The organism is Devosia faecipullorum, from assembly GCF_015158295.1.
In the GTDB taxonomy this organism is placed as follows: domain Bacteria; phylum Pseudomonadota; class Alphaproteobacteria; order Rhizobiales; family Devosiaceae; genus Devosia; species Devosia faecipullorum.
Map to the genome: position 1 here is coordinate 372,843 of NZ_JACDXV010000002.1, position 57,671 is coordinate 430,513.

The window sequence follows — 57,671 nt, forward strand, 5'->3', positions numbered from 1 at the left end:
TGCCGCGCCTTAAGGCCGGGACGCTGTCGAGCCCGCCGGGCTGAAGGACTTTTCATGTCGGTTCACACACCCGCCAGACGCCTCACCACGCGCGATATTGCCGCCATGCGCCGGCGCGGCGAGCCCATAGCCATGCTGACCGCCTATGATGCGATCATGGCCGCGCTGGTCGAAAGCGCCGGGATCGACATGATCCTGATCGGCGATAGCCTGGGCAATGTGGTGCTGGGGCACGAGACCACCCTGCCGGTGACGCTCGATGACATGATCCGTCACGCGGCGGCGGTAAAGCGCGGGACGTCGCGGGCGCTCTTGGTCTGCGACATGCCGTTCGGCTCGGTGACCGATCCGGCACAGGCCCTGGCCAATGCGGTGCGCGTCATGAAGGAAACCGGCGTCGAGGCGGTCAAGGTCGAGGGTGGTCTCGCCATGGTGCCAATGGTCGAGGCGCTGGTGGCCCATGGAATCGCCGTGATCGGCCATATCGGGCTGACGCCGCAGGCGGTGCACCAGATGGGCGGCTATTACATGCATGGCAAGGACGACGCCTCGGCGGCGCGGCTGCGCGAGGAGGCCAAGGCCCTTGAAGCGGCAGGCGTTTTCGCGCTGGTGCTCGAATGCGTGACCCCGGCGCTGGCCTCCGAGATCACCCGCGCCCTGACCATCCCCACGATCGGCATCGGCTCCGGGAAGGACTGCGCTGGACAGGTGCTGGTGGTCAATGATCTGATCGGGCTCAATGTCAGCCCGCCCCCGGGCTTTGCCCGGCCGCGCGCCGATGTCGCCGCTATCATTCGCGGCGCCGTGGGGGAATATGTGGCCGAGACCAAGGCCGAAAGGCAGCCGATCCCGATGTCCCGGCGGGCGGAATAATGGCCAATATTGTGATCGCCGTTTCCGGCTCGATTTCCGCCTATAAGATCGCCGATGTCGTGTCTGAATTGGGCAAGGCGGGCCACCAGGTTCAGTGTCTCTTGACCCGCAGCGCCCGGGAGTTCGTCAGCCCGCTGGTTCTTGAAACCCTGAGTGGTCGCAAGGCTTTATCGGAGATTTTCGGTCCCGATATTTCAGGCACCGAGCATATCGATCTGGCGCGCTGGGCGGAATTGATCGTCTTCGCGCCAGCGAGCGCCAATATGCTGGCGCGACTGGCTCTGGGGCTGGCCGATGACCTGCCCTCCACTGTAGCGCTGGCGAGCGAGGCGCCATTGCTGATCGCTCCGGCGATGAATACCGTGATGTGGGAAAAACCCATTGTGCAACAGCACCTTGCGGCGCTGGTGGCGCGCGGCGCCGAAGTGATCGATCCGGCTTCTGGGTTGCTGGCCTGCGGGGAAGTGGGCATGGGCAGGCTGGCGCCAGTCGCCGATATCGTCGCGGCAATCGAGCGGGCGCTGCGGCCCGTCGCGGCCCCGGACCTTGAGGGCAAGCGCATTCTGATCACTGCCGGGCCGACGACCACGCCGATCGATGCGGTGCGCTATATCACCAATCATTCGACCGGGCGGATGGGCGCCGCCATGGCCGAGGAAGCGCTGCGGCGCGGGGCCGTGGTGGATTACGTGCTCGGTATCGACAAGGGCGTGGTGCGGCCGGTCGCGCCGCGTGGCGCCGAGGGGCGGCTGCACCTCATCGAAGTGCGCAGCGCCGAGGAGATGGCGGCGGCGGCGCTGGAAAAACTGCCGCTCACGCAAGGCGTTATCGCCAGCGCGGCGGTGATGGATTATGCGGTGGCCGCTCCATCGGCGCGCAAGCTCAAGCGGGGAGCGGAAGCCATCGCGCTCGACCTAGTGCCGTCCGTCGATGTGCTGGGCGCCTTGCGTAGGGCGGCGAAAGATCAATGGTTTCTGGGTTTTGCCGCCGAAACGGACCATGTCGAGGCGCATGGCAGGGGCAAGCTCGAGGCCAAGGGACTGGATTTCCTCTTTGCCAATCAGGTCGCCAGACTGGGTGAGACGGGCGCGACCGGCTTTGCGGTTTCGACCAATGCGGGCGTGTTGCTGGGCAAGGATGGATTGCGGCAGGAATTGGGGCTGGGCAGCAAGACCGAGATCGCCAGGCAGATCTGGGATCTGATCGCATGACCTTGATCTTGAAGGATAAAGCGGCGTTGCGCGCCTGGCGTTCCAGCCTGCCCGCCGAGGTGAAACTGGGTTTCGTGCCGACCATGGGCGCGCTGCATGCGGGCCATATCAGCCTCATGGAACAGGCGCGGGCCGGCTCGGATCGCGTCATTGCCTCGATCTTCGTCAACCCCTTGCAGTTCGGGGCCAATGAAGATCTGTCGCGCTATCCGCGGCCGCTGGAGGCTGATCTGGCCAAGCTGGAAGCGGCGGGGGTGGAGGCGCTGTTCCTGCCTTCGGTGGATGACATGTATCCCCCTGGCTCCTCAACTTTCGTTGATGAATCAATGGCTTCGCTGCCATTGTGCGGAGCGGAGCGACCGGGACATTTTCGCGGCGTCGCGACCGTGGTGCTCAAATTGTTCAATCTGGTGCAGCCGCAGATCGCCTGGTTCGGCCAGAAGGACGCCCAGCAATGCGCGGTAATCGAGCGCATGGTGCGCGACCTCGACGTGCCGGTCGAAATCCGGCGCGGGGCCATTGTGCGGGAGGCGGATGGGCTGGCGCTGAGTTCGCGCAATGTCTATCTGAGCGCCGAGGATAGGGCCGCTGCACCCCTGATTTATCAAAGCCTTAAGGCAGCCGAAGCGGCATATCTCGCCGGCGAGACGGAGGCGGAGAAATTGTCGGCGCTGGGGCTGTCGGTGCTGGCGCGTTCGGACCGGCTCGTGCCGCAATATTGGGAATTGCGCGACCCTGAAAGCCTCGGGACCATCGCCAGAGTGGGGCCGGGCGGCGCCTTGCTCGCCATTGCCGCATTTCTCGGCAAAACCCGGCTGATCGACAATCTTTTATTGCTCCCGGATCGCCGTCCAGAGGCGATTAGTTAACGGACTGCTAACCTTTCACGCCGGGGCCAGCTTGTTGTCGCCGAAATAGCGCAGGGGCCGGATTTCGTAGGAGCCCCTGCCCGGATTGGCCACGGCCAGACGCCTGGCGAAATCGACCGCCTCATCCATGTTTTCGCAATCGGCGACATAGAAGCCAAGAAATTGTTCCTTGGTTTCGGCAAAGGGGCCGTCAAAGACGATCGGATCGCCGGAGGACTTTTTGAGCGTCCTGGCCTCGTCGGTATTCCAGAGGCGGACGACAGGGCCCAGCTTGCCCTTCGCGCTCATGCCGGCCTGAACGGCGCCAAGCCGCTCCATGCAGGCGGCGTCTTCCTCGGCCGTCCAGCGCGAGACTTCCTCTTCTTCATTATAGCAGAGAATGGCGTAGAGCATCGGGACACCTCCAGAACACGATTATCGCGCCGTGCGCGGCGCCAGGCAATCGGGTTCGGCGCGCCGGCGTGTTGTTTCGCCGCGAATTGTCCGAACATTGCCGATAGGCTTTTCAGTCCGATGTGCCGGCAATGGTGATCGTGGCGCCGATGGAGGCGGTGACGATGGCGGTAATGCCGATGATCTGTCCAGGGGCAAGCGTCTCGTGAAGGATGATAAGCCCGGAGAGGGCCGCCAAGGCGGGCTGGCCGCTCATCAGGATGCCGAAGAGGCGCGCCGGGATATGGGGCAGGGCCACCATGTCGAGCGCATGGGGAATGGCGCTGGAAAGGAGCGCCACGGCAAGGGCCAGCGGCAGGATGGCGGGATCGAGCATGCCCGCGCCGGCGGTGAAGATGCCGAAGGGCAGGGCGATGCAGGCGGCGGTGGCGACCCCCAGCGCGGCGATATGGGCGCCGCCACCAGTGCCGGCGCGCTGGCCGAAAATGATATAGCCGGCCCAACAGGCGCCCGCGCAGAGGGCGAGGACGACGCCGAGGGGTGAAATGTCGCCCGCATTGCCGCTCCAGGGCAGGAGCAGGGCAAAGCCGGCCATGGCCAGCACGATCCAGAAAAAGTCGAGTGGACGGCGGGCGCCGAACAAGGCCACGGCCAAGGGGCCGGTAAATTCGAGCGCCACCGCAATGCCGAGGGGGATGTGTTCGAGCGCGGCGTAAAAGAAAAGGTTCATCGCCCCCATGGCCCCGCCATAGAGCAGGACGGCGCGCCATTGCAGGCGGTCGAGCCGGTGCCGCCAGGGGCGGAAGACTGCGAAGAGGACCAGGGCGGCCAGGGTGAGGCGCAGGGCCGTGGCCCCGGCGGCCCCGACCAGCGGAAACAGCATTTTGGCAAAGCTGGCCCCGGTCTGGGTGAAGACCATGCCCAGAGTGACAAGCAGGACCGGAAGAAGGACGGAATTGGGCCGCACGGGAACGGGGCTTTCGCGGGGAGGAGGCAGGTTCGCTGCTTGTAGCGGAGTTTTGCGTCGAGGTGGAGAGCGGGTTTACGTGGGAGTGCGGCTTCCTTGCCATCGGGCACGGGGAAAGTTTCGAACCCCCACCCCAACCCCTCCCCTCAGGGGGGAGGGAGGCGATGGAGCCGCGAGACTGGTGTGTTGAAAGGGTTGCAGAGGTTGTTTGACGGGGCCGGTCTGTCGGGCGGGTGGAGAGAATGAATGGTCCTGAACCCCCATTCTCTATCCTCCCCTCAAGGGGGAGGGGAGCAGGAACCGTTAGGTTTGGGCTGCCCCTACAAAAATACCGGCTCTTCGTGAAGCTGGACACCGAAGCGGGTTCTTACGGTCGATTTGACGTGGTTGGCGAGGGCGGCGATGTCGGCTTGCTGGCCGCCGCCGTGATTGACGACGACCAGGGCATGGCGATCGGAAATGCCGACGGGGCCGAGGCGGAAGCCTTTGAGGCCGGATTTCTCGATCAGCCAGCCGGCGGAGAGTTTCAGCCTGCCATCGGGCTGGGGGAAATGCGGGGCGGCGGGAAATTCGGCCAGCAGGGGCGCGGCCATTTCGGCGCTGACAATGGGGTTCTGGAAGAAGGAGCCGGCATTGGGATGAAGGCGCCAATCGGGCAGCTTGCTCTGGCGCAGCGCGATCACCCGCTCCATGACCGATTGGGGCGTGAGCGCTGGATCATCGGCCAGTTCGGCGAGGCCGGCGAAATTGAGATTGGGCCGCCAATCCCTCGGCAGCGCCAGGCGAATGGAGAGGACGATATAGCGGTCCTTATCCTCTTTGAAGACGGAATGGCGATAGGCGAAGGCGCAATCGGCGCGGGTGAAGCTCGTCGTCCCGCCGCTGTTCCGGTCATAGACCATGGCGGATTCGAAGAGGTCGGCCAGTTCGGCCCCATAGGCGCCGATATTCTGCACCGGCGCGGCGCCGGCCGTGCCGGGGATGAGAGCGAGGTTTTCGAGCCCCCCCAGGCCCTGCTCGACGCTCCAGCACACAAGGTCATGCCAGGTCTCCCCGGCCTGGGCCTCGATGATGGTGACGTCTTCCCGCTGCTCGATTATCGCCTTGCCCCTGGTCGCCATCAGGGCGGTGATGCCGTCAAAATCGGCGGCCAAAACCACATTGCTGCCCCCCCCAAGCACCCGGACCGGCAGGGCGCGGCGCGCCGCTTCGGCAAACAGGATCGGCAATTGGGCGGCGTTTTCGATGGCGATGCCGAAGCGCGAGCGGGCGCGCAGCGCCAGGGTATTGCGGGAAGAGAGGTCGAAATCGGGGATGAGGCTGGCTTGGGGATTCATGTCGCTATGCATTGGTCGCCGTCATTCATGGCTTGTCTCGATAGACCGGGTGGGGGTGGGAGGCGAGGAATTTCTTTCGCAGGCGGAAAAAGCCGCCCCGTTGACACTTTGTTCCGGCTTCACCATGTTGCGCGCTCTTTGAATGCTGTTGCGGAACGGATCGCCGAATGAAGGTCGTCGTCGTTGAAAGTCCGGCCAAGGCCAAGACAATCAACAAATATTTGGGCAAGGATTATGAAGTCCTGGCCAGCTTCGGCCATATCCGCGACCTGCCGGCCAAGGACGGATCGGTCCGTCCGGACGAAGATTTCGCCATGTCCTGGGAAGTGGACAGCGCGGCCAAAAAGCGCATCGCCGATATTGCCGGGGCGCTCAAGGGCGCCGATGGCCTGATCCTGGCCACCGACCCTGATCGCGAGGGCGAGGCGATTTCCTGGCATATCCTGGACGTGCTGCGCGCCAAGAAGGCGCTGAAAAAGGATGTGCCGGTGCAGCGGGTGGTGTTCAACGCCATCACCAAGGACGCAGTGACCGCCGCCATGGCCAAGCCGCGTGATATCGACATGCCGCTGGTGGACGCCTATCTGGCGCGCCGGGCGCTCGATTATCTCGTCGGCTTCACGCTCTCGCCCATTCTGTGGCGCAAATTGCCGGGCTCGCGCTCGGCGGGGCGCGTGCAATCGGTGGCGTTGCGGCTGGTGTCGGAACGCGAAGCGGAAATCGAGAAATTCCGGGCCGATGAATATTGGTCGGTCGAGGCGCAGCTGGCCCAGGGCGGCAAGAGCTTTCTGGCGCGGCTGTTCTCGGTGGACGGCAAAAAGACCGACAAGCTCGACATCCGCACCGGCGAAGACGCGGCCGCGCTCAAGGCGCTGATCGAAGCCGGCCAGTTCAATGTGGCCAATGTCGAAAAGAAACCGACCAAGCGCAATCCCTATGCGCCCTTCACCACCTCGAGCCTCCAGCAGGATGCGTCCTCGCGGCTGGGCCTGTCGCCATCGCGCACCATGCAGATCGCCCAGCGGCTCTATGAGGACGGGCTGATCACCTATATGCGAACCGACGCGGTGCAGATGGCCCCCGAGGGTATTGCCATGGCGCGCTCGGTGATCGGGAAATATTTCGGCGAGGATTATCTGCCCGAAAAGCCCCGGCTCTATCAGACCAAGGCCAAGAATGCGCAGGAAGCGCACGAGGCCATCCGCCCCACCGACATGTTCAAGCGGCCGGAAAATCTCAGCCTCGATGCCGACCAGCAAAAGCTCTATGGGCTGATCTGGCGCCGCACCCTGGCCAGCCAGATGCGCTCGGCCGAAATCGACCGCACCTCGGTCGACATTGCCGTCAATGTGCCCGGACGCGCGGTGAGCCTGCGCGCCACCGGGTCGGTGGTGACTTTCCCGGGCTTTTTGACGCTCTATGGCGTCGAGGCCAAGGGCGATGGCGAGGATGAGGACGAAGATGGCTGCGAATTGCCTCCGCTCTCGGTGGGCGACAAGCCGGCGCTGAAACAGGTCGAGATCGCGCAGCATTTCACCCAACCGCCGGCCCGCTATACCGAGGCGAGCCTGATCAAGAAGATGGAAGAGCTGGGCATTGGCCGGCCCTCGACCTATGCGGCGACGCTGGGCACGCTCAAGGACCGCAATTACGTGCGGCTCGAAGGCAAGGCGCTTCATCCCGAGGATCGGGGGCGGATCGTCACCTCGTTCCTCGAAAGCTTCTTCACCCGCTATGTCGAATATGGCTTTACGGCGCATCTGGAAGAACAGCTCGACCAAGTGTCAGCCGGCGAACTCGACTACAAGGTGCTGTTGCGCGATTTCTGGAAGGATTTCACCGCCGCCACCGAGGAAATCAAGGATCTGCGCGTCTCCGAAGTGCTGGATGCGCTCAACGATCTTCTGGCCGACCACATTTTCCCGGCGCGCGAGGATGGGTCCGATCCGCGCAAATGCCCCACTTGCGGCACCGGCACGCTGTCGCTGAAACTGGGCAAGTTCGGCGCTTTTATCGGCTGCTCGAACTATCCCGAATGCAAGCACACGATGCAATTGTCCGATGCGGCCAGCGGCAATGCCGCCGAGGCGGCGGCGGGCGACGGCATCTTGGGCACCGATCCGGAAAGCGGCGAGGAAGTGCATCTCAAATCCGGGCGGTTCGGGCCCTATGTGCAGCTCGGCGAGGGCAAGGAGCCCAAGCGGAGTTCCCTGCCCAAGGGCTGGGACGCGGCTGCGATGACGCTCGAAAAGGCGCTGCAATTGCTCAGCCTGCCGCGGGAAGTGGGCCTGCATCCCGAAACCGGCCAGATGATCATGGCCGGGCTCGGGCGCTATGGGCCGTTCATCCTGCATGAGGGCAAATATGCCAATCTGCCGGACGTCGAAGAGGTGTTCACCGTCGGCATCAACCGCGCGGTGGATCTGATCGCGCAAAAGGCGGCGGGCGGTTTCCAGCGCGCCAGCGCTTCGGCGATCAACACGTTCGAGCATGAGGGCGGGCCGATCAAGATCGCCGTGGGCCGGTTCGGACCCTATGCCAATCAGGGCAAGGTCTATGCCAATATTCCCAAGGACATCAAACCCGAGGATGTGACGCTGGAACAGGCCGTGGCGCTGATCGCCGCCAAGATCGAGGCGGGGGGCGGCAAGAAGAAGGCACCGGCGAAAAAGGCGGCGGCCAAGAAGCCCGCAGCCAAAAAGGCTGCCGCTCCCAAGGAAGCGACAGCGAAAAAGCCCGCGGCCAAGACCACCAAGGCCAAGACGAGCAAAGCCAAGACTGCGCCCGAGGAAGACGTCCCGTTTTGATCCGGAGCGGCCGGGCGGCGATTGACCTCCCGCCGCGAAGGCTTTAGCCCTTGGCTGGCCGGAACAAAGGATGAATCTCACGCAGGATTTGCCTCGACTGGCGGAAACCCATGTCTGCCGAGGAGCTGGAGCGTGGCTGAGCTGATTTTTCCGGTCCCCGAGCCGGTGCTGGTGCCGATCCGGGGCGGCGGGGCCTTTCCGGTGCGGCGCATCTATTGCGTGGGACGCAATTATGCCGAGCATGCCCGCGAAATGGGCCATGACACGCGCGAGAAGCCATTCTTTTTCGACAAGCCCGCCGATGCGGTGCTGACCGGGGGTGCGGCCATGGCCTATCCGCCCCAGACAGGCGATCTGCACCACGAGATCGAACTGGTCGTCGCCATCGGGAGGGACGGCAGCGACATTGCCGAGGCGGCGGCGCTGGACCATGTGTGGGGCTATGGCGTCGGGCTCGACATGACGCGGCGCGACTTGCAGGCCGAGGCCAAGAAGGCCGGACGCCCCTGGACTTTCGCCAAGGGGTTCGATCAATCTGCGCCGCTGGGCGAGCTGGTCGGGGCGGAGGCGATCGGGCATCCGCAACGGGGCGCGATCAGGCTTTTGGTCAATGGCGTCGAGCGGCAGCGCGGCGATCTGGGCGAGCAGATCTGGAGCGTGGCCGAAACCATCGCCTTTCTCAGCCGCTTCGTCGGGCTCAAGGCCGGCGACCTGATCATGACCGGCACGCCCGCAGGGGTCGGGGCGGTGTCGCGCGGCGATGCGCTTGAAGGGGAAATCGAGGGCGTGGGCCGGGTCAGGACGGTGATCGTCTGATGGCGCCGGTCTGGTCCAGCCAGCAGGATGCGGCCCTGCTCGCGGTGTCGGCCTGGCTCAAGGACCGCAATGGCAAGCAGGTGTTCCGCCTGTTCGGCTGGGCGGGGACCGGCAAGTCGACGCTGGCCGTGCATCTGGCCCAGGACGTGCGCAATGTGAAATTCGCCGCCTTTACCGGCAAGGCGGCGATGGTGATGCGCAAGCGCGGCTGCAAGGGCGCGCAGACCATCCACAGCCTCATCTATACGCTGGTCTCCGAAAAGGAAGGCGAGCCGCGCTTCGTGCTCGATCCGGAAAGCCCGGCCGCCGATGCCGATCTCATCGTCATCGACGAAGTTTCGATGGTGGACGAGGTGCTGGGGGCGGACCTGCTCTCCTTCGGGGTGAAAGTGCTGGTGCTGGGCGATCCGTTCCAATTGCCGCCGGTGCAGGGGGCCGGGTTCTTCATCAATGAGGAGCCCGACATCATGCTGACCGAAATCCACCGGCAGGCGGCGGACAATCCGATCATCCAGCTTTCCATGGCGGTGCGCGAGGGCGGCTTCCTCGATCATGGCCGCTATGGCGACAGCGTGGTGGTGGGCCGCGACCAGGTGGACCGGGACGCGGTGCTGAACGCCGACCAAGTGCTGGTGGGGCGCAACAAGACCCGGCTGACCTATAATGACCGCCTGCGCGAATTGAAGGGCTTGCCGTTTCACGAGCCGGTTCTGGGCGACCGGATGGTGTGCCTCAGAAACAATCCGCGCAAGCGCCTGCTCAACGGACAGATCTGGATCGTCACCGACGCCACGCGCCGCAGCAATGGCAAATGGAGCCTGCTGCTGGCCGATGATGAGGGCAAGGGCGAGACGAGGGTCTTGACCCACAAGGCGTTTTTCTCCGGCGAGGAAGACGCGATGAGCTGGCCGGAGCGGCGGCAATTCGACGAATTTACCTTCGGCTATTGCCTTACTGTCCATAAGGCGCAGGGCAGCCAATGGGACAATGTCTATCTGTTTGACGAGAGCTTCGTGTTTCGCGAGGAACGGGCGCGCTGGCTCTATACCGGGATCACGCGGGCGGCGGAAAAGATCACCATCGTCAGTTGAGAAACGCCTTGCGCCGGGCCTGTCCCGGCAATGGCGTTCATTGCGGAATGCCCACCGGCATGAACCCCGGAGACGGCGAAGCGGGAGATGGCCGGGGCCCCAGCCCAAGTTCGGCCAAACTTGACCGCGCCTATAGCGATTGGGCGGGGCGATGCTTGCGCCCGGTCCAGTCCTGGCCCATCCTTTAAGACTTCACCGGAGACGCGCATGCAGCACGATACCCTTTTGATCTCGACGATCGTCGCGGGTCTGGTGCTGGCCTATATCCTGGGCATGCTCGCCAATCGGCTGCGATTGCCGCCTTTGGTGGGATATCTGCTCGCCGGGATTCTGGTCGGGCCGCTCATGCCCGGCCTTGGCGCCGATGCCGGTCTGGCGCGGCAATTGGCGGAACTGGGCGTCGTGCTGCTGATGTTCGGGACGGGGCTGCATTTTTCGCTCCGCGACCTCGCAAGGGTGCGCGCCCTGGCCATTCCGGGCGCCGTGGCGCAGATCGCGCTGGCGACTTTGCTGGGCACGGGCATGGGCCTGCTGCTGGGCTGGGACATAGGCGGCGCGCTGCTGTTCGGGCTGGCGCTGTCTGTTGCTTCCAGTCTGGTGGCTCTGAGGGCCTTGCAGGACAAGAAGCTGTTCGACACCGAACGCCTGCGCATCGCGCGGGGCTGGCTGGTGGTGGAAGACCTCGTCATGGTGCTGGCGCTGGTTCTGGTGCCGGCGCTTGCCGCTCTGGGCGGGATCGAGACCGGCATTCACGATCCCTTTGTGTCCTTTGTCGAGCGGCTGGTCGGCAATTCCCTCGGCATCTGGGGCGTGCTGGCGATCACTCTGGTCAAGGGCGCCGCTTTTGTCGGCTTCATGCTGGTGGCGGGGCGGCGGCTCATTCCCCTGGCCCTGCATTTGACCGCTAGCAGCGGGAGCCGCGAATTGTCCCGGCTGGCAGTTCTGGCCATCGCCTCGGGCATGGCGCTGGGCTCGGCGGCTTTGTTCGGGGTGCCGCTGGCGCTGGGCGCGTTCTTTGCCGGCATGATCCTTGCGGAAAGTGCGCGCGGCCGGCGCGCCGCCAGCGAGATGCTGCCGCTGCGCGAGGCCTTTGCGGTGCTGTTCTTCTTGGCTCTGGGCATGCTGTTCGACCCGGCGATCCTGATCGAGCAGCCGCTGCTGGTGCTGGGCACGCTATTGATCATCATGATCGGCAAGTCGCTGGCGGCGTTTTTCATCATGCTGGCGTTCCGCCGCCCCGTGGGCACGGCGCTGACCATTGCCGTCTCGCTGGCGCAGATCGGGGAATTTTCCTTTATCCTCGCCGGCATGGGAATGGCCTTCGCCATCCTGCCGCCGGGCGGGCACGATCTGATCCTTGCCGCTGCGCTGCTTTCCATCCTCTTCAATCCGCTCATGTTCTGGATCGCCGGAAGGGCCCGCCCGGCGCTGGAAGCCCGCTTCGGGGGACATGAAGAGGATCGCGCGCCGGTCGCACCGATCGAGCCTAGCCTCGGTGATGCCCTGGCTGAGCGTCCGGGTATGGGCGAGGAGGGCGGGAACGGCGAGAACCCGCCGATAATGGCAGCGGCGGGTGCGCCGGACCTGCCTGCCGAGCCGGTATTGTCTGACGCTGTGCCAGAACCAGAGCCGGAACCGGAGGCGGCGACCGAAACCGGGACCGGTATGGGGCTGATCGGGGAGGCTCCGGCGGCGATCGACGAGATCATTCCGCCCGCTGCCGAGTTGGAGGCGCCGAACGAGCCCGACGCTCCGGCGGCGGATATTCCCCGGGTCTTGCAGGCACCGCCGGACGAAAAACAGGCTATTGCCGCCATCATCGAGCCTGTCGGGGCGGATGAGGGGACTGGCCTCGGGGCCACCGAACCTATAGAGGTCGTCGTGCCACCGGTTGAGCCCGAGCCGAGGAGGCGGGGCGGCAAGAGGAAGACATGATCTCGCAGAAGGCCAAATATGCCCTGCGCGCGCTGGTTTCATTGGCGCGGGCCGGGTGCGGCGAAAGCCGCATGATCGGGGAAATATCGCGCGAGCAGGCGATCCCCAAGAAGTTTCTCGAACAGATCCTGCTGGAATTGAAACGGGCCGGATTCGTCTCCAGCCGGCGCGGGCGTATGGGCGGCTATGAATTGGTCAAGGCCCCCGAGGAGATCATGTATGGCGAAGTGCTGCGGCTGATCGACGGGCCGATTGCGCCGCTGCCCTGCCTTTCCAAGATCGCCTACAAGAAATGCGAGGATTGCCAGGACGAGGCTTCCTGCGAAATCCGCCATGTCTTCGAGCGGGTGACGCTGGCGACGCGCGCCGTGCTGGACCGCACGAGCCTGGCGGATTCGCTCAATCTGGAAGACCTGCCGGTCGAGGCGGCTTAAAGGGATTTACCCTGGTGCTGTTCCATCCACGATGTCATTCCGGCGCAGGCCAGAATGACGCCATGCGGTGATGGCAGTTCAGCCGAAGACCACGGTCTTTTTGCCATTGAGCATGACACGGCTTTCCAGATGCAGCTTGACGGCCCGGGCGAGGACGCGGCTTTCGATGTCGCGGCCGGCGGCGACCAGATCGTCGGGGCTCATGGCATGGGTGACGCGGGCGGTTTCCTGCTCGATGATCGGGCCTTCATCGAGATCGGGAGTGACATAATGGGCGGTGGCGCCGATGATCTTGACGCCGCGCTCATGGGCCTGGTGATAGGGCTTGGCGCCCTTGAAGCTGGGCAGGAAGGAATGGTGGATATTGATCACCTGCCCGAACAGGCGGGTCGAGAGCTGGTCGGAAAGCACCTGCATATAGCGGGCGAGCACGACCAGATCGGCACCGGACTGGCGGACGATGTCGAGCACGCGCGCCTCCTGTTCGGCCTTGCTGTCCTTGCTGACCGGCAGGCAATGATAGGGAATGCCGGCATCCTCGGCGATTTTGCGCGCATCCTCGTGATTGGAGATGATGGCGGCGACCTCGGCGTCGAGCCAGCCGACGCGGATCTGATAGAGCAGATGCAGCAAGGTATGGTCGAATTTGCTGACCATGATGACGATGCGCTTCTTGCGGCCCTGATCGGCCAAGGTGGTCTTCATGTCGAAGCGCTCGATGGGTGAGGTCAGCGCCTGTTCGATGCTGTCGCGGCTGACGCCATGGGGCGCAGTGAAGGCGAGGCGCATGAAGAAGCGGCCGGTCTCGCGGTCCCAGAACTGATTGCTCTCGGCGATATTGGCGCCCAAGGCCGCCAATTCGGTGGTGATGGCGGCGACAATGCCGGGCCGGTCGGCACAGGAGAGAGTGAGAACGAAATTGGCCCCGGGCATTGCCGCCTCCATTTTTTTGGTCGGCAGTGCTATCGGCGGGCGCAGCGCCGCCGTCAAGCCTTGCCGAGGCAAAGTGGGACGCCGAAACAGAAAAGGGCCGCTCCAAAGAGCGACCCTTCCCTGAGTTTGTCGGCCTTGAGGGCCTTGGAGGCGCGTGTGCGGTCTTTAGACACGCTCTCGAACCGGAAAAGTGGGTGCCACTTTTCCTGAGAGCGCTCTAGCTGAGATCACTCCCAGTCAACACACGAAAACCCAGACCTTCCTCAAGAGCCAAAATCTCATAAGACACTGGATCACCTCCTTTTCACTGGTTGAACATGAAGGGAGTGTGGCCGCGATTTCGTGTCCTGTCCAGTCACGAAGATTTGGGTCCGGGGCCGGGCTCAGGCTCGCGCCTTTTTCGGCCTCGAGCGCAATTGGATGATGGTCGCCGCCAGCACGCCCAGCGCCACGATGCCGATGATGATGGTGGCCAGGGCATTGACGTCGGGCGAGACGCCCAGACGCACCTTGGAAAAGATCACCATGGGCAGGGTCGAGGAACCGGGGCCGGAGACGAAGCTGGCAATGACCAGATCGTCGAGCGAAAGCGTGAAGCCCAGAAGCCAGCCCGAGACCAGGGCCGGAGCGATAATGGGCAGGGTGATGTCGAAAAAGGTGCGCACCGGGGAGGCGCCGAGATCCATGGCCGCTTCTTCGAGGCTGCGGTCGAAATCGGCGAGGCGCGACTGCACCACGACCGCCACATAGGCGGTGCAGAAGGTGGCGTGGGCGATGACGATGGTGAGCATGCCGCGTCCCTGCGGCCAGCCCAGCATGCCTTCCATGGCCACGAAGAGCAGCAGCAGCGACAGGCCGGTGATGACGTCAGGCATGACCAGCGGGGCCGAGACCATGCCGGAAAACAGCGTGCGCCCCCTGAAACGGCGGAAGCGCACCAGGGCCACGGCGGCCAGGGTGCCCAGGACCAGCGCGATGGTGGCGGCGATGGCGGCGATCTGCAGGCTCAGAATGGCGGCCTTGATCATCTGTTCATCGCGGAACAATTCGCCATACCATTTGAGCGAGAAGCCAGACCAGACCGTCACCAGCCGGTTCTCGTTGAAGGAGAACAGCACCAGCGACACGATGGGCGCATAAAGGAAGGAAAAGCCGAGCACGGCGGCGATGGGCAGGAACCAGCCTCTTTTGAACATGGCTATTTCTCCACCACCGAGTTTTGCGCCCGCTGTAGCAGCATGATGGGCACGACGACGACGACCAGCATGGCGCAGGCCACGGCGGCGGCGCGGGGCCAATTGGTGGACGAGAAGAATTCGTCCCAGAGCACGCGGCCGATCATCAGGGTTTCGGGGCCCCCGAGCAGGGAGGGAATGACGAATTCGCCGATGGCGGGGATGAAGACCAGCATGGAGCCGGCGACGATGCCCGGCAGCGACAGCGGCAGGGTGATGGTGAGGAAAGTACGCAACGGGCGCGCGCCGAGATCGGCCGAGGCTTCGAGCAGGGAGGCGTCGAGCTTCACCAGATTGGTATAGAGCGGCAGGATCATGAAGGGCAGATAGGTGTAGACGAGGCCCACATAGACGGCGAAATCGGTCTGCATCATCACCAGCGGCTCGATGCCGAACAGGCCGAGGAATTGGTTGATGACGCCATTGCCGCGCATGAAGCCGGTCAGCGCATAAACGCGCAGCAGGAGCGATGTGAAGAAGGGCAGGATGACCAGCATCAGCAGCACATTGCGCCAGGGATGCTGGGCGCGGGCAATGGCATAGGCCATTGGATAGCCGATCAGCAGCGTGATGATGGTGGCGAAAAAGGCGATGCGGATCGAGGAAAGATAGGCCGCGACATAGAGATTGTCGGCGAAGAGGCGGATGTAATTGTTCAGATGCAGCGTCAGCTGCACCGTGCCTTCCTCGGAGGTGAGGAGGGGCGAATAGGGCGGGCGCCCGAACTGCTTGGTGGTCAGGGAAATGGAAAAGACCACAAAGAGCGGAATGAGGAAAAAGACCAGCAGCCAGAGCACCGGCGCGGCCAGAACCAGCATGCGCCCGGTTATGCCGACCTTGGCGAGGCGTTTTTCAACTGCATTCCAGGGACGCAGGCGCCGGGGCGGGGGATAGGTGGGATCGTGGGACGCGCTCATACGGTCAGCACCGAGCCGGCATTGTCGTCCCAGGTAAGATAGACCTTTTCGTCCCAGGTGATGGCGTCGGGATTGCCGCGCACATTATTGGTCTGGCTGACGCGGACGCGTTTGCCGCTGTCGAGCGCCACCTGATAGACGGAAATGTCACCCAGATAGGCGATTTCCTCGACCATGCCGCTGGTGACATTGGCGTTGAAGGGATTTTCCGGCCGCTCGCGGGAGAGCGCGATCTTTTCGGGGCGGATGGCCCACCACAGGATCTGGTCGGGGGCGCAATCGACGCCGTGGCCGACATAGATGTCGCAGCCCAGTTCCGCCGAGCGGATGCGCACATGGTCCGGCTCGTCCTCGGTGACCGTGCCTTCCACCATGTTCACCGAGCCGATAAAGCCGGCGACGAAACGGGAATTGGGGAATTCATAAATGTCGGTGGGTTCGCCGATCATGGCGATCTCGCCCTGATTCATCACTCCGATGCGGGTGGCCAGGGTCATGGCCTCTTCCTGGTCATGGGTGACGACGATGAAGGTGACGCCCAAGCTTTCCTGGATTTTCACCAGTTCGAACTGGGTCTCCTCGCGCAGCTTCTTGTCGAGCGCGCCCAGCGGCTCGTCGAGCAGCAGCAATTTGGGGCGTTTGGCGAGGGCGCGGGCCAAAGCGACGCGCTGGCGCTGGCCACCGGACAATTGATGCGGCTTGCGCTTGCCGTAATCCTGCAATTTGACCAGCGCCAGCAGTTCGGCCACGCGGGCCTCGATCTCGGCCTTGGGCAGGTGGTCGCGCTTCAGCCCATAGGCGATGTTCTGCTCCACCGACATATGGGGGAACAGCGCATAGGATTGGAACATCATGTTGACCGGCCGATTATAGGGCGGCACTTCGGTCATGTCCTGGCCATCGATCTCGATCGTGCCGGAGGTCGGGGTCTCGAAGCCGGCCAGCATGCGCAACAGGGTCGACTTGCCAGAGCCCGAGCCGCCGAGCAGGCAGAACAATTCGGAGCGGTAGATGTCGAGCGAAACGTCATGCACGGCAGAGACGTCGCCGAATTTCTTGGTGACGTTCTTGATGCGCACGAAGGGCTTGTTGTTTGCCGTATCGCGCCAGGGACGCGTATCGACTGCCAGCTGCGGTTTCTTGGCCATTTGCGCTCTGCAAATTCTGTTCGGCGGCCACCTGCCGCTCTCTTCTGCGCTTCCGTCGCCGGCGATCCGAGGGGATTTGCCGCGCTCCGGTTCTCAAGACGTGCCGGGCACGGCACAAAGGATTAAGGGGGCGGTCGGAACCGCCCCCTGATCGTCAATTACTGGCCCGTTTTGATGCGGGTCCAGGTGCGGGTCAAGGTCTCTTCGTAATCGGGCGAATGCGCCTGCATCACGAAAGCCTTTTCGATGGTCTCGGCGGGCGGGTAGATGCCCGGATTGGACTTGACGTCCTCATCCACGAATTCGAGCGCCGGCAGGTTCGGGTTGGCGTAGTAGACGTAATTGGAGATCGCCGCCACGACTTCGGGCTCGAGGATGTAATTGATGAAGGCATGGGCGTTCTGCGGATGCGGCGCATCGGCGGGAATGGCGAGGAAATCGAACAGGGTCGCCGCGCCTTCCTTGGGGATCAGATATTGGATGTCGACGCCCGCCCCGGCATTGTCGGAGGCGATGAAGACGTCGCCCGAATAGCCGAGCGCCAGGCAAATCTCGCCATTGCCCAGATCGTCGATATATTGGGAAGAATGGAAATAGCGCACGAAGGGCTTGATGGAATTGAGCAATTCCTCGGCCTTGGCCAGATCTTCGGCGCTTTCCGAATTGGCGTCGAGGCCCAGATAATGCAGCGCAATGCCCATGACCTCGGAAGAGGAATCGAGGACGGTGACGCCGCAGGAGGCGAGCTTTTCGACGATTTCGGGCTTGAACAGCAGATCCCAACTGTCGATGGGGGCGTCGGCGCCCAGCGCCGCCTCGACCTTGTCCACATTATAGCCCAGCCCGATCGTATTGATCATATAGGGCACGGCATGGGCATTGTCGGGATCCTGCGCGGTGGCGGTGGCCATGACGGCGGGATCGAGATTGCCCAGATTGGTGAGCAGGGACTTGTCGTGCGGCAGGATCAGGCCGGCCTTGATCTGGCGTTCGAGGAAATTGCCCGAAGGCACGACGATGTCATAGCCGGAATTGCCGGCCAGAAGCTTGGCGTCGACGATCTCGTTATTGTCATAGACGTCGTAATTGACCTTGATGCCGGTCCGGGCCTCGAAATTGGCGATCGTGTCCTCGGCGATATAATCGGACCAATTATAGACGTTGAGCACCTTTTCTTCCTGGGCGAAGGCGGGGCTGGCGGCCAGCAAGGCGCCGAGGGCGATGGCGAGCGACTTGTTCATTTGCATATGTCTCCCGGACAATGGTTGGAGGCGGGGTGGCGTCTCGGCGACGGCCGTGCGACGCGATTGCGTCTTTCGCGGAAAGAGCCGCGGCTCAGCCCCGGGGCCTCATCTTTGAGAACCCGGAATGACGGAATGAGGAATCTGGAAGAGGGCTACGGATGCGCGCCCGGAGGCGGCCGGCATAGTCGCTGCAATTTGCCGAAGGCAGGGCTCACATCGAGGCGCACATAGCGCGCCATCAACAATGGTCTTGTTCAGCGAAGTGCCCTTTCCCGCATCGATAAGGGGGCAAATTATCGCCAAATCCCTAGACCGACAAGGGATTGTTGCGCAATCCCCCGCTCCTCTTGACCCATCTGTTGCAGGGGCGCACAAGCAAGGCAAATTGCCGGCCGAACTGCCCCGGCCGGGTCTGGAATTGTGGAGTATTCCCCATGAATATCGACCCCTATCTGTCCATTGCCCCCGAGGTTGCCGCGGCGCTTGCCGGGGGGCAGCCCATCGTGGCGCTGGAATCGACCATCATCACCCATGGCATGCCCTATCCACAGAACCTGAGCATGGCGCGGGAAGTGGAAGCGGTGGTGCGCGCCCATGGCGCGGTGCCCGCCACCATCGCCATCATGGATGGCACGCTCAAGGTGGGGGTCTCGGACGGCGATCTCGAAGTCCTCGCCCGGGACGGCCACAAGGCGGCCAAGGCCAGCCGGCGCGACATGGCGGCGCTGTTGGCAAGGGGCGCGATGGCCGGCACCACGGTGGCCACGACCATGCAGATCGCGGCGCTGGCAGGCATTCGCATCTTTGCCACCGGCGGCATTGGCGGGGTGCATCGCGGCGCCGAGGAGAGTTTCGACATTTCCGCCGATCTCGAGGAATTGGGACGCACGCCGGTGACGGTGATCTGCGCCGGCGCCAAGTCGATCCTCGACATCGCCAAGACGCTGGAAGTGCTGGAAACCAATGGCGTGCCGGTGCTCGGCTTCGGCACCGACGATTTTCCCGCTTTCTGGGCCCGGACCAGCGGGCACAAGGTCGATCAGCGCTTCGATGATGCGGCCTCTGTCGCCAGAATGCTGAAAATTCAGGCCGATCTGGGCATGGGCGGCGTGTTGATCGCCAATCCCATTCCCGAGGCGGATGCGTGGGAAGCCTCGGCCATTGAAGGCTTTATCCAACAGGCGCTGGCCGATGCCGAGGCGCAGGGCATAAAGGGCAAGGCGGCGACGCCCTTCCTGCTGCAGCGCATGTTCGAGCTGACCGGCGGCAAGTCGCTCGCCTCCAATATCGCGCTGGTGATGAACAATGCGAAGGTCGCGGCCCAGATCGCCGTGGCGCTGGCCGACAATCGCAAATGACGGCGCGAGTTCTGGTCATCGGCGATGTGATGACCGATGTGATCGTGCGGCCCGAGGGCCCTATCGTCATTGGCTCGGACCGGAGGGCGGAAATCCGCAACCGGCCCGGCGGATCAGGGGCCAATCAGGCGGTGTGGCTGGCCGCCGCCGGGGTGGAGGTGGTGTTCGCAGCGCGGGTCGGCGCCACGGACAAGCCGACATATGAGAATTATTTCCGCGGGCGCGGCGTGACGCCGGTGCTGACCGGGGATGCGGACCTGCCCTCGGGCGTGCTGGTGACGCTGCTTGACCCCAGCGGCGAGCGCAGTTTTCTCACCGACCGGGGCGCCAATCTCAATCTGGGTGCAGAAGGCTTTCCCGAAGATCTGTTCGAGGGCGTCGGGATGGTGGTCGTCTCCGGCTACAGCTTTTTCGCCGATGGGCCGCGCGCGGCGGTGCAGACGGTGTTGAAGGCGGCGCGGGACAAGTCCATCGCCATCGGCATCGATCCGGCCTCGACCGGCTTTCTCGACGAGGTGGGGCCGCAAAGGTTCCGCGACTGGGTGGGCGCGGCCGATTGGCTATTTGCCAATGAGAGCGAAGCAGAATTGCTGACCGGCAAGGCCGGGATCGAGGAGCAGGTGCGCGAACTGGGCCACCAGTTCACCCAGGTGGTGATCAAGCGCGGTCCTTTGGGCGCGGTGATCGGCGGGGAGGGCGGCATTGCCCATAGCCTGCCGGCGCCCCCGGTCAAGGTGCTGGATACGACGGGGGCGGGGGACGCCTTTGCCGGCGGCTTCATCGCGGCGCTGATGGGCGGGGCAGGGCTGGACACCTGCCTGGCGCGCGGCATCGAGGCGGGCGGCAGGGCAGTGCAATTCGTGGGCGGCCAGCCGCAGGTCGGATGACCCAAGAGTTTGTCTTGTTGTGTTTCCGCACCGGAAAACCGGTGTCCACTTTCCTGAAACGCTACAGGTCTTGAGGTCAACTGGATTGCCCGGACAAGCCGGGCAATGACGATCGGGTGGAGAGTCGCGTTGCAGGAGGCTTCCGGGCCAAGCTGAAACGCCGCCTCGGCTCAGTGGTCTTCCTGCGCGTCGGCGACGCCGAGGCGCCAATAGCCGGCGGCCTTGACATATTCGCTGGCAAAGCCGCGCGCTTCGGTGAGATGGGCGCGCACCGCCTTGGCCATGTTCACTTCGCCGGCAATGTAGCCATAGGCCACGCCGTCGGGAAAGGCGGTTGCCGCGATGGCTTCGAGCACGAGGCCGGTGGTGCCGACGGGCGCGCCATTGCGGTGCACATAAGTCAGAGTGAGGTCGGCAGCGGTCTCGAAACGCTGCTCCTCGGCGGCATTGTCCACTTCGATGACGGCGATCACCTTGGCGCCGGCGGGCAATTCCTCGATGCGCCGGCCAATGGCGGGCAGGGCGGTTTCATCGCCGGCCAGCAGATACCAGTCAAAGGCCATGGGAATGACCAGCGAGCCGCGCGGGCCGCCAATGACCAGCGTGTCGCCCGGCTGCGCCCCGGCCGCCCAGCCCGAGGCAGGGCCATCGCCATGCAGCACGAAATCCAGCTCGATCCAGCCTTCCGCGACGTTCCAGTAGCGCGGCGTGTAGTCGCGCATCTGCGGACGGGTGCCGGGCGGGAACTCGGCGCCATTGGGGCCGATGGGTGGCAGGAGCGGCGCGACGCCCTCGGGAAAGAAAAACGCCTTGATATGATCGGCATGGGCCGGGGAGGCGAAACCGGCGAGATCGCCGCTGAGGCGGAAGCGGCGCATCAAGGGGGTGATGTCGGTGACGGTCTCGACCGTCAGCAGGCGCATGCGGGTCTGGTGACGGACCCGTTGCGGGGCGCGGGGGTCGAGGGGTTCGGCGGCGGCGTCGATCATGCAATAAATCCTGAATTTGATATTCAGGATTTATTGGCTGGTGCGGACATTGGCAAGTCCGGCTTGCATGGTTCAATAGCCGAGCATGCGGTCCTGGGCCTGGCGCAACGCGTAGAGGCGGGTGGAGGTGTCGGGCTGGCTATTGGCGGCGGTGAGCAGTTCGCCCTTTTTCACCGCGGCAGTGACCTTGCCGCCTTCGAGCAGGCCCACCGGCCACGCCCCCGCCGCGCGGGCGTCGATGACCGTCATGGCATAGGAGCGATAGCAGGTCTCGCCGATGGCATCGAGGCTGTCGCCGGGTTGCAGATCGCGCTTGGCGACGGCGCAGACTTCGGCCACCGGCCGAGGCAGCGGCACCATGTCGGGCCGCCCGGTCAGCATGATGCGGGCACAGGTCAGTGGCACTTCGAGGCTGGTCAGGTGATAGGGGCGGAAGAACGCGTAATAGGGACCATGGCCGATATGGAGGTCGTCCAGGCGCTCGATAATGCGGGGATGCTCGGCCTTGACGATGACGAAGACGCCGGGGGCGACGCCCTTGCCGATGGTGAAATCCACCACGCCGGACGAATTGAAGATGCCGCCATCGGCCTTGGGGATCAGCACCTTGGCCATGTCGTCGCGATTGGTGGCCGGGCCGTGCATGCCGGGAATGTCGGGCACGAGGCCGGTGGCATTGGCGATGGCAGTCATTTCGACGGCGGTTTTGCTGCCATCGACAAATTCGACCAGCATGCGCGGATTCATGTTCCGGCGGTTGGCTTCCTCGCGGTAATCGTCGGGAACCGCGTCATGGTTCAAGGGATTGTTCTTGCCCTTGCCGGCGGCGACGATGTCGAGCCCGAGGGCGGAGGCGAATTCGATCAGCTCCATGCAGGAGCTGGGCTCGTCCCCGGCGCCGACCGAATAGACGACGCCGAGCCGGTCGGCCTGGGCCTTCAAATAGGGGCCGATAGTGACGTCTGCCTCGACATTCATCATCACCAGATGCTTGCCATGCTCCATGGCCATGAGGTCATAATCGGCAGCGACGCCCGGCTTGCCGGTGGCGTCGATGACCACGTCGATATTGGGAATGGTGACCAGGGTTTCGGCCGAGGTGATGGCGATCTTGCCGGCCTCGATGGCGGCGAGCGCCTGGGCGGGACTGTCGGCCTCGCGGCCCATGGCGTCGTCGCCATAGGCGATCTTCATCGCATCGAGCGCGGTATGGGGGCGGCGCGTGGCGATGGCGGCCATCTCGATGCCGGTCATCAGGCTCATCTGGGTGACCAGATCGGTGCCCATCTCGCCAGAGCCGATGACGCCGACCCGGATTTTCTTGCCTTGTTCGGCACGGGCGGCGAGGTCGCGGGCAAGGCCGGTCAGGGCAATTCTGGGGGGCATGAGCGTGTCCGTCCGGTCGAATGAGGTGAAGATGCGATAGCGCCGCGCGGCTTCGGGGGCAAGGGTTTCGCAATCGCTCCCATTGCCGGAATGCGGAGCGGCATTGTGGATGGCGGCGGTGGCGTGTCCTGCGAGCGTAGCTCTTCGGGCCTATTCGGCTCTGATCGCGCCACTGGCGCGCTCAGCCCCTTGTTTGCGGCACCGCCCTGCGAGCGTAGCTCTTCGGGCCTATGCCCTTCCAGTCGCGCCACTGGCGCGCCAGGCCGCTTTTGCGGACAGGGCATAGTTAGCACTTCTTAAACCGTTCCGGCTGAATATGCCTCCCGGAGAAGGCTCCGGGGACACGCCAGCCATGGCCAAGCAGACCAGTACAGCAGTCGCGCTGCCAGCAATCATTGATCTCGATTCCATAGACGCCATTCGCGACCAGCTCGCCGATGCGCTGGAAGAAGGCCCGGTGGTGGTGGATGCAGCCGGCGTCGAGCGGGTTTCGACCAATGCCCTCTTGCTCCTGATCAGCGCCGCCGAGACGGCGCGTAGAAACCATTTCGATTTTGCTATTGCCACGCCGAGCGCCGCCATGACCGGTGCAGTCGAGCGGCTGGGACTGGGCGCCCAGTTTTCGGGGATGATGAGATAATGACATTGCGCGTATTAACGGTGGACGATTCGCGGACCATCCTGGCCATGCTTCACCATACGCTGTCCAATGCAGGGTTCGAGGTATTGCAGGCCGAGGATGGCAAGCAGGGCCTGGACATGCTCAAGGCCGAGGCCGTGGATGTGGTGATCACCGACATTAACATGCCGGTGATGGACGGTATCGAATTCATCAAGAATGTACGCGCCACCGGCCAGCACAATTCCCTGCCCATCCTGATCCTCACCACCGAAACCAGCCAGGACAAGCGCGACCAGGGCAAGGCCGCCGGCGGTACCGGCTGGATCGTCAAGCCTTTCGACCCGGAAAAGCTGATTTCGGTAATCCACCGCGTCGTGCATTGATCAAGAACCGAACCCAGAAGGGTTGGATGAGCCGTAGATGAGTGATCTCGACGATTTCAAGGCGACCTATTTCGATGAATGTTCCGAGCTCCTGACCGAGCTCGAAGAGCAGTTCGCAGCAATCGAGGCCGGTGAGCGCGACAGCGACCGGCTCAATGCCGTGTTCCGCGCCATCCATTCGATCAAGGGCGGCGCCGGGGCCTTCGGCTTCTCGGCCCTGGTGGGCTTCGCCCATGCCTATGAAACATTGCTCGATTATGTGCGCGACGGGCGGGTGGAACTCACCGACGAGGTGGTAAACCTGTGCATCCGCGCCAATGACATCGTCGCCGACCATGTCAATGCCGCCCAGTCCGGGGACGAGCTGCCAGCCGATTACGGCGCCGACGAAAAGGCGCGGTTCGACGCCCTGGCACGGGGCGAAAGCGCTGGAGACGAGGACGGCGAGACAATGGAGGAATTCGATATCGAATTCACTCCGGTCATGGTCAATCTGGGTGGCGAGGCTCCGGTTGAAGACGCCTTCGAGGCCGCGCCCATGCAAGCTGCCGACGGTGCCTGGGAAATCCGCTTCACCCCGCATCGCGCGCTTTATGCCCGCGCCAACGATCCCCTGCTGCTGTTCCGCGAACTGGCCGCCTTGGGCGAGATGCAGGTGCGGGTGCGCATGGGCGAAGTGCCTCCGCTGGCCGATTTCGACCCCTTTGCCGTCTATTGCTCCTGGGAGATCACGCTGGCCTCGCCCGAGCTGGGCGAAGCCGCGATAAGGGAAGTGTTCGAATTCGTCGATGGCGATTGCGACATTGTCATCACCCAGGCCGGTTCCACGCCCGCCATCGGACTGGCGCTGACGGACGATTTCGCCGCCGCGATGCAGGCCGATGCAGACGAGGAAACGCCGGACCGCTCGAGCCTGCTGGCGCTGACCGAAGACGAGATGAACCAGGCGAACCCGCTGCTGGCGGATGTCGATATGGCCGAGACCATGCTGGCGTCCGAGGATTTCGCGCCCGAGCCCCCGCCCGCGCCCACCGGCGCGCAGGATGCGTTCGAGGAAGCGCCGGGCCTGTCTTTTGCGGCGCTGGTCGATGAAATCAAGCCTGCACCAGTGGTGAGCGCGCGGCCGACGCCGCCGCCAGCGGCCAAGCCGCCCGCTGCTTCGGGCGATGGCGAGGACGCACATCGCTCGGTCGGCGTGCAGTCGATCCGCGTCGATCTCGACAAGGTGGACCGCGTGGTCAACATGGTGGGCGAACTGGTGATCACCCAGTCCATGCTCACCCAGCAGATGGATGAGACGTTGCGGGCGCGTTACACCGAATTGGTGCGGGGCCTCGAGGTCCTGGCGCAGACGACACGGGGATTGCAGGATTCGGTGATGGCGATCCGCGCCCAGCCGGTGAAATCGGTGTTTTCGCGCATTCCGCGCCTCGTGCGCGAACTGGCGAACAAGACCGCCAAGAAGATCAAGCTCGAGACCATTGGCGAGAACACCGAAATCGACAAGACGGTGATCGAGCAATTGTCCGATCCGCTCACCCATATGGTGCGCAATTCGGCCGATCACGGCATTGAAGAGCCCGCGACCCGCCTCGCGGCCGGCAAGAGCGAAACCGGCACGATCCGGCTTTCCGCCGAGCAGGCGGGCGGCAATATCCTCATCATCGTGGAAGATGACGGGGCCGGGATCAATCGCGAGCGGGTGCTGAGACTGGCGCGCGACAAGGGGATCGTGGCCCCAGACATCACCCCGACCGACGAGCAGATCGACCAGTTGATCTTCGCGCCGGGTTTCTCCACCGCCGAGGCGGTGAGCGATATTTCCGGGCGCGGCGTCGGCATGGACGTGGTGCTCTCCAATATCAAGAAGATCGGCGGCTCGGTGCATGTGCGCAGCTGGACCGGCAAGGGCACGCGCATGACGCTGCGCCTGCCACTGACCCTGGCCGTGCTCGACGTCATGCTGGTCAAGGTCGGGGACAGCCCCTATGTGGTGCCGCTCTCCTCGATCGTGGAAACCATGCAATGTTCGAGAGCCAATTTCGAGCGCGTGCCCTCGGGCGGACGCGTCTTGCAGGTGCGCGGGGAATATGTGCAGGTCATCGACCTGGGCCAGCGCTTCGGCATGAACGCGGCCAATGCGCCCGACGATCAATTCGTGGTCCTGTGCGAGACCGAGGGCAGCCAGAAGGTGGCGCTGGTGGTGGACGACATTATCGGCCAGCAGCAGGTGGTGATCAAATCGCTCGAAGAGAATTTCGAGCGCGTCGACGGCATTGCCGGCGGCACGATTCTGGGCGACGGCAATGTGGCGCTGATCGTGGACGTGCAGGGTTTGCGCAGCACCCATATTCATCAGAACGCGGCCTGACCTATTGCCGGGAAAATGCCCGGATGGCCGTTAAGACATTGGCGTCATCTGGCGCGCTAGAATGAGGCAAGTGCCCAGAACGGGCAGAGGAAGGGCAAACGAAATGGAAGCGCTGAGCCTTCGCGACGACATGGGTGACAAGACGGCGATCGCCGGAGCGAATACCCTGCAATTGATCGCCTTCTCCATCGGCGAGCAGACTTATGGCGTGGAAATCACCACAGTGCGCGAAATCCGCGCCTGGAACGGGGCGACGCCCCTGCCCAATACGCGCGAATTCGTGCGTGGGGTGATCAATCTGCGCGGCACGATCGTGCCGATCTTCGACCTGCGCGCCCGCTTCGGGGACGGCCAGACCTCGCCCACCAAGAACCATGTCGTGGTGGTGATGAGCGTCGGCGACAAATGGGTCGGCATCCTGGTGGATGCGGTGAGCGACATTCTGACGGTCAATCGCGACGACATCCACAATGTGCCCGAAGGCAATGCCATCGACACTGAATTGCTCAACGGCATCGTCACCCATGACAGCCGCATGGTCGGGCTGATCGACCTGCATGCCGTGGTGACCGGCGCCAAGATGGACGGCTAGGGCGATATCGTCCCCGGCCACAATGTCATGAGGGCGCCCGCGAGGCGCCCTTTTTCATGGAGGCGAGAGGGGAATGGTCCGGCTGCTCCGGGGCGGAGGGCAGGGCGTGGTTGCATGCCAATCGCGGTGCGACTAGACCGGGCCTGACCCGAAAAAGGATGTAGCAAGAGACCATGACCAAGACCCGCATTGCCGTCGACATGGACGAAGTCATCGCCGATGCCCTGACCGCAATGCGATCATGGGCGAGATCGGCGTATCAGCGCGAGTGGACCGACGATGAAATGGCCGGGCGCAGCATGGGCGAGCTGCTGGGCAAGGACGGGCTGGCGGCCCTGCACGCCCATATGCATGAAGGGGAGTTCTTCAGGCATTTGCCGGTGATCGACGGCGCCCAGGCGGCGCTGCGCGCGCTCGCGGCAGACCACGAAATCTTCATCACCACCGCTGCGATGGAATTTCCGCTATCGCTGAAGTTCAAGCGGGAATGGCTGGACGAGCATTTCGACTTTCTCAATCCCCTGAACTTCGTGTTCTGCGGCGACAAGAGCATCATCAATGCGGATTTCCTCATCGACGACCATGCGCGCCATTTCCGCCGCTTTGTCGGCCAAGGAATCTTGTTTGATGGGCATCACAATGTGCAGGTCAACGATTTTCCGCGCCTAAAGCACTGGCGGGATGCCGAAAGCCTGATTGAAAATCTCAAGCGCCGATAAGTCCGGCAGCCGGGGTCAATGCGGGTCAGAACAGTTCCGGGTCGCCATGGGACTGATGGGCGGCGATGCCGGACAGGGCGGGCACGCGCAGCTCGTCAAGGGTCAGGCTGGCCCAGATCTCGTCATAGACGCTGTCGGGCGCGGTGGGCGGGAGCAGCGCGAACTGGCGGACGGCGAGTGCCATATTGTGACAGCGCTGCTCGATTCGGTCCTGGCCCTGCATGGCGGTGACGATCAGCTGGATGGCCTGGCGCACGGACGGATCCTTGCCGACCTGGCGGTCCGCCAGCAGCTCGAGCGCCTCCGTGATGCCTTCCAGCATGGCCGCCGTCTGACGAGCCGTTTCATCCAGCTCTCTAGCGAGTTTTTGCAGCGACATTGAAAACCGAACCCCAGCCTGATGCGGCCAGTCTATCGCGGCATTTCTAAATCTCTTCTTGCCTTGTCCGGTGACGGGGGAGCGCCTTGGCGTTGTGGTTAGCAATTGGCTAACGAGTTTGCCGCTACCATCGGCGCTAATTCGCCCGCAAAGGTTAAGCAGCGACAGATGGCCCTCAATACTTCCTTGCCGCCCGAATTCGATCGCGGGGTGGTGACCACCGTCCATCAGGGCGATTGCCATGTGTCTGCCGCCCCCGATGTCACCTTTTCCACGGTGCTGGGATCATGCGTATCGGCCTGCGTTCGCGACCGGGTCGCCAATGTGGGGGGGATGAACCATTTCCTTCTCGCCGAACAGTCGGGATCGGCCAAGGACCGCTACGGCGCCTCGGCGCGCTATGGCGCCTTCGCCATGGAGCAATTGATCAACAAGGTGCTGAGCCAGGGCACCGGCAACAAGGCCAATCTGGAGATCAAGATCTTCGGCGGCGGCAAGATCAATTCGGTGCTGGACGATGTGGGCGCCAAGAATATCGAATTCGTGCGCCAGTTCCTGATCGATGAAGGCTATGTCTCGACCAGCGAGGACCTGGGCGGCACCTATGCGCGGCGCGTCCTGTTCAAGCCCCATTCGGGCCGCGCCTTCGTCAAGCGTCTCGACAGCGAAGTGGGCGCCAGTGTGGCTCGGGAAGAACTGGCCGTGGCCCGCCGCCGCGTCGTGGTGCCGACGGTCGTGGACGATATCGAATTGTTCTAGGCCGGCCATGCCCCGCGGCGGCGCGGGCGGAGCTGTGCACTCGGGGCCATAGATTACGAAAATCTTACCGGCGCAGGCCCGGTTATAGATTTGATTAACCATTGTACGGCTAGGACTTTTCCATGCCGGAGCGTCCTGCGACATCAGTTGATTCGATCCCTTACGGCCGCGCTTTCAAGCTGATGCTGGGCGCGGCGGGGCTCTGGCTGTTCGCCGGGCTGATTGCCCTGGGCCTGCTGCTGGGCCTTGGGCCGGGACCGCGCTGGTTCGCTGCGCTGGGCAGCCTTGCCGCACTGGCGCTCGCCTGGAGCCTGGCGGCGGGACATTTCATCGACCGGCGCGACGAAAGGCATATGGCGGCATTGGCGCAGGCGGCCGGACTTGCCGAGCGTCAGGGGGAGGCGCTCACTATCGCCGATATTGTGCGGCTTCTGGGCAAGAGGCTGGAGCGGGCGCATCATTTCCGCAGCGCCATCGGGCATCTCGATGGCCTGGTGATCGTGGCCGATGCCGAGGGCACCATCGTCGCCATCAGCGCCGGCGCCGAAAAGCTGGCGCCGGGCATCGGCGAGGGCAAGAATCTCGATGCCCTGTTCGGACCAGGTTATCTCGCCGCTGGCGGCGCGCCCCGGGCCGGGCTGGTCCTCGTGGGCGGCCGGCGGCTTGAACTGGTCCGGCACGACCTGCCCGCGGGCCGGCAAGTGCTGGAATTGCGGCCGGCTGGATATTTTCTGGGCGATGACGAATTCGACGCGCTGGCCGGGGCCATCGGCACCGGGCAATTCTCCTTCCGCTTCGAACAGGCGGCGGCGCAGGCCAATCCGGCGCTGGACCTGCTCAATGGCAGCCTTGAACGCATGGATGCGGGACTGGCCCAGTTCCGCACGATCCTGACCGGCCATGTGGATCGCGCCGCCGACCCCGACCTGCCCCTGGGCGAGGAAAGCCGGGACGTTCTCGACATGCTGACGGCCCTGCTGGATCAGCAGGACGAGGAGGCCGCGGCGCGGCGCGCCCTCGAAGCCAAGCTCGAAGCGGTCAAGAGCCTGCTCAGCCAGTTCGAAGCGCGGGCGATCGAACTGGAGGCGGCGGATGAGCGCGGCCGGCTGGCACGGGCCGCGGGGGCGGAACGGCTCTCCATGCTGGAACGGCGCCAGGCCGAACTGGGCCAGCGCGGACAGCAGGCTGCAACGCTTGCCGCCAGCCTCATGGCGACAGCGCAGCGGACGCAGGTTCTGGTCGAGCAGATCGATCGCATGACCCAAGAGATCGACAAGATGAGCGCGGGGATCGAGGACGTGTCTTTCCGCACCAATCTCTTGGCGCTGAACGCGGCGGTGGAAGCGGCGCGGGCCGGCGAAAAGGGCGCCGGCTTTGCCGTGGTCGCCGACGAGGTGCGCCAATTGGCGCAGGCCACCAATCGCTCGGCCAAGGATATCCGCATCATTGCCGACAAGGGGCGCAATCAGGCGCAGGCCGGGATCGGCGAAGCCGGAGAACTGCAAAAAATAACCCGCAGCCTCGAAGAGCATTTACGCAATCTAAGCAATGATGAGACCAGTATCGCGGCCGAAGGGGAAGCAGAGGCGGCGTTGACCAAGCCTTTTCCGTTTCCTGCAAGGGCGACCAATCGCGATGGTCAGAAGACCGTCCTGGACCGCCAAGCCGCCAGCTAGCCGGAAGAAACCGGCGCACAGGGGAACAGGCCTATGGAACAGGGGGAATTCACCCTCAGCGAGCGGGAATTCACGCGGATCAAGTCGAGAGTCTATTCGGTCGCCGGAATTTCGCTTTCGGACGCCAAGCGCACCCTGGTCGTATCGCGGCTCTCCAAGATCGTGCGTGCATTGGGCCTGCCGAGCTTCGACGCCTATGTGGATTATCTCGAGCGCAATGGCTCGGAAGATGACGGGCAGGAATTCGTCAATGCGCTCACCACCAATCTCACGCGGTTTTACCGCGAGGACCATCATTTCGAGCATCTGCGCGCCCATGTCGGTGGCCTGATGGCCGAAAGGCCGCGCGGCAGCCGCCTGCGCATCTGGTCGGCGGGATGCTCGACCGGACAGGAACCCTACACGATCGGGCTCGACCTGCTGGCGGCGTTTCCCGATCTCAAACGCTGGGATTTCAAAATCCTCGCCACCGATATCGACACCTCGGTGATCGCCAAGGCGGCGCGGGGCGTCTATCCCGAAAACGAACTGGCCGGGATCAGCCCCGAGCGGGCGCGGCTGTTCGAAAAGGCCGGTGACGGCTCGATCCGCATTCCCGCCGCAGCGCGGGATCTGGTCTCGTTCAAGCCGCTCAACCTCATCGGCGCCTGGCCGATGAAGGGGCCGTTCGACGCCATTTTCTGCCGCAACGTCGCTATCTATTTCGATAAGCCCACCCAGGGCGAAATGTTCGGGCGCTTCGCCAAGCTTCTGGCGCCAGAAGCCTTCCTTTATATCGGCCATTCGGAAAATCTGGGCTCGGGCGGGGAAGGTTTCCGGCTCGTGGGCAAGACTATCTATCAAAGCCGTGAAAAACTGAACAAGCGAGCTGCATGATGAGCATCAAGGTACTTGTCGTCGATGATTCGGCGCTGATCCGCGAGGTGCTGGGCCGCATGCTGGAGCGCGATGGCGATATCCAGGTGATCGGCACGGCGGTCGACCCCATCGATGCGCGCGAAAAGATCAAGCAGCTCAATCCCGACGTGGTGACGCTCGACATCGAAATGCCCAATATGAACGGGCTGGCCTTTCTCGAAAAACTGATGCGGCTGCGCCCCACCCCGGTGGTCATGGTCTCGACCCTGACCAAGAAGGGGGCCAGCGAAACGCTTCTGGCGCTCGAACTGGGCGCGGTGGATTTCGTAGCCAAGCCGAGCGCGGAATTCGCCGGCGGGCTGGATGCATTCGGCATCGGTCTGCGCGACAAGATCAGGGCCGCCGCCAAGTCCGACGTGCGGGGCCGTTCGGCGAGCCGGGTGGATAGTCCCAAGGTGGCCGTGCGCACAGCAGCGGCGCCGGAAGGCGCGCTGATCGCCATCGGCGCCTCGACGGGCGGGGTCGAGGCGATCCGGGCGGTGCTGTCGCAATTGCCCCAGGATTGTCCTCCCGTCGTCATCGCCCAGCATATGCCGGCCGGTTTCACCGGGCGGTTCGCGGCGCGGCTGGATGAATTGTGCGCACTCAAGGTCACCGAGGCCGAGGATCGCGCGCCGCTGCTTGCCGGTCACGCCTATGTGGCGCGGGGCGATCATCACTTGCGGGTGGAACGCAGTTCGGGCCAGCTCAAATGCCGGCTGGGCCAGGAGGGGCTGGAAAGCGGCCACCGGCCCAGCGTCGATGTGCTGTTCGAATCGGTGGCCAAGGTGGTGGGGCCAATGGCGGTGGGGGCGATCCTGACCGGCATGGGGCGCGACGGCGCGCGCGGGCTCAAGCTGATGCGCGAGGCCGGCGCCTACACATTGGGGCAGAACCAGGCATCGGCGCTGGTCTATGGCATGCCGCGCGTGGCATTCGAGGAAGGCGCGGTGGTCGAGCAGGCGCCTCTGGAGCAGATCGCGGCCAAGCTGGCCAATGCACTGGTGAAGCTGAAATCGGCCGCCTGAAGCCGCTCCGCCGGAACAATGCCACGGACCGGATTGAGAGATTTGTAACGCTTGGCCCATAGAATTTGAACCAAAGTAAGGGGCAGAACGGCCCCTGGCGCGTAGAGGTAAGAACAACCATGCCAAAAGCAAGCGCTGTCAGCGTCCTGATCGTTGACGACCAGCAGTCGATGCGCGGTATCGCCAAATACATTCTGACCCAATTGGGATTCAAGGATATCATCGAAGCCAAATCCGGGCGCGACGCGCTGGGCAAGCTTGAGAAATCCAATGTCGATCTGATCATTTCCGACTGGAACATGGACGATATTGACGGGCTGACCCTGCTCAAGGTCATCCGCAAGCATCCCCGCACCCAGGCCATGCCCTTCATCATGGCGACCGGGCGCTCCGACAAGGAACAGGTCAAGGAAGCCATTTCCTTCGGGGTCAATAATTACATCATCAAGCCGTTCGACGCGATGACGATGAAAAAGCGTATCGAGGCAGTGATCGGCGCGCTGACCTGAGCGCCATCCATCCACCGGTTTGCCAACGCCCCGTCCTCCAAGGTCGGGGCGTTCTGTTTTGGGGTGCTAGAGCATCGTGCAGGAAAGTGGAATCCGGTTTTCTGCAAAAACGATGCGATAACAAAAATGATAGAGCGGCACTATGCGTTCGATAGAACGCACGCCGCTCTAGGCTGCGCCGAGACGTTGCCCCCAATCTGCGGATTTGTCCGGAGCCGGACCTGCGGATTTACCCGTAATAAGTGATTAATCTCGCTACTGTATCGTTTGCATCCAGCCGATCAGAGGATGTGCCGGGCGCTTTTGCGCGTACAGGCAGGATGGTCGCTTGGGGGGGAAGGCTTGTCCATGAAACTGTTTCCGCATCTAAAAATCGCCCAGAAACTACCCCTGGCGCTGGTGGGTTCGGCGCTGCTGGTAAGCGCCGGCGTCGGCATTGCCAGCTATATGATCGGGCTGGGCACGGTGCAGGAACAGCGCGACCAGTCGATGCAGGCCTCGCTCAATACGGCAGTGGCGCTGGTCAGCGAGTATTACGGCAGCGCCGAGGTCGATCTCAGGCTCTTCGTGCAGCGCGCCGACACGGCGACGGCGATGAAGAACCTCACCCGGGCGCTGGACGAATTGCGCATGGGCCTGGGCGAAGGCGCGACGACGCAATTGCAGACCGCCTATGTCACCGAAAGTCCCAAGCCCGAGGACCGCGCCTCGGTGGACAGCAATATCAAGGGGGCCACCTATGACGCGCCGCATAAGCGGTTTCATCCCGGCTTCCGCACCCTGATGCAGGAGCGCCATTACGCGGACGTGCTGCTGATCAGCGCCGCGGGCGACGTGGTCTATTCGGTGGCCAAGAATATCGATTTTGCCAGCAATGTGGGCAGCGACGGGTCGGGACTGGGACAGGCTTTCGCTGCGGCGAAGGATCTCGCGGATGGCGAGGCGGCTTTTGTCGATTTTTCCCTTTATGGTCCCACGGGCTCGGCGCAGAGCTTCATGGCCATGCCGGTCTATGACAAGGCGGAAAATACCGGCGTCATGGTGCTCTCGATCGCGCCCGATGCGGTGAGCGCCCGTGTCTCGGGTCTCTCCGGCATGGGGCGGAGCGGGGAAGTGGTGGTGGTGGGCAGCGATGGATTGCTGCGCACTGAATCCCCCCGCACCGAGGAAGCCGACGTCCTGGCCAGCGTCCTGACCAGCGACGCCATTGCCAATGCCTTTGCCGGCATTTCCGGGGAAGGCGGCAGCAGCGATTATCGCGGCGCGCCCATGGTGGTGCGGGCCGCGCCGGTCAGCATCGGCGCCGTCACCTGGGCGGTGGCGGCGGTGCAGCCGGAGGAGGAAGCCTTCGCCGCCGTGGTGCAGATGCGGAACATGACGCTGGCCATTGGCGGGGGCCTGCTGACCATTGCCGCGCTGCTGGGCGCCTGGTTTGCCCGCTCGATCAGCCGCCCGATCACCCGGCTTACCGACAGCATGGAAGCGCTGGCCAATGGCGATCTGTCGGTGGCGGTGGATGGCGGGGCGCGGCATGACGAAATCGGCGCCATGGCGCGCAATGTGGAAGTGTTTCGCGAGAATGCGCTCAAGGTCAATGCCATGACCGAGGCGGAAGCGGCGCGGATCATCGCCAGCCAGGCCGAGCGCGCGGCGATGATGCAGGATCTGCAGCGCGCCTTTGGCGATGTGGTGGATGCGGCGGTGGCAGGAGATTTCTCGCGCCGCGTCACCGCCGAATTCCCCGATGACGAACTCAATGCGCTGGCGCGTTCGGTCAATGGTCTGGTGGAGACGGTGGACCGGGGGCTGGGAGAGACCGGGGCGGTGCTGTCGGCGCTGGCCAATACCGATCTCACCCAGCGCATGGACGGCGATTATCAGGGCGCTTTCGCCCGGCTCAAGGCCGATACCAATGCGGTGGCCGAAAAGCTCACCGATATCGTGGGGCAATTGCGCGATACGTCGCGCACCCTCAAGACCGCGACGGGCGAAATCCTTTCCGGCGCCAACGATCTGTCCGAGCGCACCACGAGACAAGCGGCGACGATCGAGGAAACCTCGGCGACGATGGAGCAATTGGCCTCGACGGTCATGGCCAATGCCGAACGGGCCAAGGAAGCCAGCACTGTGGCGAGCGGGGTGACCCATACGGCCGAAGAAGGCGGGCAGGTCATGGCCAATGCCAATGAGGCAATGGAGCGGATCACCCAATCCTCGGCGAAAATCTCCAACATTATCGGGCTGATCGACGACATCGCTTTCCAGACCAATCTTCTGGCGCTCAACGCCTCCGTGGAAGCGGCGCGGGCGGGAGAAGCGGGCAAGGGCTTTGCCGTGGTGGCGGTGGAAGTGCGGCGCCTGGCGCAGAGCGCGGCGCAGGCCTCGAGCGACGTCAAGGCGCTGATCGAGCAGAGCGCCACCGAGGTCAAGGGCGGTTCGCGCCTCGTGGCCGATGCGGCGGGCCGGCTCGAGCAGATCCTGTCCTCGGCCCGGGCGTCGAGCGAATTGATGAACGGGATCGCGCGCGAAAGCCAGGAACAGGCCGCTTCGATCGATGAGGTCAACAGCGCGGTGCGGACCATGGACGAGATGACCCAGCACAATGCCGCCCTGGTCGAGCAGATGAATGCCTCGATCGAGCAGACCGAGGCGCAGGCCAGCCAGCTCGACCGCATCGTCGATATTTTCGCCCTCGAGGAAAAAGCGGCGCCGGTGGCCCCGCCAATCCGTGCCACCGCTGTACCGGGCACGGCGGGGGCGCGCGGGCTTCAGACCCGGCTGGACAAAGTGGCCAAATCCTATCTCACCAAGGGCAATGCCGCGCTGGATGCGGATTGGAGCGAGTTCTGAACCGACAGGGAAGATGCCAAAAGACGCGGAAAGCGTGTAATCGCCGGAGCTAAAAAGCTCATGAAATCGATTGCATTATTTTCTGTATAACTTTCGGTAATGGTAATCTCCTAGCGTGTTTCCCAAAGGGTCAGCACGGCCGTCCGGCCTGAGACACGCTGCGGTCCGTACGGGGGAAAACAGATATGAAGTCCATCGCGCGCCTATTGGGCAATGTGCGTATGACCACGACCATCCTGGTTCTGGTCCTGGCATCGATCATCGGCTCCATCGCCGCTGTTTCGGCATCGATCTATGTGAACCTGCACGCACAGGCCATGCAGGACAGCCGTTTGCAGCAGGAAACCAATAAGGGCGTCGCCGCGACCATTCTGGAGCGGCGCATTTCCGGTTCGGTGCTGACCTGGGCCGAAGATGGCAGTATCGCAGCCTTCCAGAGCTGGGCCATTCCGCCCTTCTATGACAGCGAAGTGATCGACTCGGTGACCCGCGTCACCAAGCAGGATGCCGCCATCTATGTGCTGGCCACTGACAGCGGCAATCTGGTGGCCAAGACCACCAGCCTCAAGCGCGAAGACGACACCAGGGCGGTCGATGCCATCCTGCCGGCCGATAGCGCGGCGGTGATGCAGGTGCTGGCGGGCGAGCCCTATCTTGGACCGATCGACGTTGACGGGGCCAATTATTTCTCGGCCCTGCAGCCGATCAAGAAAACCAATGGCGACGTCATGGGCGCCATCTTCGTCGGTACGCCCATGGCCAATGTCGAAGCCGCCGCCAATGGCGTGCTCGGTCTGATCGCCATGGTGGGGGGCGGGGTGACCGTGGTGCTGGGCCTTCTGGGCTTTGTCGCATCCCGGTTCATCACCCGGCCCATCCCGCGCCTGGCGGGAGCGATGGACGCCATTGCCGAGGGCAATTACGAAGCCGATGTGCCCTATACCGAAATGGGCAACGAGGTCGGCGGCATGGCCCGCGCGGTGGAAGTGTTCCGCCAGAACGGGCTGCGGGTCAGCCAGATGACCGAGGCGGAAGCGGCCCGGATCGTTGCCGACGAGGAAAGCCGTCGGCAGATGATGCGCGAATTGCAGAATGCCTTTGGCGAGGTGGTGGACGCGGCCCTGGCCGGCGACTTCACCCGCCAGGTCCAGGCCGAATTCCCCGATCCTGAACTCAACAGCCTTGCGGGCAGCGTCAACAATCTGGTCGCCAATTTTAATCGCGGCGTCAGCGAGATCGGCGGGGTGCTGGGCGCCATGGCCGATACCGATTTCACCCGCCGCATGGAGGGCGAATATGAGGGCGCCTTTGCCCGGCTGCAATCGGACACCAATGCGGTAGCCGACAAGCTGGGCGAAGTGGTCGGCCAATTGCGCCACACATCGGGTTCGCTCAAGACGGCGACAGGAGAAATCCTGTCCGGCGCCAATGATCTGTCAGAGCGCACGACCAAGCAGGCGGCGACAATCGAGGAAACCTCGGCAGCCATGGAGCAACTGGCGGCCACCGTGCTCAAGAACGCCGAGCGGGCGCGCGACGCCAGCGCCAATGCCACCAAGGTCACCCGCACCGCCGAAGAGGGCGGCAAGGTGATGGACGCGGCCAATGAAGCCATGGACCGCATTACCCAGTCCTCGGCCAAGATTTCCAACATTATCGGACTGATCGACGATATCGCCTTCCAGACCAATCTGCTGGCGCTCAATGCCTCGGTGGAAGCAGCACGCGCAGGCGAGGCGGGCAAGGGCTTTGCCGTGGTGGCGGTGGAAGTGCGGCGGCTGGCGCAGAGCGCGGCGCAGGCTTCGAGCGAGGTCAAGGCGCTGATCGAGCAATCGAGCGGAGAAGTCACGACCGGCACCAAGCTGGTCGGCGATGCCGCCGGCAAGCTGGCGACGATGCTGGACGCGATCCGCGAGAACACCACGGCGCTCGAAGCCATTGCCCGTGACAGCGCCGAACAGGCCACCGCCATCGACGAGGTGACCTCGGCGGTGCGCACCATGGACGAGATGACCCAGCACAATGCCGCCCTGGTGGAAGAGACCAATGCGGCCATCGAGCAGACCGAGGCGCAGGCCTCCGAGCTTGACCGGATCGTCGATATCTTTACCGTCGATGGCATGGGACGGGCTTTGCCCGAGAGCGTGCAGGCCCAGCAGCAGGCCCTGCGGGCTGCCGCTCCCAGGCTGCGCAGCCAGGGCAATGCGGCGCTGGCGCAGGATTGGGACGAATTCTAAAATCCTGGTGCAGCTCAATTGCAGGACGGCCCGCTTCGGCGGGCCGTTTGTTTTTCAGGGCTAATACTCGGTTAATGCCCTTTCGTTAGGATTTCTGCCGAGTTTGAGTGCCCGAACCAAGGGGGGAGCGGGCGCCATCCGGGGATCCTGCACACATGTTCCGAGCCATCAAGCGTGTCCTGGGCAATATCAGGATGACGTCCGCGATCGCGGCGCTGGTGATCTATTCGATCCTGTTCTCGGTGGCGGTGGTTTCCGCAGCGATCTACTTCAATCTGAACGCGGCTTTGCGCGCCCAGATGGAAACGCAGCAGAGTTCCAATCTGAGGACTGCCGCGACGCTTCTCGCCAATAATTTGCCGGGCGCGGAGGTCGTCTGGGCCGAGGACGGGCAGATCGCCACGCTCACCACCTGGGCCATGCCGCGGCAATTCCTCAATCACGAACTCGTCGATTCCATTGCCCGGCTGACCGGGGAAAGCGCCGCCATTTTCGGCTGGGACGCTGAAAAGAGTGATTTCATCTATATGAGCGCCACGATGGCGGGAGATGATGGCGAGCGTCTGGTGGGCGCTACGTTGGGTCAGGGCAGCCTCGCCTATGCGGCGATGATGGCGGGTATCCCCTATTCCGGCGAAGCGGTGATCGCGGGCGCCCCTTATTACACGGCCTATCAGCCTATTCTCGACCAGAAAGGGACGGCGGTGGGTGTGCTCTATGTCGGCGTGGACAAGGTGGGCGTCGAAACGCTGATCAATGGCGTTCTGCTGCTGCTGGCCGGTGTGGGCGGGGGCGCGCTGCTGGTGCTGGGGGTGATCGGCCTGATGGTCTCGCGCGCGCTGACGGCGCCGGTGCCCCGGCTGGCGCAGACGATGAAGACCGTCGCCGAGGGCAATTACCAAACCGAAGTGCCCTATCTCGACCGCCGCAATGAAATGGGCGAGATGGCGCGGGCCGTGGAAGTGTTTCGTGAAAACGGGCTCAAGGTCAGTGCCATGAGCGAGGAGGAACGCGCCGCTTCCGAGCGCCGGCGCATCGAGCGCACCGATATGATGGTGGCCTTGCAGGCCGCTTTCGGCGAAGTGGTGGATGCCGCCATTGCCGGGGATTTCTCCAAGCGCGTGCATGCGCAGTTTCCCGACCGGGAGCTCAACAGCCTGGCCGGCAGCGTCAATGCGCTGGTCGAGACCGTGGATCGCGGGCTGAGCGAAACCGGCGAGGTTCTCGCAGCCATGGCCCAGGCGGACATGACCCGCCGCATGCGAGGGGATTATCGGGGCGCATTCGCCAAGCTGATGAGCGACACCAATGCGGTGGCCGAAAAGCTGAGCGAAGTGATCGGCCAGTTGCGCCATACTTCGGGCGCGCTGAAGACGGCGACCGGAGAAATCCTTTCCGGCGCCAACGATCTGTCCGAGCGCACCACCAAACAGGCGGCGACCATCGAGCAAACCTCGGCGGCCATGGAGCAATTGGCCGGCACCGTCGCCGACAATGCGCGCATGGCGGACGACGCCAATGCCAGCGCCAATGCGGTTTCGGCGGATGCGGCGCGCAGCGGCGCGGTCATGGACCAGGCCAATGAGGCGATGGAGCGGATTACCCAATCCTCGGCCAAAATCTCCAATATTATCGGGATGATCGACGACATCGCCTTCCAGACCAATTTGCTGGCGCTCAATGCCTCGGTGGAAGCGGCGCGGGCCGGTGACGCCGGCAAGGGGTTTGCCGTGGTGGCGGTGGAAGTGCGGCGCCTGGCGCAAAGCGCGGCCAGCGCCTCAGCGGAGGTCAAGGCGCTGATCGAAACCAGCGCCAGTGAGGTCAAGGCCGGGTCGAGCCTCGTCTCGAGCGCGGCGGGGCAATTGCGCACCATGTTGGGCGCGGTGAGCGAGAATGCCGGCTTGATGCAGGCCATCGCCAAGGCATCCAAGACGCAGGCGGCGGCGATCGGGGAGGTCAGCGTGGCGGTGCGCACGCTGGACGAGATGACCCAGCACAATGCGGCCCTGGTGGAAGAGACCAATGCCGCCATCGAACAGACCGAGGCGCAGGCCGCCGAGCTCGACCGTATCGTCGATGTGTTCACCATCGAGACGGGGGGCAAGGTGGTGGCACCAACCGCCCTGCCGCGACTGGAAACAGAAAAAATGCGTGGCGCCGCCCGATCTTATCTCGGTCAGGGCAATGCCGCGATCGCGATGGACTGGTCGGAATTCTAGCCGGTGCCTGCCGACAACCGGACTCTGGCAGTGGGGCAATTTTTGCCCCTTTCCCGCTGAATAAGAGCGTTTTTTTCCACTGTTTACTGCGCCTTAACCCTGTCGTGATGTGATCGCGACGGACGCAGAACGACATAGCAGTGGGCCGGTCTCTTGCCGGCGCCTATGAGGATGCGTCAATCCAGCTCGACTACCATCCGGCTCCCGCCGTCCTGATGGACGGACGGGGTCGCACGTAATCGGCACAGAAGAAGCGGAGCAGCCAGAATGGCGCGCTCCTGGGGGGCATGTGAGCAAATGAAGTTTAGCGATCTGTCAGTTCGGACGAAACTGGTGGCTGGGGCAGGGGTGCTGTTCCTGACCGCCATGGGAGGCATCATTGCCGGTGGCTTGAGCCTGATGTACGAGACAGCCGGCGTAGAGGCGGAAGCCCGCGCCCGAGCGTTGTTGGGTCAATATAGCCAGCTGGCCTCGGGGCAGATGGGCGGCATCATTTCGGCGACGCTCAGCGTGGCGGGCGCGGTGGAAGATGTGATCGCGCAGGAGCCGATCGACCGCGATCAGCTCGGACGAATGGTGACCGGCGCAATACGGGCCCAACCGGCCGTTATCGGCATGACGCTGGCCTTCAACACCAATGCGCTCGATGGCCGGGATGCCGGCTTTGTCGGACATCCCTATTCGGACGATAAAGGGCGGTTCGTGCCCTATTTTACCCGGGCCGATGGTGGGATCGCGGTCGAACCGCTGATCATGACGCCGGAAAACGGCACCGAGAGTTGGTATGACATGCCGATGCGCGAAGACCGCACGGTGCTGGTCCCCCCCTATAGCTATCCGCTCAACGGCACGACCACGCTGATGTCCAATGTGAGCGTGGTGGTTCACAAAGGCGGCAAGCCCGCCGGCATTCTCACCTCCGATCTCACCCTGGATGCGATCTCGGCGGTGATTTCGGCGCTCAAGCCGTTCGACGTCGGCTCGGTGATGCTGGTCAGCAATACCAATACCTGGATCGCCAATCCCGATGCCAGCCTGATCGGGCAGGAATTGCCGCAGGAAAGCGTCGCGGCGCTGCTTGATCCTTCACTGACCCATCAAGGCATGATCTATGCCGACCCGGCAGGCATCAATCAGTTCGTTCTTACCCTGCCGGTGAGCTTCAGCGGGGTCGCGGACGAGTGGCTCATGATCATGCAGGTGCCCGCTGACACCATCTATGCTGGTGTCGACGCCATGCGCGGCATGGTTCTGGTGGCCACCTTGGTGCTCCTGCCCATCCTGCTGGCGCTGGTCTGGTTCGGCGCAGGCTTCATCGCCAAGCCGATCCGGCGCATGACCGGCATCATGGGCGAACTGGCCGATGGCCGCTACGACCTCGAAGTGCCCTATCAGGCCGGAAAGGACGAAATCGGCTCCATGGCCCGCGCCGTGGAAGTCTTCCGAGACAATGGGCTCAAGATCAGCCAGATGACCGAAGCCGAGGCGGCGCGTATCATCGCCGACCAGCATGCCCGCCAGCAGATGATGCAGCAATTGCAGCGCGCGTTCGGCGATGTGGTCAATGCGGCAATGGCGGGGGACTTCTCCCACCGGGTGAACGCGGATTTCCCCGACGCGGAACTCAACAGCCTCGCCGCTTCGGTCAACGGACTGGTCGAGACCGTGGACCAGGGCGTGACCGAGACCGGGTCGGTTCTGGCGGCCCTGGCCGATATGGACCTGACGCAGCGCATGGAAGGTTCCTATGAAGGCGCCTTCGCCCAGCTCAAGCACCATACCAATACGGTGGCCGAGACGCTCGGCAATGTGGTTTCCGGCCTCAAGACCACCTCGCGCGCCCTCAAGACGGCAACGGGAGAAATCCTCTCGGGCGCCAACGACCTGTCCGAACGCACCACCAAGCAGGCGGCGACCATCGAGCAAACCTCGGCGGCCATGGAGCAATTGGCGTCAACCGTGATGGCCAATGCCGAGCGGGCCAAGGAAGCCAGCAATGTGGCCGGCGAGGCGACCCGAACTGCCGAGCAGGGAGGGCAGGTGATGATCGACGCTACCCATGCCATGGAGCGGATCACCCAATCCTCGGCGAAAATCTCCAATATTATCGGGCTGATCGACGACATCGCCTTCCAGACCAATCTGTTGGCGCTCAATGCCTCAGTGGAGGCGGCGCGGGCCGGGGAAGCGGGCAAGGGCTTTGCCGTGGTGGCGGTGGAAGTGCGGCGGCTGGCGCAGAGCGCCGCCAATGCATCGCTGGACGTCAAGGCGCTGATCGAGCAGAGCACGCATGAAGTGGCCGGCGGTACTCGCCTGGTCGGTGATGCAGCGGCCATGCTTACGGCCATGCTAGACGCTGCCAAGACCAATTCACGCCTGATGGACGGCATTGCCCATGACAGCCAGGAACAAGCCGGCGCCATCGAAGAAGTGACGGTCGCCGTGCGGCAGATGGACGAGATGACCCAGCACAACGCGGCGCTGGTGGAAGAAACCAATGCCGCCATCGAGCAGACCGAAGCACAGGCCTCCGAGCTTGACCGGATCGTGGACGTCTTCAGGACCGGCACGGATGTTCCGCCGTCGGTGGCAACGCCTCCGCGAGCGGCGCCAAAGGTCCAGCAGGCTGCCAAGGCCTATCTCACCGCCGGAAATGCGGCCCTGGTGGCCGATTGGAGTGAGTTCTAGTTCCGTAGACGATCCCATTGGGAGAAATAACTATACAGGCCGCCCGAATTTATTCGGGCGGTCTTTTTGTATTGGTATTTTTCACAATACAAAATTACTTATCGCTTGCATTTTCATGTTCGGATGTTTTGCTAGGTGAATTCCAACAAGTTGTTAAGCAAACAGGCGCAGTCTTCGTTAGATGTCGTCGATTTCCTTTTAATCTTGGTTGGAGATGTGCAGGTGGTTGACTTTCTTTTCGGGCGAAAAGCGGCTGGCAATCGTGATGCGGCCAAGTTAGCAGCGATCCTGCGCAGCCAGGCAGTGGCCGAATTCCAGCTGGATGGCACGATTATCGGGGCCAACGAGAATTTCCTTTCCACCATGGGCTATCAGCTCGAGGAAATCGTCGGCCGGCATCATTCGATGTTCTGCGAACCAGAGTTCGCTGCCAGCGCCGAATACAGGCAGTTCTGGGCCGACCTTGCCCATGGCGAGTTCCGTTCCGCGGCATATCGGCGTCTGGCCAAGGGAGGCAGGGAAGTCTGGATCCAGGCCAGCTACAATCCGGTCCTGGACATGAACGGCAAGCCGGTGCGGGTCATCAAGTTTGCCACCGATATCACCGCGCAGACTCAGCTGGCCGCTGACCATGCGGCCCAGATCGAGGCCATTTCCCGGGTTCAGGCGGTGATTTCCTTCAATCTCGACGGCACGATCATCGACGCCAATGAGAATTTTCTCACGACGCTGGGCTATCGGCTCGAGGACATTGCGGGCAAGCATCATTCGATGTTCTGCGATGGCAATTATGTCGGCTCCGCCGAATATCGCCAGTTCTGGGACCGCCTGCGGGCGGGAGAATATATCGCCGCCGAGTTCCACCGCGTCGGCAAGGGCGGGCGGGACGTGTGGATCCAGGCGTCCTATAATCCGATCTTCAGCGCTTCAGGCGCGGTGGTCAAAGTGGTCAAGTTCGCCACCGACATTACCGAGCGCAAGCGTGCCGAGGGCATTATCGATGAATTGACCGGCTCACTGGCGCGCATGGCGGAGGGCGATCTCGGCGGACGGATCGATGCAGTGTTCACCGGTCAATATGAGGCCCTGCGCGGCGCCTTCAATTCCTCGCTCGGGCAATTGCAGACAATCGTGGCGCAGCTGCGCAAGGCCTCGAGCGGCGTGCGCGTGGCGACCGCGGAAATCCTGTCCGGCGCCAATGATCTTTCCAGCCGCACCACACGGCAGGCCGCGACGATAGAGGAGACGTCCGCTTCGGTGGAGCAATTGTCCAGCACGGTGAGCGACAATGCCCGAAGGGCCGCGAGCGCCACTGAAAAGGCGCGGCAGGTGGCCCGGAGCGCCGCCGATGGCGGCGAGGTGATGGGAGCGGCCACCAGCGCCATGTCGGCGATCGAGGCGTCCTCGGCGAAAATCTCCAACATTATCGGGCTGATCGACGATATCGCCTTCCAGACCAATCTGCTGGCCCTCAACGCCTCGGTGGAAGCGGCGCGGGCCGGCGATGCGGGCAAGGGTTTTGCCGTTGTGGCGGTGGAAGTGCGGCGGCTGGCCCAGAGCGCCGCCAGCGCCTCGGCCGACGTCAAGGTGCTGATCGAGGCCAGCGCCGGAGAGGTCCGCTCTGGGGCACAATTGGTGGGCAAGGCGGCCGAAAAGCTCTCCGACATACTCGCCGGGGCAGAGGAAAGTGCGGGGCTGATCGACGCCATTGCCCGCGCCAATCAGGAGCAGTCCGGCGCCCTTGCCGAAGTGTCGGTCGCCGTGCGGCAGATGGACGAAATGACCCAGCACAATGCCGCGCTGGTGGAAGAGACCAATGCTGCCATCGAGCAGACCGAAGCGCAGGCGGGCGAACTGGACCGGATCGTGGCCGTATTCAGGACCGATATTGAGACTCCGGCGCCGGCAGCGGAACGTCGGGCGGCCAAAGCGAGCGCACCGCGTGCCGCGCCGATGGGAGGCGGCTATGCCAGCCATGGCAATGCCGCGATTGCGGCCGATTGGAACGAGTTTTAGGGCCGGATATTTCCGGCCCATCCGGCAATGACATGGCGCCCAGGCAAGGACCCGTCGGGGCAGCCGCGCATGCGCTAGCGGCGGGTGCGGCGGGCCTGGAACAGCACGGCGCTGGCCAACAGCACGACGACGCCCAGACAAACCAAGGCGTTGTAGCCGGCCAGCGACAGGCCGAGGAAGCGGAATTGCACCACGTCGCAGCCGATGACCGGCTGGAGGTCATTGAGCGAATCGAGCGACAGGTTCAACCCCGCTCCAGTGCCCGAACAGGCGGTGGGGCCCGGCCAGAAACCCCATTCGACGCCGGAATGGAAAATGCCGAGCCAGGCGCCCCAGGCGAACAAGGCCGCGACAATGGCCATGGCGACATACCATACCGGCAGCGGCAGGCGGTTCCACAAGAGCAGGACCAGAGCCAGAAGCGGCAGGCCCCAATAATAGGGCAGGCGCTGTTCGAGGCAGAGCTCGCAAGGCTGCAATCCGCCCAGATATTGGCTGCCCAGCGCGCCCAGAATAGCGGCAAGGCCGAGCAGGAAGGCGGCGCATGCGGCGATTTTATCGAGCGGACTTGCTTTGGACATCTTGAGGACTCTGGGTGACGCTACGCTGAAAGCCCCAATAGACCGGGGATTGGACAAAATCCAGTTGGGAACGGGCTCGTGATCAACTCGAAGACGGGCGGATCCCCAGCGCCTCGCCAAGGGCGATGGCATTGGCAGGCGCGTGCAATTTGTCTTCATGAACGAAATAGGCAAAGACATCGCGCCCGCTCTCGCGCCAGGCGTCAATCGTTCTGGCCCAGTCGGCGATGTCCGCTTCCTCATAGGTTCCCGCATCGGGCCGCGCCGGACCTTGCAGGCGGCAATAGGCGAAATCGGCGGTCAGCGTCCGGGCAGGATTTGCAGCCGTATCGGAGATGACAAGGGCGACATTGTGCCGGCGCAGCAGCGCTTCGACTTCGGGATTGTCGAAACTGGCATGGCGCAGCTCGATGGCATGGCGGATCGCCGTGACGCCCCTGGCCTCAAGATAGGGCTCGGTCTTCAAAGTGTCGGCCTTGGCCGCGAGGTCACGATAGGAAGCGAGATCATGGGGCAAGACCGAGAGGAAATCGGCAAGAATTTCGGCGTCGTAGGCGAGGTTGGGCGGCAATTGCCAGATGAACGGGCCGAGCCTGTCGCCCAGCGCCAAGGGCCCGGAGGCAAAGAAATTGGCCAGTTCGCGCTCGCAATGACGCAGGCGCCTGATATGGGTGACCAATTGCGGGCCCTTGACCGAGAATTTGAAACCGTCGGGGGTTTCCGCGGCCCAGCGGGCAAAGCTCTCCGGTTTCTGATTGGCGCGGAAAGTGGCGTTGATCTCGATGCTGGTGAGGTGGCTCGCCGCATAGGCCAGTTCCTTTTTCTGCACCAGGCCGGGCGGGAAGAAGGTGCCGCGCCAGGGCGCATAGACCCATCCGGCCGTTCCGGTCCTCACCGTGCCGCTCTGTCCCATCCGTCGCACTCCCTGCGGTACGTCCACATGGCGCATGGTAATCTTTTTTTGCCGTATTTTCATGCATGGTGAATGAAATCTTGTCCGGGGTGCTCGTTTGCGTCGCATTGCCATCGTTTCCCTTGCTGCCGCCATGTTGACCGGCGCCAGTCCGGTCGCCGGCTGCGATGGGCTGCGCATGGCGCCGGGCGGCCTTGTAAGCGAAGTGGTGGATGGCGATACGGTGCTGCTCGAATCGGGGCTCGCCGTAAGGCTGATCGGCACGCAGGCGCCCAAGCTGGCGCTTGGCCGCGAGGGGCTGGCCGATTGGCCGCTGGCCGAAGCGGCGCGCGATGCGCTGCGGACGCTGGCTTTGGGCAAGAATGTGCAGCTCGGCTATGGCGGGGAAGAGCGGGACCGCTATGGCCGGGCGCTGGCGCATGTCTTCATCGAGGCCGACGAGGGTTCGATCTGGGCGCAGGGACAGATGATCGAGGCGGGGCTGGCGCGGGTCTATTCGTTTCCCGACAATCGTCGCTGCCTCGATCAACTTTTCGCAGGTGAGGCCCGGGCCCGCGCGGAGCGGCTTGGAATCTGGAGCGATCCCTATTACAGCGTGCGGGCGGCGGATCGCCCGGCAGACTTGCTCGACCGGGTTGGAGATTACGAATTGGTCGAGGGACGGGTGTTGCTCGCTGACAGAAGCGGCTCGCGCATCTATCTCAATTTCGGCCGGTTCTGGAAAGAAGACTTCACCGCCGTGATCGAAGCACCAGCGCTCCGCCTGTTCGAGCGCGACAGGCGCGATCCGTTGGAACTGGAAGGCGCGCTGGTGCGCATACGCGGCTGGGTCGATGAGCGGGATGGTCCGCGCATCGAGATTACCCATCCCGAGCAGATCGAGGTTGTGGCGAGGCCATGAAAGCGCTTCCGGGCAAAACTATGCTGCGCGTGACCCTGCTGGCGGTCAGCCTTGTGGCGCTGACGGCCTGCTCGTCGCTGACCGGCTCCAATATCAGCGTCGGGCGCACCGGCGACAATCCGGCGCCCAATGTGATGCCGGCGGGCGCCGATCCCGACGACGCGGTGGTGGGACGGCGCGAACATCCCCGGATCATCGCCGCCTATGGTGGGGTCTATGAGGACCGGCAGGCCGAAATCATGGTGGCCCGCATCGTCGGCAGGTTGCTGGCGGCGGCCAACCAGCCCAATGCGCAGTTCCAGGTGACCATTCTCGATACGTCGGAAGTCAATGCCTTCGCCCTGCCGGGGGGCTATATCTATGTGACGCGCGGCATTCTGGCGCTCGCCTCCGATACGAGCGAATTGGCGGCAGTGCTGTCTCATGAAATCGCCCATGTGACGCTGCGCCATGCGCGGGCCCGCACCGACAAGACGCGCAATACCCAGATCGTGGACCGGGTGATCACCGGCATTTTCGGCGGCGATACCTCCACCGACGCCACCGCCAACCGCACGCGGCAATCGCTCGCCGCCTTCAGCCAGAACCAGGAATTGGAGGCCGATCGCGAGGGCATCAAGTTTGCCGGCAAGGCGGGCTATGATTCCCAGGCGGCGGCGCGGTTCCTGGGCGTGATGAGCCGGTTCGCCGCCTTCTCCGCCGGCAAGAGCCAGGGCGATGACGGGTTTCTGTCCAGCCATCCCTCGACGCCCTCGCGCATCGAAACCGCGATGAATACGGCGCGCACCATGTTCGGCGCCGGTGAAGCCGGAGAAACCGACCGGGGAGGCTATCTCTCGGCCATTTCCGGCCTCACCTTCGGCGACAGCCCGGCCCAGGGCAGTATCGTGGGCCAGCAATTCATCCATTCGGCCTCCAAATTCACCTTCACGGTGCCGCGGGGCTACAGTCTGCAAAATTCGCAAAGCGCCGTGGTGGGCGTGGCCGGGGACGGGGAGGCCGTGCGCTTCGACAGCGCCGTGGTGCAGCCCAATATGGCGCTGACCGATTATCTGCGCTCGGGCTGGATCGCCGGGCTCAAGGCCGACAGCGTCGTCGCCCACACCTATAACGGCATCGAGATGGCGTCGGGCCTGGCCCAGACCGATCAATGGTTCTTCCGCGTCGCGGTGATGCGCCTCGATGGCGATGTCTACCGGTTCATTTTCGCCGCCAAGGCGGACAATCCCCAATTCAAGCAGGGCGCCGAGGCCACGATCCAGAGTTTCCGGCGCACCCAGGCAGCCGATCTCAACCAGATCCGCCCGCTTTCGATCCGGCTGGTCACGGCGCGGGCCGGCGACAGCGCCGATGGTCTGGCGCGGCAGATGGCCAATATTCCGGGTGGGCGCGACCTGTTCTACATTCTCAATAATCTGCTGCCGGGCGACAGGGTGACGGCGGGGCAGCGCTATAAGGTCGTCGCCCAGCGCTGAGCCAGGCCAAACAGCGACGAGCGGGCCTCAGAGCAGGTCGCAGAGCGCGGCGATCAGCGGTTCATCGGCGGGCGGCATCGGATAGTCGCGCAAGGCCTGTGGCCGCACCCATTTGAGGGCCTGATGTTCCCCGGCCAGCGGCGTGCCCTGCCATTTGCGGCAGACATAGAGCGGCATCAGAAGATGCATGTGCTCGTAGGAATGGCTGGCAAAGGATAAGGGCGCCAGACACGCTTCCCTGGTCTCGATGGACAATTCCTCGCGCAATTCGCGGATCAGGGCGGCTTCGGGTGTTTCGCCCGGCTCCAGCTTGCCACCGGGAAATTCCCAGAGCCCGCCCATATGCTTGTCCTGAGGACGCTGGGCGATGAGCACCCGCCGGTCCGCGTCCACCAGGGCGCAGGCCACGACGAGCAGGATCGGTTTTTCGGTCATCGTGCGTCCTTGGGGATGCGATAGGAATAATCGTATTGATGAACATAGCCGAGGCGAGCATAGAGCGACTTGGCGGCGGCGTTGTCGGCCTGCACGTTGAGCGCCGCGATCCGGGCTCCCTGCGCATGAGCCCAGGCAAGGCCGGAGCGCATCATCGCCGCGCCCAGGCCCTGGCGGCGGCGTCTTGTGTCAGTGACGACATTGCCGGCGATGACGATGCCGTCGGCGATGGCCATGAGCCCGGAGGCCACGACCGCGCCGTCGCGAAAGATCAGCACTCCGGCCGCAGGAACCGCTATGACCCTGAGCAGGCGCGAGAAGCGGTCGGCAATATCGTCGCTATAATGCTGCAAACGCTGCTGGGCGGCGAGAAAGACGGGATCGAGCGGGTCGGTGATCCGGCCCTCGGCTTCGCCTTCGTGGGCGTGGAGCGGCATGGCGTAGAGATGGCTCGCATCGATGCCGATCCAGCCCTGGGCGTCGAGGCAGGAGGACAAGGCCGAACTTTGCAGTGGGGTGGTGCGGATGACGGGGGCAATGCCGCGTTCGACATACCAGGCCTTGCCGGCGGCCAGACGTTCGGCGGCATTGTCATTGTCCGCAGGGTCGAAGCATTGCAGCGAATTGGCTCTTTTGGTGTAGCCATTGGCGGCGCGGCGCAGCCAGGCGCCGTCCCAATCGAGCTCGATGGCGGGCCAGGCTTTCAAGCCGGCCCGTTCGAAGGCTGCGCAATCGGGGAGGGCCATCCTCAAATCCTTCCGGCCTTTAGGCGCTGTACCCATCCTCGTCACCCAAGGGCGGGCTGGCCCATGCGAGGGATCTTTGCATTGGATTGCCCGGACAAGCCGGGCAATGACGATGGAACGAAGACGTCCAGCCAGCGAGGCTCCCGTGACAGGCGGAACGATCTAGCTCCGGTAGTCGCCATTGATAGTGATGTAGCCATGGGTGAGGTCGCAGGTATAGACCGTCGCCTTGCCGTCCCCCAGGCCGAGGCTGACGGTCAGATCGAGGTCTTCGCCCTTCATATAGGCGCTGGTGGCGGCCTCGTCATAGAAGGCGGCGCGCTCGCCGTCGCGGGCCACGGTGAGATCGCCGAAGCGAATGGCAAGACGGTCGCGGTCGGCGGGTTCGCCGGCCTTGCCGACGGCCATGACCACGCGGCCCCAATTGGCGTCCTCACCGGCAATGGCGGTCTTGACCAGCGGGGAATCGGCAATGGCCTTGGCGATGCGGAAGGCGCTCTCGTCCGAGACGGCGCCCTCGACATGGACGGAAACCTGCTTGGTAGCCCCCTCGCCGTCGCGCACCACATGGATGGCCAGTTCGAACAGGACATCCGACAGCGCCTGGCCGAAAATTTCGGCGCGGGGATCATCGAGGCTCAGAATGGGTTCGACCGGCGCCTTGCCCGTGGCGAAGGCCAGAAGGGTGTCGGAGGTGGAGGTGTCGCTATCGACGGTGATGGAATTGAAGCTGGTCTGGTTGTGACGGGCCAGCAGAGTCTGTAGCGCCGAAGCTGCGATGGGCATGTCGGTGACGACGAAGGACAGCATGGTGGCCATGTCCGGCGCAATCATGCCCGAGCCTTTGGCGATGCCATTGATGCTGATTTCGACCCCGTCGATCTCCAGCACGGCGCCGGAGAGCTTGGGATAGGTGTCGGTGGTCATGATCGCTTTGGCCGGCTCGATCCAGGGCGTGTCGGCCATGCGGGTGGCAGTCTCGTCGAGCACGCCGGAGAATTTTGAGGCATCGAGCGGTTCGCCGATGACGCCGGTCGAGGCGAGGAAAATCTCCTCGATCCGGCAGCCCAAGGCACCGGCGGCGATTTCGGCGGTCTGGCGGACGCTGTCGCGGCCCTTGAGGCCGGTAAAGGCATTGGCATTGCCCGAATTGACGACGAGGCCGCGCGCCTTGCCGCCGGCCAGGTTGGCGCGGCACCAATCGACGGCGGCCGAGGAGCATTTCGAGCGGGTGAGGACGCCGGCGACGACCGTGCCTTCATCGAAGGCCATCAGCAGGACGTCGGTGCGGTTCTTGTACTTGATCCCGGCTTCGGCGGTGGCAAAGCGCACCCCTGCAATGGCCGGCAGGTCAGGATAGGTCTTGGGAGCGAGGGGCGAAACCGGATGGGCGGCCATTGGGGAAACCTTTTAGGGCAAATCTCGCCTTGATGTGCCTCAAAGGTGCGCCAGGTGCAAGAAGGGCGGCCCCGGGGCCGCCCTTTTTCATCATCGCATTCAGGCGAAGGCGCCGTGGCAATGCTTGAACTTCTTGCCCGAGCCGCAGGGGCAGGGGGCATTGCGCGAGACGCCCTGGAGGAGTTTCGGATCGATGGGCGGCAGGCCGTCGCGGCTGGCGACATCGTCGCCCAGCGCATCGTTCTCGCCGGTGGTCGGATCGATATGGGTGGAGGTCAGCCGGCTCAGGTCCGGAGCCGGCGGCGGCTCGGGTTGGCGGATCTGAATCTCGATATGGCTGAGCTGGGTGGTCACCAATTCGCGCAGATTGCCCAGCATGGCCTGGAACAGCTCATAGGCTTCCTGCTTGTATTCGTTGAGCGGGTCGCGCTGGGCGATGCCGCGCCAGCCGACGACCTTGGAGAGGTGGTCGAGCATGACCAGATGCTCGCGCCACAGCCCGTCCACCGATTGCAGCAGGATGGACTTTTCCACCTGACGCATGATGTTGGCCGAGTATTTTTCTTCCTTGGACGCGATCAGAGTATCGGAGGCCGCGCGCAGGCGCTCCTCGATGGTCTCGACGTCGATGCCTTCCTCGGCGGCCCATTGAGCGGCGGGGATGTCGATATTGAGATAGGTCTTGGCGGCGGTTTCGAGCTGCTCGACATTCCACTGCTCGGGATAGGAGCGCGGCGGGATGGCGCGGGAGATCACGTTCTCGACCACGCCATGGCGCATCTCGGTAATGGTCTCGCTGACATCGTCTTCATCCATGAATTCGAGACGCTGTTCGAAGATCACCTTGCGCTGATCGTTCATCACGTCGTCATATTTGAGGATGTTCTTGCGGATGTCGAAATTGCGCGCCTCGACCTTGCCCTGGGCACGTTCAATGGCCTTGGTCACCCAGGGATGGGTGATGCTCTCGCCCTGTTCCAGCCCCAGCTTGCCGAGCATGGAATCCATGCTCTCGATGGGGAAGATGCGCATCAGGTCGTCCTGAAGCGAGAGGAAGAACTTGGAATGGCCGGGGTCGCCCTGGCGACCGGAGCGACCGCGCAACTGGTTGTCGATGCGGCGGGATTCGTGACGCTCGGTACCGATGACCATGAGGCCGCCTGCTGCCAGGGCCTTCTGCTTGTCGTCGGCGATCGTGGCCTTGATCTCGGCGATCTTCTGCTCGCGCGCCTCGCCCTCGAGGCCCTCGGCCTCCTTCTGGATGCGCATTTCGAGATTGCCGCCGAGCTGGATGTCGGTGCCGCGACCGGCCATGTTGGTGGCGATGGTGATGGCGCCGGGCAGGCCGGCATCGGCGACGATGAAGGCTTCCTGCTCGTGGTGGCGGGCATTGAGCACGTTCATCTGCCCGACATTCTTCTTACGGAGGATGTCGGCGAGCATTTCGCTCTTTTCAATCGAGGTCGTGCCCACCAGAACCGGCTGGCCGCGTTCCTGGCATTGCTTGATCAGGTCGGCGATGGCGTCGAACTTCTCCTCCGCCGTGCGGTAGATGGCGTCGTCTTCGTCGATCCGCTGCACCGGCAGGTTGGTCGGCACGGTGGTGACGCCCAGCCCATAGATGTCGGCAAATTCTTCGGCCTCGGTCTCGGCGGTGCCGGTCATGCCGGCGAGCTTCTTGTAGAGGCGGAAATAATTCTGGAAGGTGATCGAGGCCAGCGTCTGGTTCTCGGCCTGGATCTTGACGTGTTCCTTGGCTTCGAGCGCCTGGTGCAGGCCTTCCGAATAGCGGCGGCCCGGCATCATGCGGCCGGAGAATTCGTCGATGATGACCACTTCGCCGCCTTCCGCATTCTGGCGGACGATATAATCCTTGTCCTTGCGGAACAGCTTGTGGGCGCGCAGCGCCGAATTGGCATGGTGCACGAGGATGACGTTTTCCACGTCATACATGGAGCCGGACTTGAGCAGCCCGGCTTCCGCCAGCGCGGCTTCGAGCTTTTCCACGCCCTGGTCGGTAAAGGTGGCCGAGCGGTGCTTTTCCTCGATCTCGAAATCGCCCTCGCCGATCAGCGGCATCAGCCCGTCGATCTTGATATAGAGGTCGGAGCGGTCCTCGGCGGGGCCGGAAATGATCAGCGGCGTGCGCGCTTCGTCGATGAGAATGGAGTCCACTTCGTCGACGATGGCGAATTCATGACCCCGCTGCACCATCTGGGCGCGGGTATATTTCATATTGTCGCGCAGATAGTCGAAGCCGAGCTCGTTATTGGTGCCATAGGTGATGTCGCAAGCATAGGCGGCCTTGCGGTCGGCATCGTTGATGCCGGGCACGATGACGCCCGTGGTCAGGCCGAGAAAACCGTAAATCTGGCCCATCCAGGCGGCGTCGCGCCTGACGAGGTAGTCGTTGACGGTCACCAGATGCGCGCCCTTGCCGGTCAGCGCATTGAGATACATGGGCAGGGTCGCGACCAGCGTCTTGCCTTCGCCGGTGCGCATTTCGGCGATGGAACGGTCGTTCATGACCATGCCGCCGATCAATTGGGTATCGAAATGGCGCATGCCCAGCACGCGCTTGCTGGCTTCGCGCACGGTGGCGAAGGCAGGAACGATGAGATCGTCGAGCTTCTTGCCGTTTTCCAGCATCGTCTTGAATTCGGCGGTGCGCGCCTTGAGCGCGTCGTCGCCGAGCTTGGCCAGTTCGGGCTCGAGCGCGTTGATCGCCGCCACCTTGCCCTGATACTGCTTGACCTGCCTGTCGGACGGTGACCCGAAAATTTTTCGGGCAAGCGCAGCTAGTGGCATGTTTGCGGTCCTTCTTGTGTCGGCGGCGGGGCGGTGGATCGGGCGGCGCGTCGTCACATGGGCGCGTCTGCCAGCCCATTCCGCCTCGTCACAACTGGGGAATCCCTAACGGTCCCGAATGTGTTCGTGTTGCATTCCCGCTGCGCGTCGCTCGGGCGCGGCAACAGGCCATGCTCTGGAAAAGCGGGTGAGATGTAAGAGTGGGGTCCACTCTTGTCAACGTATGCGAATTCCGCCACATCACTGCCTGTCTCATGGTTTCCGGGCTTAACAGGCAGGCGTGAAGACGAGGTAAGCGTTCCGGTCCTCGGCACAATTTGGCCTTTCTGGCATGCGGGCGGGACGGGACAGACCGATTGACCGTGCCGGCGCGTCTCGCCCGGCCAAGGAGAAATGTGACGCCATGCGGAAATCCAGCCTGCGCCTGATGCGCGCCGTCAGCCTTGTTGCGCTTCTGGCCTCGGTGCCGGCCGCCAGCGCCCTGGCCCAGGGCGAGGCTATTGCCAATGCCAATGCAGTGGTGGCCAGCGTGGGTGACGAGACCATTACCGAGGCAGACCTTGCCTTTGCCGCCGAAGACATGGCGCAGGACCTGGCGCAGATGCCGCCGGAGGAGCGCCGGGCGTTCCTCGTGCGCATCCTCATCGACATGAAGGTCATGTCCAAGGCGGCGCGCGAAGCGGGCATGGACCAGACCGAGATTTTTGCCCAGAGGCAGAAATATCTCGAGGAGCGGGCGCTGCGCCGGGCCTATTTCAACGAAGCCATTGCCGGGGCCGTGACCGAAGAGGCCGCCCGCGCCGAATATGACGCTTTCGTCCAGCAATTCGCGCCGCAAGACGAAATTCGCGCCAGCCATATCCTGGTGGAGGACGAAGCCAAGGCCAATGAACTCAAGGCCCAGCTCGATAGCGGTGCCGATTTTGCCGAGTTGGCGCGGGAAAACTCCATCGATCCGGGCGCGGCCAATGGCGGCGATCTCGGCTTTTTTGGCCGCGGCATGATGGTGCAGCCCTTCGAGACGGCGGCCTTCGGGCTGGCCAATGCGGGTGACGTGTCGGCACCGGTGCAGTCCCAGTTCGGCTGGCACATCATCAAGCTGGCCGAAAAGCGGCAATCCGCCCCGCCCAGCTTCGAGCAGGTGGCACCCCAGATCCAGAACCAGTTGCTGATGCGCTCCTTCAGCGAAAAGGTCGAGGAATTGATGGATGGCGTCGAGATCGTGATCGAAGATCCCGAGCTCAAGGCCCGGTTCGACGCGCAGGAGGCCGAGGAGGCCGGCGCGCTGGCTGAGTAGAATCAGCAGGTGACGCGGATTTCGGCATAACCGGTCAGACCCTCGTCACCACCGGAGGTTACGCCTATGGTGCAGGAGGGGCTGCCCGGCAGCACGATGGACCCGCCCGAGGCGATCGTCGTGCCGTCTGCCAGCACGATATAGCCATTGGTGACCTGTGCCACATTAATTATCGATGATTGCCCGCAGATCGGGTAGCTGTCGCCTTCGGCGACGAGGATGCGCATGCCCGAGGGCAGGCAGTCTTCGTTGCCGGCGGTGGCCGGCGCTGCCGGATCGGGGGCAAGGGCAGCCGCAGCGGGCGGCACAATGCTCTGTCCCCGCTCGAGAATGGCGAGGCGATTGGCCAATTCCGCCAAAGCCTCGCCCTCGGCCCGGGCGGGGACATTATTGCCTGCGCCGCGGGCATAAAGATCGAGACTGACGCGGAGCTGGGCGATTTCGGAGGCGAGGCGGCGGGCTTCCACCTGCCCCGCTTCATGCAGCCAGGCCGCAGTCGCCAGGCCGGAAAGGCCCGCAATGAGGCCCATTGCGCCAAGGATCAGCGCGAAGACGGACAGGCGGGACGCTTTTGCCGGCGTCGCAAGATTGCGGGCATTGTCCGACAGGGGGCGCATTTCGGGTATCAGCGTGATCCCGGCGCCGTCCGATAGGCGCTGCTGTTCTGGCTGGTCCACACGCTCTCTCCGATTGCCGCCTGGTGCGGCCTTCCCACCAAAGTGGGGCCGAACTTTGGCTCCAAGCCTATGCCATAAGACAGGCCACGCCCCGAAGCGCGAGCCGCTCAAGTGTCTTGCTTGCGCGGCGGATTTTCCGAAAACCGTGAATGCGCGTTTCGGCCCGAGGTCTTAGGGGCGCGCATTGGCCGGGGTGGGCAGGCTCGCCGGTTTTCCGGAAATGACCGGCTTGATATTGGGATCCTGGCCGGGATTGCCGCCGAACATGCCGCCGATACCACCGAAGAAACCGCTGACCGCCTCGCTGCGCTGCTTGAGCGCCGCGTCCTCGGCCGCCTTGCGGTCGGTTGCTTTCTGCGCCGCCTCCGATTGGCTGGCCAGCGTCGCATTGTCGGCCTGCTGCTTGGCGGTGAGGGCGGCATTGGCGATGACCGGGGGGCAGGGGCCAAGTGCATTGAGCGGGCCCGAGGAGGCCGGATTGAAGATATAGCGGCCCTCGCAGACGTCCCAGGCCGGCGGGGTCTTGGTCAGCTCGAACAGATCGTAGCCCGTTTTGATGTTCTTCCAGAAATCCATGTGGGGGCTGGAGGAATGACGGGCCAGGTTGGCCGTGGTCATGCGGAAGGGGAAGATTTGCAGCTGGAAGCTGGTATTGCCGCCCTTGAAGCTGTCGCGGGCCAGGGCATAAATCTCGGCCACGCCCTGATCGGTCATGGCATAGCAGCCGCTGGAAGAACAATCGCCATGCACCATCAGATTGGAGCCGGTGCGGCCATGGGCGCGGTCGAACTTGTTGGGAAAGCCGGTATTGAAGGCTAGGTAATAATTGGATTTGGGGTGCAACAGGCCGGGCGTGATCGTCGAGAAGCCCTCGGGGCTCTGGCGGTCGCCTTCCTTGAATTTGGGGCCCAGCTCGCCGGAAAAGGCGCAGATCTCGTATGCCTTGAAAAGCTTGTACGTGCCCGAAGCAGTGCGCTTCCACACTTCCAGAACTGCTTCTTCCTTGAAGATGCGCACCAGCATGGCTTCATTGGCTGATGAGCCCATATTGCGCAGGCCCTGCACCACCGCGCCAGAAAGCGGCTGATTGTGGCGATTATCGCCGGCCTTGACGAAGCTGGAGCAGGCGGCAAGACCCACGGTCAGCCAGCAGAGGATCACGAAAGCGCCGAGGCGGTGGAAGAGGGAAGCGGACACGAGGATGAGACCCGGATAGCTAGCATTGCCCCGTTCGGGGTTTGGTTTACGCAACATGACCCAAGGCGGTGAATGAAGCCTTTACCGAAGGCAAATGCCAGAAGGATAGGCGGGCTGCTCACGCCGATGTGTGTGCATAGGGGCCAGAAAAAACGCCGCCTCCGGAGGGAAGCGGCGTTTTTCCTGGCCAATGGTCCGAAAATCAGAGGCTGGTGCCGATGGCGAGGAATTTTTCCCGGCGGTGCTCGCGCGTTTCCAGGCGCGACCGGCCATCGAAATCCTTGAGGAAGGTGTCGATGGCGGCGCGAGTGGCATCCATGATCACGCCGTGATGGCGATGGGCGCCGCCGGCAGGCTCGGGAATGATGGCGTCGATGACGCCGAAGCCGAGCAAGTCCTGGGCGGTGATCTTCTGGGCCGTGGCCATGTCCTGGGCGCGGCCGGCATCGCGGAACAGGATCGAGGCGC

47 protein-coding genes and 1 pseudogene (1 of these 48 only partly in view) are annotated in these 57,671 nt (G+C 63.6%); 28 read left to right on the forward strand and 20 right to left on the reverse strand.

Annotation, left to right across the window (positions count from 1 at the left end; translation table 11 throughout):
- The first annotated feature begins 54 nt into the window (after positions 1–54).
- Genes panB through panC form a run of 3 tightly spaced genes read left to right on the forward strand, consistent with a single transcriptional unit; the run spans position 55 to position 2,953 of the window.
- Positions 55–873, forward strand: a complete 819-nt coding sequence (gene panB, locus H0482_RS07570) for a 3-methyl-2-oxobutanoate hydroxymethyltransferase (RefSeq protein WP_193729438.1) — start codon at positions 55–57, stop codon at positions 871–873.
- Entirely contained in the window at positions 873–2,084 is a 1,212-nt protein-coding gene (gene coaBC / locus H0482_RS07575; RefSeq protein WP_193729439.1) for a bifunctional phosphopantothenoylcysteine decarboxylase/phosphopantothenate--cysteine ligase CoaBC, read from the forward strand. The genes panB and coaBC overlap by 1 nt, the downstream gene beginning before the upstream one ends.
- Entirely contained in the window at positions 2,081–2,953 is an 873-nt protein-coding gene (gene panC / locus H0482_RS07580; RefSeq protein ID WP_193729440.1) for a pantoate--beta-alanine ligase, read from the forward strand. The genes coaBC and panC overlap by 4 nt, the downstream gene beginning before the upstream one ends.
- Positions 2,954–2,968: 15 nt before the next feature.
- Here the strand turns inward: panC and H0482_RS07585 are convergent, their stop codons facing one another.
- From H0482_RS07585 to murB, 3 genes are all read right to left on the reverse strand, one after another.
- The gene (locus H0482_RS07585; protein ID WP_193729441.1) at positions 2,969–3,346 is read right to left on the reverse strand and encodes a YciI family protein; all 378 of its coding nucleotides are present in this window, start codon (positions 3,344–3,346) and stop codon (positions 2,969–2,971) included.
- Between the two features lie 112 nt (positions 3,347–3,458).
- Entirely contained in the window at positions 3,459–4,313 is an 855-nt protein-coding gene (locus tag H0482_RS07590; RefSeq protein ID WP_330998229.1) for an EamA family transporter, read from the reverse strand.
- A 320-nt stretch (positions 4,314–4,633) separates the two neighbouring features.
- Positions 4,634–5,650: a UDP-N-acetylmuramate dehydrogenase gene (murB, locus tag H0482_RS07595; RefSeq protein ID WP_193729442.1), complete on the reverse strand. Its 1,017-nt coding sequence runs from the start codon at positions 5,648–5,650 to the stop codon at positions 4,634–4,636.
- A 167-nt stretch (positions 5,651–5,817) separates the two neighbouring features.
- Between murB and topA the strand changes: the two genes are divergently transcribed.
- The 5 genes and pseudogenes from topA to H0482_RS07620 all read left to right on the forward strand — a co-directional run bounded on the left by topA (position 5,818) and on the right by H0482_RS07620 (position 12,733).
- Positions 5,818–8,457 carry a type I DNA topoisomerase gene (gene topA / locus H0482_RS07600; protein ID WP_193729443.1) on the forward strand — a complete coding sequence of 880 codons (2,640 nt, stop codon included), beginning with the start codon at positions 5,818–5,820 and terminating at the stop codon, positions 8,455–8,457.
- 132 nt (positions 8,458–8,589) lie between these two features.
- On the forward strand, positions 8,590–9,273 hold the full coding sequence (locus H0482_RS07605) for a fumarylacetoacetate hydrolase family protein (protein ID WP_193729444.1): 684 nt from the start codon (positions 8,590–8,592) through the stop codon (positions 9,271–9,273).
- A complete protein-coding gene (locus tag H0482_RS07610) occupies positions 9,273–10,364 on the forward strand; it encodes an ATP-dependent DNA helicase (RefSeq protein ID WP_193729445.1) in 1,092 nt (363 codons plus the stop codon). The genes H0482_RS07605 and H0482_RS07610 overlap by 1 nt, the downstream gene beginning before the upstream one ends.
- Positions 10,365–10,571: 207 nt before the next feature.
- Positions 10,572–11,804, forward strand: a pseudogene (locus tag H0482_RS07615) (cation:proton antiporter domain-containing protein); the annotation flags it as partial.
- 491 nt (positions 11,805–12,295) lie between these two features.
- Positions 12,296–12,733 carry an RrF2 family transcriptional regulator gene (locus H0482_RS07620; protein WP_193729447.1) on the forward strand — a complete coding sequence of 146 codons (438 nt, stop codon included), beginning with the start codon at positions 12,296–12,298 and terminating at the stop codon, positions 12,731–12,733.
- Between the two features lie 78 nt (positions 12,734–12,811).
- Here H0482_RS07620 and purU read toward each other — a convergent pair whose 3' ends face one another.
- The 5 genes from purU to H0482_RS07645 form a co-directional block, all read right to left on the reverse strand.
- Positions 12,812–13,666 (reverse strand): formyltetrahydrofolate deformylase, encoded by an 855-nt coding sequence (purU, locus tag H0482_RS07625; RefSeq protein ID WP_193729448.1) that lies wholly within the window; start codon positions 13,664–13,666, stop codon positions 12,812–12,814.
- Between the two features lie 383 nt (positions 13,667–14,049).
- Complete coding sequence (locus H0482_RS07630; protein WP_193729449.1) at positions 14,050–14,862, reverse strand: ABC transporter permease subunit; 813 nt, start codon at positions 14,860–14,862, stop codon at positions 14,050–14,052.
- 2 nt (positions 14,863–14,864) lie between these two features.
- Positions 14,865–15,719: an ABC transporter permease subunit gene (locus tag H0482_RS07635; protein WP_230989534.1), complete on the reverse strand. Its 855-nt coding sequence runs from the start codon at positions 15,717–15,719 to the stop codon at positions 14,865–14,867.
- A gap of 95 nt (positions 15,720–15,814) precedes the next feature.
- On the reverse strand, positions 15,815–16,966 hold the full coding sequence (locus H0482_RS07640) for an ABC transporter ATP-binding protein (RefSeq protein WP_193729451.1): 1,152 nt from the start codon (positions 16,964–16,966) through the stop codon (positions 15,815–15,817).
- A gap of 158 nt (positions 16,967–17,124) precedes the next feature.
- Complete coding sequence (locus tag H0482_RS07645; RefSeq protein ID WP_193729452.1) at positions 17,125–18,207, reverse strand: polyamine ABC transporter substrate-binding protein; 1,083 nt, start codon at positions 18,205–18,207, stop codon at positions 17,125–17,127.
- Between the two features lie 437 nt (positions 18,208–18,644).
- On the opposite strand from H0482_RS07645, the gene H0482_RS07650 reads away from it, so the two are divergent.
- Complete coding sequence (locus H0482_RS07650; protein WP_193729453.1) at positions 18,645–19,568, forward strand: pseudouridine-5'-phosphate glycosidase; 924 nt, start codon at positions 18,645–18,647, stop codon at positions 19,566–19,568.
- A complete protein-coding gene (locus H0482_RS07655; protein ID WP_193729454.1) occupies positions 19,565–20,455 on the forward strand; it encodes a carbohydrate kinase family protein in 891 nt (296 codons plus the stop codon). Before H0482_RS07650 ends, H0482_RS07655 begins: the two co-directional genes overlap by 4 nt.
- A 170-nt stretch (positions 20,456–20,625) precedes the next feature.
- Here H0482_RS07655 and H0482_RS07660 read toward each other — a convergent pair whose 3' ends face one another.
- Together H0482_RS07660 and H0482_RS07665 are read right to left on the reverse strand one after the other, a co-directional pair.
- Positions 20,626–21,444, reverse strand: a complete 819-nt coding sequence (locus tag H0482_RS07660) for a siderophore-interacting protein (RefSeq protein WP_193729455.1) — start codon at positions 21,442–21,444, stop codon at positions 20,626–20,628.
- A 72-nt stretch (positions 21,445–21,516) separates the two neighbouring features.
- A complete protein-coding gene (locus H0482_RS07665; protein WP_193729456.1) occupies positions 21,517–22,830 on the reverse strand; it encodes an NAD(P)H-dependent oxidoreductase in 1,314 nt (437 codons plus the stop codon).
- Between the two features lie 352 nt (positions 22,831–23,182).
- Here H0482_RS07665 and H0482_RS07670 point away from each other — a divergent pair, with 352 nt between their 5' ends.
- From H0482_RS07670 to H0482_RS07690, 5 genes are all read left to right on the forward strand, one after another.
- Positions 23,183–23,470: an STAS domain-containing protein gene (locus tag H0482_RS07670; RefSeq protein ID WP_193729457.1), complete on the forward strand. Its 288-nt coding sequence runs from the start codon at positions 23,183–23,185 to the stop codon at positions 23,468–23,470.
- Positions 23,470–23,835, forward strand: coding sequence for a response regulator (locus H0482_RS07675; RefSeq protein ID WP_193729458.1), 366 nt, complete (start codon positions 23,470–23,472; stop codon positions 23,833–23,835). The genes H0482_RS07670 and H0482_RS07675 overlap by 1 nt, the downstream gene beginning before the upstream one ends.
- 37 nt (positions 23,836–23,872) lie before the next feature.
- Positions 23,873–26,206 (forward strand): chemotaxis protein CheA, encoded by a 2,334-nt coding sequence (locus H0482_RS07680; protein ID WP_193729459.1) that lies wholly within the window; start codon positions 23,873–23,875, stop codon positions 26,204–26,206.
- Positions 26,207–26,309: 103 nt separating this feature from the next.
- Positions 26,310–26,798, forward strand: coding sequence for a chemotaxis protein CheW (locus H0482_RS07685; RefSeq protein ID WP_193729460.1), 489 nt, complete (start codon positions 26,310–26,312; stop codon positions 26,796–26,798).
- Between the two features lie 173 nt (positions 26,799–26,971).
- Positions 26,972–27,517 (forward strand): 5' nucleotidase, NT5C type, encoded by a 546-nt coding sequence (locus tag H0482_RS07690; protein WP_210319108.1) that lies wholly within the window; start codon positions 26,972–26,974, stop codon positions 27,515–27,517.
- A gap of 25 nt (positions 27,518–27,542) precedes the next feature.
- Here H0482_RS07690 and H0482_RS07695 read toward each other — a convergent pair whose 3' ends face one another.
- Positions 27,543–27,896 carry a hypothetical protein gene (locus H0482_RS07695; RefSeq protein WP_193729461.1) on the reverse strand — a complete coding sequence of 118 codons (354 nt, stop codon included), beginning with the start codon at positions 27,894–27,896 and terminating at the stop codon, positions 27,543–27,545.
- Between the two features lie 168 nt (positions 27,897–28,064).
- On the opposite strand from H0482_RS07695, the gene H0482_RS07700 reads away from it, so the two are divergent.
- The 10 genes from H0482_RS07700 (at position 28,065) to H0482_RS07745 (ending at position 44,775) form a co-directional block, all read left to right on the forward strand.
- A complete protein-coding gene (locus tag H0482_RS07700) occupies positions 28,065–28,655 on the forward strand; it encodes a chemotaxis protein CheD (protein ID WP_193729462.1) in 591 nt (196 codons plus the stop codon).
- Positions 28,656–28,777: 122 nt separating this feature from the next.
- Positions 28,778–30,331: a methyl-accepting chemotaxis protein gene (locus tag H0482_RS16890; protein WP_193729463.1), complete on the forward strand. Its 1,554-nt coding sequence runs from the start codon at positions 28,778–28,780 to the stop codon at positions 30,329–30,331.
- A 33-nt stretch (positions 30,332–30,364) separates the two neighbouring features.
- Positions 30,365–31,207, forward strand: coding sequence for a CheR family methyltransferase (locus H0482_RS07710; RefSeq protein WP_193729464.1), 843 nt, complete (start codon positions 30,365–30,367; stop codon positions 31,205–31,207).
- A complete protein-coding gene (locus H0482_RS07715; protein WP_193729465.1) occupies positions 31,207–32,256 on the forward strand; it encodes a protein-glutamate methylesterase/protein-glutamine glutaminase in 1,050 nt (349 codons plus the stop codon). Before H0482_RS07710 ends, H0482_RS07715 begins: the two co-directional genes overlap by 1 nt.
- Positions 32,257–32,375: 119 nt before the next feature.
- Positions 32,376–32,765, forward strand: a complete 390-nt coding sequence (locus H0482_RS07720) for a response regulator (RefSeq protein WP_067451702.1) — start codon at positions 32,376–32,378, stop codon at positions 32,763–32,765.
- 348 nt (positions 32,766–33,113) lie between these two features.
- Positions 33,114–35,615, forward strand: coding sequence for a methyl-accepting chemotaxis protein (locus H0482_RS16530; RefSeq protein WP_230989501.1), 2,502 nt, complete (start codon positions 33,114–33,116; stop codon positions 35,613–35,615).
- Positions 35,616–35,800: 185 nt separating this feature from the next.
- On the forward strand, positions 35,801–37,852 hold the full coding sequence (locus tag H0482_RS07730; protein WP_230989502.1) for a methyl-accepting chemotaxis protein: 2,052 nt from the start codon (positions 35,801–35,803) through the stop codon (positions 37,850–37,852).
- 155 nt (positions 37,853–38,007) lie between these two features.
- A complete protein-coding gene (locus tag H0482_RS07735; protein ID WP_230989503.1) occupies positions 38,008–40,071 on the forward strand; it encodes a methyl-accepting chemotaxis protein in 2,064 nt (687 codons plus the stop codon).
- 297 nt (positions 40,072–40,368) lie between these two features.
- Positions 40,369–42,759 carry a methyl-accepting chemotaxis protein gene (locus H0482_RS07740; RefSeq protein ID WP_193729466.1) on the forward strand — a complete coding sequence of 797 codons (2,391 nt, stop codon included), beginning with the start codon at positions 40,369–40,371 and terminating at the stop codon, positions 42,757–42,759.
- A 222-nt stretch (positions 42,760–42,981) separates the two neighbouring features.
- On the forward strand, positions 42,982–44,775 hold the full coding sequence (locus H0482_RS07745; RefSeq protein WP_193729467.1) for a methyl-accepting chemotaxis protein: 1,794 nt from the start codon (positions 42,982–42,984) through the stop codon (positions 44,773–44,775).
- 74 nt (positions 44,776–44,849) lie between these two features.
- Here the strand turns inward: H0482_RS07745 and H0482_RS07750 are convergent, their stop codons facing one another.
- Together H0482_RS07750 and H0482_RS07755 are read right to left on the reverse strand one after the other, a co-directional pair.
- A complete protein-coding gene (locus tag H0482_RS07750; protein WP_193729468.1) occupies positions 44,850–45,356 on the reverse strand; it encodes a disulfide bond formation protein B in 507 nt (168 codons plus the stop codon).
- Positions 45,357–45,438: 82 nt separating this feature from the next.
- Complete coding sequence (locus tag H0482_RS07755) at positions 45,439–46,269, reverse strand: DUF72 domain-containing protein (RefSeq protein WP_193729469.1); 831 nt, start codon at positions 46,267–46,269, stop codon at positions 45,439–45,441.
- A 97-nt stretch (positions 46,270–46,366) separates the two neighbouring features.
- On the opposite strand from H0482_RS07755, the gene H0482_RS07760 reads away from it, so the two are divergent.
- The gene (locus H0482_RS07760; protein WP_230989504.1) at positions 46,367–47,170 is read left to right on the forward strand and encodes a thermonuclease family protein; all 804 of its coding nucleotides are present in this window, start codon (positions 46,367–46,369) and stop codon (positions 47,168–47,170) included.
- Positions 47,167–48,645 (forward strand): M48 family metalloprotease, encoded by a 1,479-nt coding sequence (locus tag H0482_RS07765; RefSeq protein WP_193729470.1) that lies wholly within the window; start codon positions 47,167–47,169, stop codon positions 48,643–48,645. The genes H0482_RS07760 and H0482_RS07765 overlap by 4 nt, the downstream gene beginning before the upstream one ends.
- A 27-nt stretch (positions 48,646–48,672) precedes the next feature.
- Here H0482_RS07765 and mutT read toward each other — a convergent pair whose 3' ends face one another.
- The 4 genes from mutT to secA all read right to left on the reverse strand — a co-directional run bounded on the left by mutT (position 48,673) and on the right by secA (position 54,032).
- The gene (gene mutT, locus H0482_RS07770) at positions 48,673–49,080 is read right to left on the reverse strand and encodes an 8-oxo-dGTP diphosphatase MutT (RefSeq protein WP_193729471.1); all 408 of its coding nucleotides are present in this window, start codon (positions 49,078–49,080) and stop codon (positions 48,673–48,675) included.
- Positions 49,077–49,826, reverse strand: a complete 750-nt coding sequence (locus tag H0482_RS07775) for a GNAT family N-acetyltransferase (RefSeq protein ID WP_193729472.1) — start codon at positions 49,824–49,826, stop codon at positions 49,077–49,079. The genes mutT and H0482_RS07775 overlap by 4 nt, the downstream gene beginning before the upstream one ends.
- 162 nt (positions 49,827–49,988) lie before the next feature.
- Complete coding sequence (argJ, locus tag H0482_RS07780; RefSeq protein ID WP_193729473.1) at positions 49,989–51,224, reverse strand: bifunctional glutamate N-acetyltransferase/amino-acid acetyltransferase ArgJ; 1,236 nt, start codon at positions 51,222–51,224, stop codon at positions 49,989–49,991.
- 99 nt (positions 51,225–51,323) lie between these two features.
- Positions 51,324–54,032: a preprotein translocase subunit SecA gene (gene secA / locus H0482_RS07785; RefSeq protein ID WP_193729474.1), complete on the reverse strand. Its 2,709-nt coding sequence runs from the start codon at positions 54,030–54,032 to the stop codon at positions 51,324–51,326.
- 403 nt (positions 54,033–54,435) lie between these two features.
- Between secA and H0482_RS07790 the strand changes: the two genes are divergently transcribed.
- Positions 54,436–55,329, forward strand: coding sequence for a peptidylprolyl isomerase (locus H0482_RS07790; RefSeq protein WP_193729475.1), 894 nt, complete (start codon positions 54,436–54,438; stop codon positions 55,327–55,329).
- A 2-nt stretch (positions 55,330–55,331) separates the two neighbouring features.
- Here the strand turns inward: H0482_RS07790 and H0482_RS07795 are convergent, their stop codons facing one another.
- From H0482_RS07795 to H0482_RS07805, 3 genes are all read right to left on the reverse strand, one after another.
- Positions 55,332–56,006 carry a hypothetical protein gene (locus H0482_RS07795; RefSeq protein WP_193729476.1) on the reverse strand — a complete coding sequence of 225 codons (675 nt, stop codon included), beginning with the start codon at positions 56,004–56,006 and terminating at the stop codon, positions 55,332–55,334.
- Positions 56,007–56,177: 171 nt separating this feature from the next.
- Entirely contained in the window at positions 56,178–57,203 is a 1,026-nt protein-coding gene (locus tag H0482_RS17005; protein ID WP_193729477.1) for a L,D-transpeptidase family protein, read from the reverse strand.
- A 202-nt stretch (positions 57,204–57,405) separates the two neighbouring features.
- A protein-coding gene (locus H0482_RS07805) for an acetyl-CoA carboxylase carboxyltransferase subunit alpha (protein WP_193729478.1) crosses the window boundary here: on the reverse strand, positions 57,406–57,671 show its end. The gene runs 688 nt beyond the window's last position; 266 of the gene's 954 nt are visible here — the last part of the coding sequence; its start codon lies beyond the right edge, outside the window; the stop codon is at positions 57,406–57,408.

What these genes read in the sequence shown, in the direction of transcription:
- H0482_RS07660 (WP_193729455.1), bottom strand. Translation starts at nt 21,444, where the DNA reads ATGATCGACGCCGCCGCCGAACCCCTCGACCCCCGCGCCCCGCAACGG.
- H0482_RS07765 (WP_193729470.1), top strand. Translation starts at nt 47,167, where the DNA reads ATGAAAGCGCTTCCGGGCAAAACTATGCTGCGCGTGACCCTGCTGGCG.
- H0482_RS07685 (WP_193729460.1), top strand. Translation starts at nt 26,310, where the DNA reads ATGGAAGCGCTGAGCCTTCGCGACGACATGGGTGACAAGACGGCGATC.
- H0482_RS07690 (WP_210319108.1), top strand. Translation starts at nt 26,972, where the DNA reads ATGACCAAGACCCGCATTGCCGTCGACATGGACGAAGTCATCGCCGAT.
- H0482_RS07750 (WP_193729468.1), bottom strand. Translation starts at nt 45,356, where the DNA reads ATGTCCAAAGCAAGTCCGCTCGATAAAATCGCCGCATGCGCCGCCTTC.
- H0482_RS07630 (WP_193729449.1), bottom strand. Translation starts at nt 14,862, where the DNA reads ATGTTCAAAAGAGGCTGGTTCCTGCCCATCGCCGCCGTGCTCGGCTTT.
- H0482_RS07620 (WP_193729447.1), top strand. Translation starts at nt 12,296, where the DNA reads ATGATCTCGCAGAAGGCCAAATATGCCCTGCGCGCGCTGGTTTCATTG.
- H0482_RS07735 (WP_230989503.1), top strand. Translation starts at nt 38,008, where the DNA reads ATGTTCCGAGCCATCAAGCGTGTCCTGGGCAATATCAGGATGACGTCC.
- secA (WP_193729474.1), bottom strand. Translation starts at nt 54,032, where the DNA reads ATGCCACTAGCTGCGCTTGCCCGAAAAATTTTCGGGTCACCGTCCGAC.
- H0482_RS07720 (WP_067451702.1), top strand. Translation starts at nt 32,376, where the DNA reads ATGCCAAAAGCAAGCGCTGTCAGCGTCCTGATCGTTGACGACCAGCAG.
- H0482_RS07755 (WP_193729469.1), bottom strand. Translation starts at nt 46,269, where the DNA reads ATGGGACAGAGCGGCACGGTGAGGACCGGAACGGCCGGATGGGTCTAT.
- H0482_RS07585 (WP_193729441.1), bottom strand. Translation starts at nt 3,346, where the DNA reads ATGCTCTACGCCATTCTCTGCTATAATGAAGAAGAGGAAGTCTCGCGC.
- H0482_RS07665 (WP_193729456.1), bottom strand. Translation starts at nt 22,830, where the DNA reads ATGCCCCCCAGAATTGCCCTGACCGGCCTTGCCCGCGACCTCGCCGCC.
- H0482_RS07675 (WP_193729458.1), top strand. Translation starts at nt 23,470, where the DNA reads ATGACATTGCGCGTATTAACGGTGGACGATTCGCGGACCATCCTGGCC.
- H0482_RS07610 (WP_193729445.1), top strand. Translation starts at nt 9,273, where the DNA reads ATGGCGCCGGTCTGGTCCAGCCAGCAGGATGCGGCCCTGCTCGCGGTG.
- H0482_RS07695 (WP_193729461.1), bottom strand. Translation starts at nt 27,896, where the DNA reads ATGTCGCTGCAAAAACTCGCTAGAGAGCTGGATGAAACGGCTCGTCAG.
- H0482_RS07700 (WP_193729462.1), top strand. Translation starts at nt 28,065, where the DNA reads ATGGCCCTCAATACTTCCTTGCCGCCCGAATTCGATCGCGGGGTGGTG.
- coaBC (WP_193729439.1), top strand. Translation starts at nt 873, where the DNA reads ATGGCCAATATTGTGATCGCCGTTTCCGGCTCGATTTCCGCCTATAAG.
- H0482_RS16890 (WP_193729463.1), top strand. Translation starts at nt 28,778, where the DNA reads ATGCCGGAGCGTCCTGCGACATCAGTTGATTCGATCCCTTACGGCCGC.
- H0482_RS07645 (WP_193729452.1), bottom strand. Translation starts at nt 18,207, where the DNA reads ATGAACAAGTCGCTCGCCATCGCCCTCGGCGCCTTGCTGGCCGCCAGC.
- H0482_RS07740 (WP_193729466.1), top strand. Translation starts at nt 40,369, where the DNA reads ATGAAGTTTAGCGATCTGTCAGTTCGGACGAAACTGGTGGCTGGGGCA.
- H0482_RS07670 (WP_193729457.1), top strand. Translation starts at nt 23,183, where the DNA reads ATGGCCAAGCAGACCAGTACAGCAGTCGCGCTGCCAGCAATCATTGAT.
- argJ (WP_193729473.1), bottom strand. Translation starts at nt 51,224, where the DNA reads ATGGCCGCCCATCCGGTTTCGCCCCTCGCTCCCAAGACCTATCCTGAC.
- H0482_RS07680 (WP_193729459.1), top strand. Translation starts at nt 23,873, where the DNA reads ATGAGTGATCTCGACGATTTCAAGGCGACCTATTTCGATGAATGTTCC.
- mutT (WP_193729471.1), bottom strand. Translation starts at nt 49,080, where the DNA reads ATGACCGAAAAACCGATCCTGCTCGTCGTGGCCTGCGCCCTGGTGGAC.
- murB (WP_193729442.1), bottom strand. Translation starts at nt 5,650, where the DNA reads ATGAATCCCCAAGCCAGCCTCATCCCCGATTTCGACCTCTCTTCCCGC.
- purU (WP_193729448.1), bottom strand. Translation starts at nt 13,666, where the DNA reads ATGCCCGGGGCCAATTTCGTTCTCACTCTCTCCTGTGCCGACCGGCCC.
- H0482_RS07710 (WP_193729464.1), top strand. Translation starts at nt 30,365, where the DNA reads ATGGAACAGGGGGAATTCACCCTCAGCGAGCGGGAATTCACGCGGATC.
- panB (WP_193729438.1), top strand. Translation starts at nt 55, where the DNA reads ATGTCGGTTCACACACCCGCCAGACGCCTCACCACGCGCGATATTGCC.
- topA (WP_193729443.1), top strand. Translation starts at nt 5,818, where the DNA reads ATGAAGGTCGTCGTCGTTGAAAGTCCGGCCAAGGCCAAGACAATCAAC.
- H0482_RS07635 (WP_230989534.1), bottom strand. Translation starts at nt 15,719, where the DNA reads ATGCTGGTTCTGGCCGCGCCGGTGCTCTGGCTGCTGGTCTTTTTCCTC.
- H0482_RS07730 (WP_230989502.1), top strand. Translation starts at nt 35,801, where the DNA reads ATGAAGTCCATCGCGCGCCTATTGGGCAATGTGCGTATGACCACGACC.
- H0482_RS07775 (WP_193729472.1), bottom strand. Translation starts at nt 49,826, where the DNA reads ATGGCCCTCCCCGATTGCGCAGCCTTCGAACGGGCCGGCTTGAAAGCC.
- H0482_RS07640 (WP_193729451.1), bottom strand. Translation starts at nt 16,966, where the DNA reads ATGGCCAAGAAACCGCAGCTGGCAGTCGATACGCGTCCCTGGCGCGAT.
- H0482_RS07790 (WP_193729475.1), top strand. Translation starts at nt 54,436, where the DNA reads ATGCGGAAATCCAGCCTGCGCCTGATGCGCGCCGTCAGCCTTGTTGCG.
- H0482_RS07650 (WP_193729453.1), top strand. Translation starts at nt 18,645, where the DNA reads ATGAATATCGACCCCTATCTGTCCATTGCCCCCGAGGTTGCCGCGGCG.
- H0482_RS16530 (WP_230989501.1), top strand. Translation starts at nt 33,114, where the DNA reads ATGAAACTGTTTCCGCATCTAAAAATCGCCCAGAAACTACCCCTGGCG.
- panC (WP_193729440.1), top strand. Translation starts at nt 2,081, where the DNA reads ATGACCTTGATCTTGAAGGATAAAGCGGCGTTGCGCGCCTGGCGTTCC.
- H0482_RS07655 (WP_193729454.1), top strand. Translation starts at nt 19,565, where the DNA reads ATGACGGCGCGAGTTCTGGTCATCGGCGATGTGATGACCGATGTGATC.
- H0482_RS07715 (WP_193729465.1), top strand. Translation starts at nt 31,207, where the DNA reads ATGAGCATCAAGGTACTTGTCGTCGATGATTCGGCGCTGATCCGCGAG.